Here is a 57,671-nt window from a genome sequence, read left to right as displayed (position 1 = left end):
CAAGAGCCTCTTTAACAACTTATTTGATTAATAAACTAACGGAGGGTGTCGAATGGATAACGAGAATTCAATGGAAAATCAATTTGCTGGAGCTAAGATTAAGGTTATTGGTGTCGGTGGCGGTGGTGGTAACGCTGTCAACCGAATGATTACTGAAAAGGTTCAGGGTGTTGACTTTATCGTTGCTAATACTGATCTGCAAGCACTAAACGCTTCACAAGCACAGACCAAGATCCAATTAGGACCAAAGTTGACTAAGGGACTTGGTGCTGGTTCTAATCCTGAAGTAGGGGATAAAGCTGCTGAGGAAAGTGAAGAACAAATTCAAAAGGCACTTGAAGGTTCAGATATGGTGTTTATCACTGCCGGAATGGGTGGTGGTACCGGAACTGGTGCTGCTCCAGTAGTTGCTAAAATTGCCAAAGATAGCGGTGCATTAACCGTTGGTGTTGTTACCCGACCATTCTCTTTTGAAGGACCGCGACGGGATAAGTTTGCCACCGAGGGATTAGCAAAATTAAAGGCTAATGTAGATACCTTGATTATTGTTGCTAATAACCGCTTGCTTGAAATGATTGATAAGAAGACGCCAATGATGGAAGCATTCAAGGAAGCAGATAATGTCCTTCGTCAGGGTGTTCAAGGGATTTCTGACTTAATTGTTACTCCTGGATACATCAACTTAGACTTTGCTGATATTAAGACATTAATGTCTAATCAAGGTTCTGCCTTAATGGGTGTTGGTAGCGCAACGGGAGAAAACCGTGCTACTGAAGCTACTAAGAAGGCGATTTCCTCACCACTTCTTGAAGTGTCAATTTCTGGTGCGCAACATGTCCTAATGGATATCACTGGGGGTAAGGATCTTTCAATGTTTGAAGCTCAAGAAGCATCTGATGTAATTAAGCAGGCTGCTGGCACAAATGTTGATATTTCATTCGGGATGTCACTGAATGAATCCCTTGGCGATGAAGTACGGGTAACCGTAATCGCTACAGGAATTGATGCAAAGAAGAGTAAGAAGGCTCACTCAGCTCAACACGTCGCTCCAGTAAGTGAAGAACCTAAGAGTGATGATAACAAGCCTAGTCAGGAAAGTGCGTCAGATGATCCTTTTGATGGCTGGAATGATCCAACTGCGGGAATCAATGATTCAAATGAACAAACAGATAATGAATTTTCACACGTAAAGAAGCCAGAATTTAATGTCTTTAATGATGATTCTGCCGCAACTGACGATGACGATGATAACTTGTCAACACCACCATTCTTTAAGAATCGTCGTCAATAATGAACAGGTAAAAGATGGGGAGAGGCACTATTTTAGGGCATCTCCCATTTCGTGATTTTAGAAAGGTTAGGAGGAATTGAGATGGCTAATAATCTTTTCAAGAGTCTTTTTAGTGATGGTGACTCTGATAACCAAGAAGAATACTATGATGAACAGACTCCTGTTCCTCAAGGGGATAATAAGGTTGTTTCAATGAATAGTGTTCGCCAGCGTTCAAGTAAAATTGCTTTGTATGAGCCACGACTGTACGCGGATGTTAAACAAATTGCTGATCAGTTATTAAACGATCGAGCAGTAATTGTTAACTTTTCTCAAATGGACGCCAAAGTTGCTAGTCGGATTGTTGACTTCTTGAACGGAACTGTTTTTGCAATTAATGGTGATATTAAGCGGATCGGGAAAGAGATATTCCTTTGTACACCGAAGAACTTTGAAGTTTCTGGTAATTTATCGGATACGCTCAAAAATGATCCGGATAAAATTTAGCGAAAAAGGAGCTTGTAATGGCAATTATTAATTTTTTAGCCTGGGTAATTTACCAACTAATTGATATTTATATCCTGGTGATTGTCATTTGGTGCTTGTTATCATGGTTTCCAAATGCAAGAGGAAGTCGTTTGGGAGAGATTGTCAATCGGTTGGTAGAACCGTATATGCGGTGGTTTGACTTCATTCCGCCATTAGGAGGAATTAGTTTTTCACCGATTGTAGCGATCTTTGTTCTTTACCTTGTTCAGTATGGGCTAAAAGCAATTACCATGATGATTTAATAAATAATGGATGAATTAAACATAAAACAACATTTCCGTGCCGATGAGGGGCCAATTATTGATCAAATTAGTGACTGGATAGTCCAGGCTAATGATCAATATCGTCCGGTGTTAACGCCGTTTCTTAATCCTCGTCAGCAATATATCGCACAAACGCTTGTTAATAGTGATGATAACGTTAAACTGAGATCGTTTGGTGGTTGGCAAAATGCTGAAATGCAGCGGTTACTCTTTTTTCCGTCATATTATCAGCCACAGGTAGCTGACTTTGCTGTTACGGGCTTAGAAGTTGACTATCCACAAAAATTTGCTGAGCTCCATCATCGTCAAATAATGGGAACATTATTAGGTGAAGGGTTAGAACGAGCATCATTTGGCGATATTGTTACTGATGGAAAACGGTGGCAAGTGATGGTTACTAATCAGATGGCTCGGTTTATTCATGATCGAATTGATCACGTTGGTAAGATTAAGGTGAAATGGAAGCCGATTCCACTTGAGGAGTTAATTCTTCCTGAAGATGATTGGGAACAGCTATCAACGACTGTTTCGTCACTAAGAATTGATGCGATAATTGCAGCTGGCTTTAACTATTCTCGTAATCGGGCAAAGCAGTTATTAGAACATGGCCTTGTTCAAATTAACTGGGAAGAAATGCAACGTCCGGATTATTTAGTTCGGGAACATGATATGTTGTCTGTTAGACATGCTGGCCGTTTAAGAATGGATCAGGTTGGGAGCATTACTAGAAAGAATAAGCAGCGGATTACTTTATCAATCATTCGCGCTTAATTTTAAGATCACATGGAGGAAAAACCGATGAGTTTAACTGTAGATGAAATTAATCAAATCCAATTTAATACTAAGATGCGTGGCTATAATCCGACTGAAGTGAATGACTTTATTAAAGAAGTCGGACAAACAGTTCAGGAATTAACCGATCAGAATCGGGCGCTACAAGAAAAGGTAAAGGCCGATGAAAGTAAGCTGAAATACTTTAGTGAGTTAAAGGATTCACTGAATAAGTCAATTCTGGTTGCTCAAGAAGCCGCTGATAAAGTTAAGAACAATGCCAAGCGGGAAGCTGATATTATGGTGCGTGAAGCCCAAAAACAAGCAACTGACATTGTTTCAACAGCTAACGAAAAGGCTAATCAAATTGTTGAAAATACTGCAGAAGGGACTCGGAAGTTAACTTCAGAAACTAGTGACTTAAAGAAACAAACGCGGATCTTCCGTCAACGGTTGCAAGTAATGCTTGAATCCCAATTGGAAGTAGTTAAGAGCGATGAGTGGGATAAGTTATTAGCAAACGATGATATTGATAAATATGGAGAAATTCAAAATATTTTAGGAACTCGTCTTGACAATAATTCGGGTGAAAGTGTAGAATCAACCTCAATTACAACTAGTGATTTTGAATCTGAAAGTACAACTGCTACTGTTGCGGATGAGACGACTTCTGGCAGTGTTGCAATTGAAAGTAACGTTGTATCGGATTCGGCCGTTACGCCAGATTCAGAGGTTGTTGTTAAATCAGAAGAAAGTGAAAGCGCTCCTGCTAGTTCTGCAGAAACAATTTCCTTTAACTCACCTACTGACTTTGCTTCAGCATTTGCCGATACTTCAGCAGTAGCGCAAAGTGATGAGAGTGAGGCACAATCAACGACAACCAATGATTCTGTAGCGTCCCCATCTACCGAATCAAGCAATAGTGAAGATGAGGGTGACACTGTTGTTGTTTTCCCGGATAATAACTAGTTGTTTAAATTAAATTGTAATAATTAGTAACGAAAACGTTGAAGGACATTAGTAGAACAAGAATGATTCAGCGAGTTAGCGAATGGTGTGAGGCTAATATGTAGTATTGTTTTACTTGATCGGTCCCGAGTACCTGGTTGAATATTTAAGTCAGGTCGGTTCATTACCGTTAAACAATGGTTGAGGGAATATTTGACTAACTAAATATTCTGAAAACGGGTGGTACCACGGAAAGCTTCGTCCCAGTGATGGGATGAAGCTTTTTTAGTTATTAATTGTTAATTGAGAAAGGAGAATTGCATATGCGAGTTAAAGACACATTAAACTTGGGAAAGACTAAGTTCCCAATGCGGGGGAAATTACCAGTCACTGAAGCGCAACGTGAAAGTGTTTGGGAAGAAAATAAAGTATATGAATTACGCCAAAAATTAAATGAGGGGAAGCCAACGTTTGTTCTTCACGATGGCCCTCCATACGCCAATGGTAACATTCACATTGGTCACGCCATGAATAAGATTTCCAAGGACTTTATCGTTCGTTACAAGTCAATGAGCGGTTTCCGGTCGCCATACGTTCCTGGTTGGGATACTCACGGATTGCCGATTGAACACCAATTGACGAAGGCTGGTTATGACCGGAAGAAGATGAGCCTAACAGAATTCCGTGACCTTTGTCGGAAGTATGCTTTGGAACAAGTTGATAAGCAACGAAAGGATTTCAAACGGTTAGGGGTAAGCGGTGATTGGGATCATCCATACCTAACCTTGAATAAGGAATTTGAAGCTGCACAGATTCATGTTTTTGGTGAATTTGCTAAGAAGGGGCTCTTATACCAAGCCAAGAAGCCAGTTTACTGGTCATGGTCATCCGAATCAGCATTAGCAGAAGCTGAAGTTGAATACCACGATGTTACTGCTAAAACAGCCTTCTTTGTTGAACAAGTCAAAGATGGTAAGGATGTCCTTGATAGTAATACCTACCTAGTTGTCTGGACTACTACTCCATGGACTGTTCCAGCATCTGAAGCGGTAGCAGTAAATGCTAAGTTTGACTACTCAGTCGTTAAGCCCGCCAATGATGAACGGCAATTTGTTGTCGCAACAGAACTTTTGGAAGGCTTAGCAGAGAAACTTGGTTGGGAAGATTATCAAGTAGTTAAGCATGTCGCTGGTAAGGATCTGGAAGGATTAACCACTCAGCACCCATACCTTGATCGTGAACTCTTGGTTGGTGTTGCTGATTACATTACTGCTGATGCTGGTACTGGACTTGTTCACACCGCTCCAGGATATGGTGATGATGACTACAACTTTGGTAAAAAATATGACTTGCCAATTTTCGCCCCAATTAATGATCAGGGAGTCTTGACAAAGGAAAACGGTGACGACTTTGATGGGGTCTTCTACCAAAAGGCTGATGATATTTCACTGCAAAAACTTGAAGATAATAATGCTCTTCTTCTTGAAGAACCATTAAAGCACAGTTATCCATTCGACTGGCGGACAAAGAAGCCAATCATTTTCCGGGCAACGGATCAGTGGTTCGTATCCATTGAAAAGATGCGTCAAAATATCTTAGATGCCTTAGAAGATGTTAAGTACCACCCAGAATGGGGGAAAGTTCGTCTTCGCAATATGATTAAGGATCGTGGCGACTGGGTAATTTCACGGCAACGTGTTTGGGGTGTGCCACTGCCAATCTTCTACGCTGAAGATGGTACACCAATTATGGAAGAAGAAACGATCAATCATGTTGCAGATCTCTTTAGAAAATATGGTTCTAATGTTTGGTTTGAACGTGACGCAAAGGATCTTCTCCCAGAAGGATACACTAACGAACATTCACCTCATGGTAAGTTTACTAAGGAAACCGATATTATGGACGTTTGGTTTGACTCCGGTTCTTCCCATCAGGGGGTTCTAGCTGAGCGGGATTACTTGACTTATCCAGCTGACCTTTACCTTGAAGGATCTGATCAGTACCGTGGATGGTTCAATTCCAGCTTGATTACTAGTGTTGTTTGTTCTGGTCATGCTCCATATAAGGAGATTGTTTCCCAAGGATTTACCCTTGATAAGCGTGGTAACAAGATGAGCAAGTCCCAAGGAAACGTTATTGATCCGAATAAGGTTGTCCAACAAATGGGGGCCGAAATTATTCGTCTTTGGGTAATGAGTGCTGATACCTCTGCTGATGTGCGGGTTTCAATGGGAACCTTCCAACAGATCTCAGAAGCATATCGTAAGTTACGGAATACTTTCCGGTTCTTACTTGCTAATACTAGTGATTTCGATGCAAACGAAAATACTGTTTCCTACGAGTATTTGAATTCCGTAGATCAGTACATGCTCGTTAAGCTTAATCATTTTCTTGAAAAGATGCGTGCTGATTTTGATAACTACGACTTCCTTGATGCTTATCGGTTATTAATTAACTTTGTTAACAATGATTTGTCTGCCTTCTACATGAATGTGGCCAAGGATGTTCTCTACATTGAACCTGAAAATTCACAAACTCGGCGTTCAATGCAAACCGTCTTCTATGACATCTTGTTAACAATGGTTAAGTTGCTTACGCCAATCTTGCCTCACACAACTGAAGAAGTTTGGAGTTACATGAACGAACCGGAAGAATTCGTACAATTGACTGAAATTCCAGAAGTACGCCACTTTGATGGTGAAGAAGGACTTTTAGATAAGTGGTCTGAATTTATGGGAGTTCGTTCACACGTCTTGAAGAGTCTTGAAGAGGCGCGGAACGCTAAGATGATTGGTAAGTCATTAGAAGCGCAAGTTGACCTTTACGTAAATGAACACAATAAGGAACTATTAGAGAGCCTTGATGCGGATGTCCAATTATTATTGGGAGTTTCAAAGCTTAACCTTCATTCTCTTGATGAAGCAGCTGCTGATGCTGATCAATACAATGATGGCGTTGCGGTCAAGGTCAGTGTTGCCCCAGGAGAAACCTGTCAACGGTGCCGGATGGTTAAGGAAGATGTTGGATCAGATCCAGCTTACCCAACTCTCTGTGCTCGTTGTGCTAAGGTAGTTCGGGAAAGTTTCCCAGAAACAGTTGATGAAGGCTTAGAAAAATAGTTGCCCATCAATGACAAACACCTAGTTAGCGTTGTAAAATACCAAGTGACGTTTATGTTGCTTGGTATTTTTTATTGTAGGTGAAATTAATGTTACAAGGCACAGTCAAAAGCTTTGATCGTGAAAAGGGCTGGGGATTCATCACTGTTCCCCATGAAGGCGAAGTTTTCGTTCATTATACGGGAATTGAAGGTCACGGCTTAAGAATTTTAACTCCTGGAGAACGGGTTGCGTTAGTTATCGTTCAAGGAAAGCGCGTACCACAAGCGGCACATGTTCAACGACTCAGTAAGCGAGGCTATTAAAATGAACTTTGAAGAAAAAACATTAAGTGAGAAGGATGTTTTCGACGGTAAATTAATTAAGGTTGCTGTTGAAGAGGTTGAAACTCCAAAAGGTTTAAAAGCACAACGTGAAATTGTTCATCATGCTCCAGCAGTGGCAATCCTGGCCTTAACTGCAGATCATAAAATGATTTTGGAAAAGCAATGGCGCTCGCCAATTCATAATACGACCCTGGAAATCCCTGCAGGAAAGGTTGATTCACGTGATAGTCGTGATGCCCTCCATGCTGCTAAGCGCGAATTGAATGAGGAAACCCGTCTAAAGGCAGGAACAATCAAGAAAATTTCATCATTCTATACATCGATCGGGGTGATGGATGAATTTATGACACTGTACTTAGCGACAGATTTAACCCCGGTTGAAAATGAACTGCCTCAAGATCGTGATGAGCAGTTGGTATTAGAGAAGGTTACCCTTGATGAGGCATTAAAGATGATTGATGAAGGACAAATCGAAGACGCCAAGACGATTATGGCAATTTATTATTGGCGAGGGATGAATAATCATGGATAAGGATCCGCAAAACAATAATGAACGACTGACGCGCCAACAGTATCGTCAGCAACAGACGACCATTTCTAATGATAGTAAAGAGGAGCAACAGCTTTCTCGTACTGATCAGAAAATTGAGCAGGAACAGCTAACCAGTGAGCAGAAGATGCAACGGCTACGAAAACGGTTAAATATTGCCATTATTAGCTTAGTAGTCGCTATTATAATCGTTTATTTAATTTTATTTTTTGTAAAGTAAGGATGAAGAGAATGAAGTTTGGAATTATTTGCGCAATGCCAGAAGAAATTAAGGAATTGACAGCGGCACTAGAGAATGAACAGGTAAAGGAAATCGGCGGTAAAAAATACTATTCTGGACAAATTGATAACCAGAATGTTATTTTAGTTGAATCCGGCATTGGTAAGGTTGAAGCTGGAATCACAACAGAACACTTAATTACAGATTTTGAGGTTGATGTAGTGATTAATTCTGGATCTGCAGGTGGAATTGGCCATGGACTCCATGTTGGCGATGTTGTCATTTCAAGTGAGACAGCCTATCATGACGTTGATGCCCGGGCGTTTGACTATGCTTATGGTCAATTACCAGGGAAAGAACCCCGCTTTAAGGCATCTGCAAAGTGGGGACAAGCTATTGAAAAGGCTGGTGAACAGACCGGCTTAAACGTTAAACGCGGGCTAATCGTTTCTGGGGATCAATTTATTGCTAGTAAGGATGCGATCCAAGAGATCCTTCATTACTTCCCTGATGCACTATCAAGTGAAATGGAAGGGGCAGCTGTGGGTCAGGTTGCGACCGATCATAATGTCCCGTACGTTGTCGTTCGGGCAATGTCTGATACTGGGGACGAAGATGCCGGAGTTAGTTTTGACCAATTTATTATCGATGCTGGTAAGCGTTCCGCTAAGATGCTATTACAACTCTTTGCGGATTTGAATAAATAGGGAGGCACATGAAGAGTGAGTGAAGTATATTTCGATAATGCAGCAACAACACCAATGACAAAGCCGGTGATTGATGAGCTGATAAAGCAAACGGAAAATACCTGGGGAAATGCTTCAACGGGATATTCTTACGGTCGTCACTCCAAATTAGTCCTTGAAAATAGTCGTCATGTAATTGCTCAAAGTATTAACGCTAAGGATGAAGAAATTGTCTTTACTAGTGGGGGAACCGAAAGCGATAATACCGCAATAATTCAGACGGCATTAACGCGACAGAATCTTAGTAAGCATATCATTACCACCGCAATTGAACATGAAGCAATTTTGAAGCCATTACATTATTTAGAATCATTGGGGTTTGATGTTACCTACCTGCCAGTTGATGAGAATGGCAACATTTCATTAGCGGATTTTAAGGCAGCCTTACGGGACGATACGATTCTTGTGTCAATCATGATGGGAAATAATGAAGTCGGTAGTCGAATGCCAATTCATGAAATTGGTGAAATTTTAAAAGATCACCAAGCATGGTTCCATACGGATGCAGTTCAAGCTTATGGCCTTTTACCAATTGATGTTGAGGCTGATCACATTGACCTCATGTCAACCTCGGCCCATAAACTGAATGGTCCAAAGATGGTTGGCTTTCTATACCGTCGCGACGGGATTAGTTTTCCTAGTTTTGTTCGCGGTGGTGATCAGGAGACAAAGCGCCGTGCCGGGACCGAGAATGTTCCAGCTATTGCGGCATTTGCTAAGGCAGTTTCCATTGATACGCCTGAAGAAAAGCAAAACCGTCAAGAACGTTACTATCACTTTAAGCAGTTAATCGTTAAACGTTTAACGGATGCTGGAGTTGATTTTGAGGTCAATGGACAGCTCGACCCCAATCCCCTTAACCATGTTCTTAATTTATGGTTTAAGGGGATTTCAACCTATGTAATGCAAACCGACCTCGATCTTGCTGGTTATGCCGTTTCGGGTGGTTCTGCATGTACTGCCGGAAGTATTGAGCCTTCCCATGTACTAACTGCGATGTTTGGTGAGGATAGTCCACGAATTAGTGAATCAATTCGGATTAGTTTTGGGGCGTTAAATACGGAAGAAGAGGTTAATGGCCTGGTTGATGCAATTATTGAAATTGTTAATAAGCTAAAAAAGATTAAAGGAGTTGAAGGCTAATGCAGTTTGCAAAAACAGTTCAACTTCAAGGAGATTCAGATAAATATTCACTTAGTCCAGAAGTTAAACGTTACACTCTGATTGATTTAGGGTTTGAAGAAACTAAACGAGGAAATTTTGAGTATGTTGGAAGTGTTGATACTGACAATCCATTTAAGCCAGTTGCTAAGCTCCGGATCCTGATTTCTGCTGATCTGACTGGGTTTAAAATGGAAACAGTTACCGGAAATGGAATGCGGAAGATTAATATCTTTACTCACCCTCGTGCTAAGGAGTTTGTTGAGCAGTATCATTTTATTTTAAAAGAAATGCTTAAGCGGAATGTTTTTTTAGTAACAAAAGGGTAAATTAATGCAGTAGTTGGCAACTTTTGATACAATAGTTCACACTGGTAACATGCGACCTTCTATCGTAGATTGTTCCAGAATCTATTTGAAATGATGGTGATTAAATAATGTCTGACAAGAGCCATACACGGGTGGTTGTTGGAATGAGCGGCGGGGTTGATTCATCAGTTACCGCCCTCCTATTAAAGCGTCAGGGATATGACGTTGTTGGTGTCTTTATGAAGAATTGGGATGATACCGACGAAAATGGGGTTTGTACCGCAACAGAAGACTACAAAGATGTTGCTAAGGTAGCAACTAAAATTGGTATTCCTTATTACTCAGTTAACTTTGAAAAGGAGTATTGGGATCGCGTCTTCAAGTACTTTATTGCTGAATATAAGAAGGGACGGACACCTAACCCGGATGTTATCTGTAATAAAGAAATTAAGTTTAAGGCATTTATTGATTATGCTAACCAGCTTGGTGCAGATTACGTTGCTACGGGGCACTATGCTGATTTAAAGCGTGATGCTGATGGACGGATGCATTTGATGCGGGCAAAAGACCAGAATAAGGACCAAACTTACTTTTTAAGCCAGTTGGATTACCAGCAATTAGATAAGGTCCTGTTCCCGTTAGCAAACTATACCAAGCCAGAGATTCGCCAAATTGCTGAAGAAGCTGGGCTTGCTACAGCCAAGAAGAAGGATTCTGTTGGGATCTGCTTTATTGGTGAAGACGGCCACTTCCGTGAATTTTTGAGTCAATACATCCCAGCGCAACCAGGAAATATGGAAACAGTTGATGGCAAGGTAGTCGGCCAACATATGGGACTAATGTACTATACGATTGGTCAGCGTCGGGGCCTTGGCCTTGGCGGTAATAAGAAGAGTAATGCTCCTTGGTTTGTCATTGGTAAAGACATTAAGAAAAATGTCCTTTATGTTGGTCAAGGATATGAAAATGAGCATCTTTACGCAACTCACCTAGAAGCTAGTGATATTCACTGGGTTGATGATGTGGTAAGTCGGTATGGTCATGATTTTCACTGTACTGCTAAATTCCGTTACCGGCAAAAGGATGTCGGTGTAACGGTTCATATCTCTGAAGACGAGCAAATGGTTACCGTAACCTTTGATGATCCGGCACGAGCAATTACACCGGGGCAGGCAGTCGTCTTCTATGATGGTGAAGAATGCCTAGGAAGTGCGATTATTGACCGGGCATATAACCATGATCACCTTTGCCAATACGTTTAAAACATAAAAATAATGCAAAGTAGGGAAGATGCCGTTATTAGTATATAGGTGGTATGCTTCCCTATACATATTTAGAAAAGTTTGGAACACGGCGATTAATTTTTGTTAAAATAGAGGAAAAAGGTCGAATAATATGACTAAAGTTTACTTAATCCGTCACGGAAAAACACAATGGAATCTTGAATCACGATACCAAGGTGCTAACGGTGATTCACCGCTACTTGATCAAAGCTATAAGGAAATTGAATTGCTTGCGGAATCATTAAAAGATGTTCCGATTAATCATGTCTATGCCAGCCCGTTAAAACGCGCTCGGGTAACGGCAATGACACTATTACAGTACCTCAATCGTCCGGTTCCTCTAACAATTGATAGTCGGTTAAAAGAATTTAATTTGGGAAAAATGGAGGGAATGCATTTCGATGCGGTTGCTAAAAAGTGGCCTGATGTGTTAAAAAATTTCCGCCATCATCCGGACAAGTATGATAGTTCTATCGTAGAAAGTGAAAGCTTTGCGCAGGTGATTAACCGCATGGGGGCAGCCATTAAAGAGTTTTGCCGAAATGATCCGCATGGGTCAATCTTAATTGTTTCTCATGGGGCAGCCCTTAATGCTAGTATCAATGCTCTTGTGGGAACGCCTCTGGCACACCTGAAGGATCGTGGTGGCCTTAGTAATACTTCCACTACTATCCTGACTACAGATGATGCTGAACATTTTGAATTGGAAAAGTGGAATGATACTTCGTACTTGCATAAGGCTAATGTTGATCCGACTGATACAATCTGAGGAGAGTGGATTTAAATGACTGAACAACAGACTAACCGTGAAGAACAAAAGAAACAAACAGAACGTTTAGTACATAAGCTGATTACCGCGATTGATGAATATCCTGATAAAGCTAATAACTATTATGACTTGGGATCGTTGTTAACTCGCCTTCAGGATTATGCCCAAGCTGAAGAACTATTTATGAAGGCTTTAGGGATTCTTGAGGCTAAGGGTGATCAGGAAGCTCAAAACCTATTAAATTATGGTCTTGGAAACTTATACTATGAAGTTGGTAAGGTTGATCAAGCGATTAAGCTTTACAACAAGATTGACGATAAGAAATTAAAGGCTGATTCCTACCTGATGCTCGCCCAAAGCTACAGTAAGAAAAAGCAGTATAAGCAGGCCGTTGCTTATGGCTTAACAGCCCATGAATTACGGCCGGAAGATCCAGAAATTGATCAGGCGCTGGGGGATGCTCTTCTTGCCTTGGGTGAATTTAAGCAGGCTGCATCGTACTATGATGCAATTTTAAAGCACCACCCTGGTCGAGCAGATACACAATTTAACCGTGGATTAGTAGCAATGGTCCTTGGAGAACCATACAAGGATTACTTGAATCAAGCACGACAGCTTGACTTAGATTACTACACAAAGAGTGAAAAGCGGATTGCTGAAATTGAAAAGACATTACAAGCAACGCAAAAGCCGCAAAATGATAAATAATAAGTTTAAGGAAGGATGACTTTCATGGCAGAAGAAATTAACCTATTTGAGACGCCAGAAGAGCCATCCTTTTTTATTGGTCAAGTACAATCAGACATTTTTGACAGTCCTGATTCTTTTTATAAGGTTTTGTTAGTTTCGGTGGAAGATGCTAATTTTGATTGGAATGAAAGTGAAATAACGGTTACGGGGAGTTTCGGTGATCTCCGTGATGATCAAACATATCGCTTTGAGGGTAAATTAATTGATCACCCTAAATATGGTCGCCAATTCCAGGCAAGTTCATATCATGCTAACCAGCCAACCAGTAAAGAGGGAATTATTAATTTCCTCGCTGGCAAGCAGTTCCCTGGAGTAGGGAAAAAGACCGCTGAAAAGATTGTTGATCAATTAGGCATCCATGCAATTGATAAGATTACTGCTGATCCGCATATTCTTGATGGTTTGAAATTACGTGAAGCAGTTCGAACTAGTCTTGTTGAGAACCTGAACGCTAATCAGGGGATGGACCAAATTATCATTGGGTTAAATGACCTTGGGTTTGGCAGTAATCTTAGCAGTGCCATTTTTGATCGTTATGGGGATGAAACTCTTCATATTATTAGTGAAAATCCATACCAGCTTGTTCAAGATATTGACGGAATTAGTTTCAAGCGGGCGGATCATGTGGCCATTAAAATGGGAATTCCTGCAGATGATCAACGACGAATTTCAGCGTCCATTATCCAGTCAATTGATGATTTAACAATGATGAGTGGCGATACTTATACCAGCGCTAAGCCGTTGCTTCAGGAAAGTATGCGCTTGCTTTCTGATACTAATGGCCAACCGATTCCAACTGCTAAGGTTACTCAACAGATTGTTGAAATGGAAAAAAATGGGACCATTCAGTATGAAGATAAACGGATTTATCCGGCAAGTCTGTATAAGGCTGAATGGCAAATTGCCGAAAATTTACATCGACTTTGTCAAAATCAGGACGAGGCAAAAAACGGGAAGCAAATTACGACAATTCTGGAAAACCTTCCAGTAAAAACTGGAATCAAATATGATGAAATTCAAACAGAAGCGATCAAAACGGCATTAACTTCCAAGGTAATGCTCCTTACCGGGGGACCAGGAACTGGGAAAACAACAATTATTAAGGGTGTCGTTGAGGCATTTGCTGAACTTCATGAAATTGCACTTGATCCAAATCAGTATAAGGAAAAGGCATTTCCAATTTTGCTTGCTGCACCAACTGGTCGGGCCGCTAAGCGAATGAGTGAGGCAACTGATTTGCCAGCAAGCACGATTCACCGCTTACTAGGATTGAATGGTCGTGAAATGCCAACAGAATTAAACGCTAAGGACCTTGAAGGATCACTATTGATTGTGGACGAAATGTCAATGGTTGATACATTGTTGTTTAAGGTTCTGGTTCAGTCGATACCGACATCAATGCACGTTATCTTTGTTGGTGATAAGGATCAGTTGCCTTCAGTTGGTCCTGGACAGGTTTTCCATGATTTACTAGAGTTCGCTGACTTACCACGGATTGAATTAAAAAAGATTCATCGTCAGGCAGCAGACTCAACAATTATTCCCCTTGCTCACGATATTCGTGAAGGGAAAATTCCAAGTAATTTAACGGTCAAAATGGCGGACCGTTCATTTATTGCGTGTCACTCACGGCAATTACCAGGGGTTGTGAAACAAATTATTGAGATGAGTCAAAAGCGCGGTTACGATGCTAATGATCTCCAAATCCTGGCACCAATGTATCGGGGCGCAGCGGGAGTTGATCGACTAAACGATCTTTCTCAATCAGTTTATAATCCGGCAGCCGCTAGTAAGCAGGAGATTGAATTTCGGGGACAGATTTTCCGGGTTGGTGATAAGGTGCTCCAACTGGTTAATAGTCCAGAGAATAACGTTTTTAACGGTGATATTGGTCGAATTACTGCAATTGAAAATGGCGGTAGCAAGGGAAAAAAGAATGCCACAATGACGATTGACTTTGACGGGAATGAAGTTAATTATGGACGATTAGAGTGGTCACAAATTCGTTTGGCATATAGTATTTCGATCCATAAATCTCAAGGCAGTCAATTTAAGATGGTAATTTTACCCTTAGTCCATGAATTTGGTAGGATGTTACAGCGAAATCTCCTCTACACTGCTATTACTCGGGCCGCTGATAAGCTAATAATGATTGGGGAGACATATGCTTTTGTTACGGCCATTAATAGTCAATCTGTTAATCGACAAACTAGTTTGGTGAAGAGGTTGACTGATGTTTGGAAATATCACGGTAAACTGGAATTGCCACTTGAACAGGGAACAGAAGGGCAGTTTGAACCGGATAATATTGAAGAACATACTAGTGATCGGGACGCCTCGGAGGATAAGTTAGTTAAAGATAAACAAACGATTCTAACTCCTGCATTGGTTAAATCTGGAGAAATCGATCCGATGATCGGGATGGAAGGAGTTCGGCCAACTGATTTTAAAAAATAGTTCAACTTGCACCAAATAAGAAAACTTGCGATAATAACTGTGTATTGTTGATTTTATCTTGAGGAGAATAACAATGACTGAAATAAAAGATGCGAAAAATGTTCGCCTATTTGCCTTGAACTCTAATGAGCCTCTTGCGGAGAGTGTTGCTGATAAGATCGGTCTCCCACTCAGTAAGGCTTCAGTTAGTCATTTTGCAGATGGGGAAATTAAGGTAACGATTGACGAAAGTGTTCGTGGTTGTGAAACCTATATAATCCAGTCAGTATCTGATCCCGTTAATACTAATTTGATGGAATTATTGATTATGGTTGATGCTTTACGTCGGGCAAGTGCAGCCAAGATTAATGTTGTAATGCCATACTATGGGTATGCACGGCAGGATCGAAAAGCACGGAGTCGGGAACCAATCACTGCCAAGTTGATCGCTAATTTACTTGAAATGGATAAGATCGATCGACTAATTACAATCGATCTTCACGCTGCTCAGGTTCAAGGTTTCTTTGATATTCCAGTTGATCACCTTCAAGCTACACCATTATTTGCTAAGTATGTAGAGGAACGTGATCTTGGTAACGATATTGTTGTCGTTTCGCCTGATCATGCAGGGGTTAGCTTAGCCCGCCGCTTTGCAGAACAAATTAAAGCACCAATTGCAATCGTTGATAACCGGAACGATGAAGTTCGTGAACGGAGTAGTCAAGAAGTTCCAGAATACGTTATTGGGGACGTTAAGGATAAAGTTGCCATTATCGTTGATGACATTGTTGATACTGGTGTACGAATGAGCTTATCCGCTAAGGCACTACAAAAATTTGGTGCCAAAAGAATTTACGGGGTTGCAACCCATGCAGTTCTGTCTGGCAATGCTCCTCAAGTACTGGAGGACTCGCCGCTTGAAGAAATGTGGGTAACCGATACAATTAAACTACCTACTGAAAAGGAATTTAATAAGCTTCATCGACTTTCCGTAGCGGAATTGTTAAAAGAGGCAATTATTCGGGTTCACAATCACCAATCAATTCATGAATTATTTAAGCATTAAATGAAAAGCAGGAGACTATTAAGAATTACTACTCTTCCTAATAGTTTCCTGCTTTTTTGAATGTAATAAAGATAACGCCAGGACTAACGATTACTTTAACTTAGTCTGGCGTTTTTCATTAAGATAATAATTATAATTGCATAGTAGAACGATCTGCTTTAGATGGGAAATGCAAAATGACTTGTTTGAATATCCTGCTTCAGTAATAGATCTGCCAATTCGTCTTTTCGCTCTTGTTGTGAAATAAAAATTCCCATTTTTTCTTGATCAAAGCCAGTTACTAACTTGCTCTCATCACAGATAATTGGATTTTTCAAAACGTGAGGACTCTTCTGAATTGCTTTTACTAACTGGTTAATTGTTATGGTTTCAGAAGTTAACTGAAGTGCTTTAGTATCTCGAGAACGGGTAGAAATCAAGTCGGCAGTCCCGTTAATCGATTTGCTTAGCAGCTCAAGAATTTCTGTTTTAGTTAATGGCTGTTTTTCGATGTTCCGTTCATGAACCGTTAGTTGGTGAGCGGTAAGCCACTTAACTGCCTTCCGTTTTGAAGGATCGTTAGTGTGGTAGTATATACAAATCATGCGATCACTTCCTCCTATAACTAATTTTATTTTATCAATGAAATGAAATTAACAGTCTCAATCCTGATCTGTCTTTAATAAAATTTAAGCAAAATAATCTTTTTGTAACTTTCTTTAGGCCGTTTTTCCTTGATAAAAAAATAAAATCTTTAAAAATGTTAAAATTAGTACAAGAATTTCTAAAAAAATGATATGGTAAAGAAGATTTGAGTTTATCAATTAAGTAATTAGCAATTATTTTTTCGTTTATTTGGAGAGGATGTTTCTGTATGGTAAAGAAAGTACGTAAGTATAGTTCATCAACAAGATTAGTTGCTGGAACGCTGGGAGCATTAAGTGTTTTTGCACTGACTACCCAAGCTAATAATACTGTTGAAGCAAAGGCAAAGAGTTCTAATCATGCTGAACAGCCAGCATCAATGAGTTCTTCTGCTAATGCGGTTCGGAATAGCGGTCAGTTATCATTAGCACCAATTCAATCATCATCAGCTTCTTCTAAGTCGGCTTCAGCTGCTAAGAATGGTATCTATGTGGTTAAGAGTGGCGATACTTTAAGTGAACTAGCTGTTCAATTTAACGTTAGTCTTAATGATCTTGTTGCTTGGAATCATATTCAGAATCCAGACTTGATTTATGTTGGTCAACAATTATCAATTAACGGGGAAAACGTTAATTCAGCAGTAGCCCAATCGAGTACTGCCCCAGTTGCTCAACCACAATCATTTACCGTTACAGGAAATGTTCAACAGTCTCAACCGCAAGTTGTTCAAGGAGCTGTTAGTGGAGCCGCTCAACCACAAGCAATGGGAAACACAGTTCAACAAGCAGTTAATCAACAAGGGCAATCATCACAAATGGTTGGTTCAGCATATACAAGTACAGTAAATGCAGCTGCTTATAATTCTGCTGCTCCGAGTCAACAAAGTTCCGCAGTTGCTGTAGCAGATAATCAACAGGTAAATAGTCAACAACCTGTTTCTGCTAATAGTACTCAAGCAGTAGCTTATAGTACAGCTTCACGGGCAGCCGCAACTAACCAAACTGCAGTACAGAGTCAACAAGTAGCTACTAGTTCTGCTGCATCTCAACCAACGCAACAATCACAAGTTCAACAAAGCCAAGTTGCTCAGCAAGCAACTAGCCAACAAGCTCCAAGTCAAACCAATGCTAACTTGCAATCTGGTTCAGTCGTTAGTTTAGCAAGTAAGATTGCTAGTTCTAACAGTGTTCCATATCAATGGGGCGGGAATTCATTAAGTGGAATGGATTGCTCAGGGTTTGTTCAATACGTATATGCAAATTCTGAAGGAAAGCAATTACCACATAACACCGTTGCTATGGAAAGCTACGTTAATACTAAACCAGTTAACCAGGCTCAATCGGGAGACCTTCTTTTCTGGGGAAACCAAGGAAGCTCATACCATGTAGGAATTTATATGGGGAACAACCAATACGCTGCTGCTGCTAAGCCTGGAACAAATGTTGCTGTATATAACTTAAGCTCATACTTTAAACCAAGTTTCGCTGGTACAGTTAAGTAAACATTAAGGACGGTAAAATAAAACAACCTAAGATTATTCTCACTCTGAACTAGTCTTGGGTTGTTTTTGTAGTTTATATTAAATAGAGAGGCAGAATCGATGACTTTTTATACAGAGAGTTACTTTATGCACCAACAGCAGTTTAATAGCCTAGTGAACTATGCTGTAATTCTGGTATTGATATTATTAGTTTTAATTAACTCCTTTCGTTATTTTCGCCATCAATTACAAACTCGTTATCGTGACTTAGGAATTATCTTCTTTCTTCTTTTGTTAATTTTTGCGGGATTGCAAGTTACTAATTTAGAAAAGACATACTCACAACAGTCACAATCATTACAGATGCGCCCCTTTATACGCGCAGTTGCTAAAGATCATGGTATTAGTCCAAATAAAGTTGTTGTTAATTCGACAACCCTAACTGATGGAATTATTGTCCGCTTCGATAAAAAAGATTATCGGGTAAATTTGAGTCCAAGTGGCGATAACTATACGCTTACTCGTGCACATGTTGTTGATCATCGGGTAATTATTCAAAAATAGAGGGGGACGGTTATGGATTACGGTTTAATTACGATTAAATTTGTTTTAGGGATGATCTGCCTTATTTTCCAGATTAATATTCTAGAAAAAGGAAATTTAGCACCGACATCCGCAATCGACCAAGTACAAAACTATGTTCTTGGGGGAATTATTGGCGGGATCATTTACAACCAAGACATTACAGTGCTCCAATTCGTCATGGTTCTGTTAATCTGGACATTGATTGTGTTTATCGTTAAATACGCTAAGGAGCATAACGTGACAATTCAAAATATTATTGACGGTCGTCCGCGACTATTAATTAAGGATGGTCAGTTACTGGTGGATAATTGTATGCGAGCAGGGATGACTGCCAATGAGTTAATGTTCCGCTTGCGAAGTCATGGTATTTATGAAATTGCTAAAGTTAAAAGCGGTATTCTGGAGCAGAATGGTCAATTGGTGGTAATTGAAAATAGTGATGAGAATATCCGGTTCCCCTTAATTAATGATGGTCAAATTAACACGGATGTTCTGGAATTGATTCATCATGATGAAAACTGGATTACTGAACAGGTGAGAAAAGCCGGGTTTGAGAGTATTAATGACATTTATCTCGGTGAATATATTCACGGAAAACTACACTTGGTAGGCTATCCTAAAGATAATTAACGTACCAATAAATAGTAAAATGGACTGAGACATTAAGTTCCCGGTCCATTTTTGATTATTGTATTTAATTATGCGGCTCCTGCCAAAATTGGTAATGACTAGTATCAACATTTAAATCATAAAACCGATTTCCCATGTTTTCTCCATCAATTTGACCAAATTCCAGTGAGGTTGTGGAATAATGGAGAGCTTTAGCATGAAAACGGTGGGCAAATCGTGATTCCGCTAATTTACCGCGACCAAACTGAATAACCTCCCAAAGGGTAAGAAGCCAATTTTTTCGTTCAGCAATGACCATATTGATTGCATCATCATTAACACTGGCTGAACGATCAATTTGAAAGCCACCACCAATATATGGGTGATTTGTTGCTACTACAATAAAGGCATTAGCAAAAATATAATGGTGACCTTGTTCCTGAAGGGTGAGTTGGAACGGCTGCTGATCATAAATAACACCGAATGCCTTACTGAGGTAGGAAAAGTTTCCTAACCGTAATTTATTGAGCCCCTTTTTAGTCTTTGACGAGTTGGTTCGGCTAACAATTGCGGCGTCAAAGCCAATTCCAATGTTGTTGAGAAAATAACCTTCTTCATTCTTAATCGACTCAGTGTAATGACCAATTGTAATGGTGCGTGCCTTGGCTGTGGAAATTATTTGCTGGAGAGCTTTTTCTGGATTTAACGAGATCCCATAGCCACGAGCAAAGTCATTGCCGGTTCCTGCAGGAATATATGATAGTGGAAGGGCGGAACCGGCTTTTATTAATCCATTTAGGACGTTGTGAAGGGTTCCATCACCACTGATCACAATTACAACGGTATCCGAATTGTGAGGGTAGGCTTTAGCAATTCGCTTGGCAAAGAAAGCTTCATGATTAGCATAATCAGTTTTGTGGAGGGAATAATCTAACTGTCCTTCAATAACTGGACGGAGAATGTTCCAAGTTTTTTGAGCCTTTCCATTTCCTGCAGTTGGATTTAGGATTATCTCGTAATGCATAATTAGACCTCCCTAGGATCAAGTAAAAGACAGTCGAGAGATTTCCTTCCCGACTGTCTTAATTGGCAATTAGAACTTAGTAATCTTAAAGTTTGGATTTTGCTTTTCATATTCCAAAGCTTTGTCGTCTAATTGTTCAACAAATTCAATGTTGTAGTCAGTATTTTCTTCAACCAATAATAATGCTTGAGCCTCTGAATCAGCTTCAATATACAATGATTGAGTATTTTCACGAACCGGCCGTTTAGTTGCATCGGGTTGGTAGTATACCTTAAAAGTCATACTGTAAAATGCTCCTTATTATGTTATTTAAACTTTAGTTACTTAAATTATTTTAGCACATCTAATCAACTGTGTTACTTAAAATTGTAAAATGGTATGATTAAGTTAAATATAATTAAGAAATGGGATGAGCCTATGTCGTTCTTTTGGCTAGTTCTCTTAGCGGTTATTGTTGTTATTCTTATTTATGTTGCCGTTCATCGCCTATTGATTAATCGTGCAACACTAATGTTAAAGAATCAGGCCCAATCAATAACCGATCGGGCAGTAAATTATTGTCTTACTCAGCTAACCGGTCACTCTTTTTCACTATCTTCCGAAATTGTTGCAGACGTTTGGGGGAAAGGTGTTTTAGCATTTGAGTTTCACTTTACTCCGGCGCAATATCATCTTACAGACAGGCAGTTTAGCAGGGCGGATCTTGAAAAAGAACTAACTGACTATGCTAAGCAAAACCAGATCCAATCCTTTGAGAAAAGTTCAACGGTCTTTAAAGTAACCGATTGGTGGACGTATGAGGATGTTCTGCATATTGATGTTGCGTATGTCTTAAATGAGGCTACACGAGAATATATTGCAGATCTTCGCCGGTTGGATCAGCATGATCAAAAAAACAAAAATAACCTTTTATGAAAATCGAGCCCCTTATAACCAAAAGATGCTCCAGTGTTCAGTAGTTACCGAATACTGGAGCATTTTTTATAAGTAAGTTTAGCTAATCATGATTGTATCATCAGGGGCCTTAAACGGATCATCATTATTAATATGATCGTAGAACAGAACACCGTGAAGATGATCGATTTCATGTTGACAAACGATTGCTGGGTAATTTTTCAACCGAACTTGATGAGTCTCACCCTTAACATCCTGATAGCGTAAGGTGATGCGGTCATGACGAGGAACATATCCGGGAACATCTTTATCAACTGAAAGACAACCCTCGCCTTCAGTGAGTGCTCCATATTGCACAGATTCACTAACAATTACCGGATTAATAATAACATCTTTGAATGAAGGTTGATCGTCATCTTCGTCTAGGGATGGAACCAAGACAGCAGCCATTTGCTTTGAAATGCCAACTTGTGGAGCGGCCAGCCCGACACCTGCACGGAGCTTATATTTTTTACATAGTTCTGGATCCTGGCTCACTTCAAGATATTCCATAGCACGCTTGGCAAATTCTTGATCTTCTTCTGAAAGTGGAAATGTTACTTTTGCAGCACGCTTCCGTAAGACAGGGTCACCATCGCAAACAATATCTTTCATTAAATACACAATGATCATCCTCCAAATAAAAAACTAATCTACATTATTGATCGTTTAAAGTTGATTGTTCAAACAAATAGTAGTTTATCACAAACTGAAATTGAATAAAAATAACGGTAAAAACAAAGAAAAGTAAAAAAATAAAGAACAAACAACCATTTTTGTTGAAAACGTATACAATTTAAGAAAATATTAGTCGAATTAATCAAAATAAGTCTATGAAAGCGTTTGTATTATGTTTAAAGAGAGGTATAATAAATAATGTAAGTAAGGTAAGTAATCGCTTACGATGATGTTAATTGGATTTGGAAAGGGATGTTTTATAATGGCCAATACCAAAGCTGTTGACTTTGCAAAGATTAAAGCTGAAGAAGGCGCTCCATATGCAAAGCCTGTTCAAATTCTCGATAATGATGGGAATGTCGTTAACAAGGATTTAATGGCTAACTTCAGTGATGATCTGTTAGTTGACTTAATGAAGAAGATGGTTTGGGAACGTGCACTTCACGAACAAACCATGAGTTTCTCCAAGCAAGGTCGTTTAGGATTTTATGCCCCAACTTGGGGTGAAGAGGCCTCAGAAATGGGGACCGCGGCTGCATTTAAGAAGAATGACTTCTTATTCCCTGCATATCGTGACTTACCTCAATTGATTCAACACGGTGCAACTGTTGCTCAAATGTACCTTTGGTCAAAGGGTCACCTCAAAGGTAACATGTTTGACGCTCGTGCATTACGTCCACAAATTATCATTGGTGCCCAAATGGTTGAAATGGCCGGTGGTGCTCTTGGTATTAAGAAGAACGGTGAAAAAGATGCCGTTGCTTATGCTTATACCGGTGAAGGTGGTTCATCACAAGGTGACACCTATGAAGGAATGAACTTTGCTGGTGCCTTCCAAGCTCCTGCCGTATTCATTATTCAAAACAACGGCTGGGCAATTTCATACCCATGGAAGCTTCAAACTTATGCTCAAACCATTGCGCAAAAGGGTGTTGCAGCTGGTATTCCAGGTGTTCAAGTTGATGGAATGGATATCTTGGCATGTTATGAAGTTGCTAAGGAAGCTCGTGAATTCGCTGCTGCCGGCAATGGCCCAGTATTAATCGAAACCTTAACGTACCGGTTTGGTGCTCACAGTTCTGCCGGTGACGATCCTAGTCGTTACCGTACTAAGGAAGAAGAAAAGCCATGGTTCGACAAGGATCCATTAATTCGGCTTCGTAAGTACTTGACTAAGAAGGGCCTCTGGTCTGAAGACGAAGAAAACAAGTATGCTGATGAATGCAAGGAAGACTTCAAGAAGGCTATGAAGGAAGCTGACTCTGTAGAACCAGAAAAGGTTACAGATATGCTTAAGCGGACCTTTGAAGTTCCAACCCCAGATATCAAAGAACAAATTAAGAAGTACGAAGCAAAGGAGTCGAAGTAATCATGGCTAAAAAGACTTATATCAAAGCTATTACTGAAGGTATTGACATTGCTTTGACTGAAGATCCAAAGACCTTGGTCTTCGGTGAAGATGTTGGTAAAAACGGTGGTGTCTTCCGTGCTACTAACGGCTTACAAGAAAAGTACGGTAAGGACCGTGTATTTAGTACACCATTAGCTGAATCTGGTATTTTAGGTCTATCAATTGGTTTAGCCGCTACTGGTTGGCGTCCAGTTCCAGAAATTCAATTCATGGGCTTCACTTTTGAAGCAATGGACTCAATTGCTGGACAAATGTCACGTGTACGTTTCCAATATGATGGTACTAAGAACATGCCAATCACTATCCGTACTCCATACGGTGGTGGTACTCATACTGCTGAATTACACGGGGACGATCTTGAAAACTTCTTTGTAGGTATTCCAGGTCTTCGTGTTGTTACACCAAGTTCAGCTTATGATGCTAAGGGACTTGTTATTTCTGCTATTGAAAATAATGACCCAGTTCTCTTCCTTGAAAACCTTCGTCTCTACCGTTCAGTTAAGGGCGAAGTTCCTGATGACAAGTACACTGTTCCTTTGGACAAGGCAAATGTCGTTGAAGAAGGTAACGATGTAACAATCATTGCTTATGGTGGTGAAGTTTCAGAAGCTCAAAAGGCTGCTAAGAAGCTTGCTAAGAAGAATATCTCAGCAGAAATTATCGATCTCCGTTCACTTTACCCACTTGACACAGATACTATCTTTGAATCTATCAAGAAGACTCACCGTGTAGTAATTGTTCAAGAAGCACAAAAGATGGCCGGTGTTGGTGCACAAGTAGCTTCTGCTATTTCAGAAGGTGCCATCATGTACTTGGATGCTCCAGTTATTCGTGTAGCTGCTCCAAACTCTGTTTACCCATTCCCACAAGCAGAAAATGTATGGCTTCCTGGTGCTGATGACATTGAAGATGCCGCAACACAAGCTGTTAATTATTAATCACGGTGCATACACCACTGATTAAGAAAGGAAGTTAAATCGATATGGCTTATAAATTTAGACTACCTGAAATGGGTGAAGGTTTGACTGAAGGGGACATCGCTTCTTTCTTAGTTAAGGAAGGCGATCAAGTCAAAGATGGTGACCCATTAGTAGAAATTCAAACAGATAAATCAACCACCCAACTTGTTTCTCCTGTTGCCGGGACAATTAAGAAGATCGAGGCAAAGGAAGATGATCACGTTGAAAAGGGTAATGACCTTGTATTGATCGATGATGGCAAGGACGGTGTAAGCACAAACGTTGATAGTGAAGACGCCGAAGATGCTGATGACAGTGCAAACGACACAGCCGCTGAAGAATCAAGTGCTCCAGCTGAAAGCGAAACTCCAGCTGCTTCTAGTGAACCTGCACCTGCTCCAAAGCAAGGTGGAGTAGCACCATTAGCTGAACCAAATAAGCTTGTTATGGCAATGCCATCTGTACGTCAATATGCTCGTGACAAGGGTGTTGACATTTCATTGGTTCAACCAAGTGGTAATCACGGTCAAGTATTAAAAGAAGATATTGATAACTTTAACGGTGCTGCCGCTTCAGCTCCTGCTGCTAATACTGCAACCGCTGCTGCTAGTGCACCTTCTGCAGGTAACACTATCAAGCCTTATGAAGGCGCTGGCAAAGATGCTGAAACTCGTGAACCATTGTCCAAGATGCGTCAAATTATCGCTAAGAACATGCGTGAATCTGCAGATATCAGTCCAATGGTTACTGTCTTTGCAAATGCTGAAGTCTCAAAGATGATGGCTAACCGGAAGAAGTACAAGGCTGTTGCTGCTGACCAAGGAATTCACCTAACATTCTTGCCTTATGTTGTTAAGGCTTTGATTGCAATGATGAAGAAGTACCCAGAATTCAACAGTTCAATTGATGATAGTACTCAAGAGCTTGTTCAAAAGCACTTTTACAACATTGGTATTGCTACAAGTACTGATCACGGCCTTTACAACCCTAACATTAAGGATGCAGACTCAAAGAGCATGTTTGAAATTGCTAAGGAAATTTCTGATAACGCTCAAGCTGCTGAAGACAACAAGCTTAGCCCAGAAAGTATGGCTCATGGTTGCATTACCATTTCTAACATTGGCTCAATGCGTGGTGGCTGGTTCACACCAATTATCAACCAACCTGAAGTAGCCATTCTTGGTATGGGAACAATTGCAACTGAACCAGTTGTTAATGCAGATGGTGAAATTGTTGTTGGTCACAACATGAAGTTGTCATTAACCGTTGATCACCGTTTGATTGATGGTGCCCTTGCTACAGAAGCTTTGAACTACTTGAAGAAGCTCCTTGAAGATCCAGAATTATTGATGATGGAGGGCTAATTAGTATGGCTGATGTTGAACAAAAAGATACTGTTATTGTAGGTGGAGGTCCTGGTGGTTATGTTGCCGCCATTCGTGCCTCAGAATTGGGTCAAAAGGTTACCTTGATTGAAAAGGGTGAACCAGGACTCGGTGGTGTATGTCTTAACGTTGGTTGTGTTCCATCAAAGGCATTAATTGCTGCTGGTCACCGTTTGCAACAAGCAAAGGATTCCTCAACATACGGAATTTCAAAGACCGATGCTTCAATCGACTTTGCAAAGACTCAAGATTGGAAGCAACACAAGGTTGTCGACCGGATGACCCGTGGTGTTGAGATGCTCTTAAAGAAGCACAAGGTTGAAATCATTGATGGTGAAGCTGTTATGGACAATGACTCACAACTTCGGGTTATGAAGACTGGACCTAAGCAATTCATGGACAATGATAATGGCCGGGTAATTAAGTGGAATAACTTAATTCTTGCTACTGGTTCACGTCCAGTTGAAATCAGGGGCTTCAAGTTTGATGGCCGGGTTATTGATTCTACCGGTGGCTTGAACCTTCCTGAAATTCCAAAAGAATTCGTTGTTATCGGTGGTGGTTACATCGGTACTGAATTGGCTGGTGCATATGCTGACCTTGGTTCACACGTAACAATTCTTGAAGGAACCGGTTCAATTTTGAATGGCTTTGACAAGGATATGGTCAAGGTTGTTGAAAAGAACCTGAAGAAGAAAGGAATTGACATTGTTACAAATGCAATGGCAAAGAGTTCTTCACAGGATGACAAGAGTGTTACCGTTAACTATGAAGTAGATGGCAAAGAACAATCATTGACCGCTGACTACTGCATGGTTTCAGTAGGCCGGAAGCCAAACACCGACAACTTTGGTCTTGAAATGACCAGTGTTAAGTTGGATGACCATGGTAAGGTTGTTGTTGACAAGCAGGGTAAGACCTCAGTTGATCATATCTATGCTATTGGTGACATTGTTCCAGGTCCCGCTTTAGCACACAAGGCATTCTTCGAAGGAAAGACTGCTGCTGGTGCAATTGCTGGTAAGAATACCGCTAATGATTGGGTTGGTGTTCCTGCAGTTTGCTTTGCAGACCCAGAATTAGCTGAAGTTGGTATGAATGCTGACCAAGCTAAGGAAAAGGGAATCGAAGTTGCTACAGCACAATTCCCATTTGCTGGTAATGCACGTGCCGTTTCACTTGATGAACCAGAAGGATTTGTTCGTTTTATCTACACTAAGGATAAGAAGAACGTTGTTGGTGCACAAGTAGTTGGCCCAGAAGCAAGTACGTTAGCTGGGGAACTTTCATTAATTGTTAACTGTGGAATGAATGTTGAAGATGTTTCTTTGACAATTCACCCACACCCAACTTTGAATGAACCAATTCAAGAAGCAGCTGATGTTGCTCTTGGTTTCCCAACTCACATTTAGAATGTCGGAAAACATCCATAATCCTCAGAACACGCTATCATTTTGGTAGCGTGTTTTGTGGGTTTAAAGCTAAAATAAATGGTAGTAGTTAATAATGTAATGAAAGGGTGTGATGGTTAATGGCAATCAAGGAGAATAATTATTCCTATCCGATTGATCCTGATTGGACAATTGGTGAAATGAAGGCAGTGATTGGGATGTTTCGGGTAGTAGAAGATGCGTATGAGATTGGTATTGACCGGCAGGCAATTATCGATCAATACAAGAAATTCAAGCAGGTGGCAAACTCAAAGGCTTATGAAAAGCAGTTAGGGAAGCGTTTTGAGGGTGTTTCAGGCTATTCCTTATATCAAGTAATGCAAATGACAAAAGAAAAAGCAGCAGGGAAGATCCGGGTGAATCGGGATGATAAATAGTGAAATATTAGAAAGGCTTGATCAGAAAGTTCAGGAACTTTTGTGGAGTGTTCGGGAGCAGACAATCGGACTAATGAACACACCGCTTAAGGTTGATACTAAGTCGTCAGCCAATGATTTAGTGACAAATGTTGATCGACAGAATGAACGATTGATTAGGAACCGTCTTTTAGAAATTGACCCATCAGCACGAATTGTTGGTGAAGAAGAGAGTTTTAACCAAAAGATCAATCCGGATTTAAATGGTAACGTCTGGATTATTGACCCGATTGATGGAACATTAAACTTTGTTAAGCAACGGGATCATTTTGCTATTATGGTAGCCTTGTATTGTGATGGGGCGCCAACTTTAGGCTACATTATGGATGTGATGAATAAACGCTTATACCATGCTTGGCGAGGACATGGAGCATATGTCAACGAACAGCGGTTAAGTACGCCAGCTAATTCTTCTTTAGCAGATAGTTTAATTGCAATTAATGGCTGGCAATTAATTAAGAATAATTGTCATCAACAAGAAATTGCCCAGCAAGCTGCTGGACTACGAATGTATGGAAGCGCGGGGATTGAAATAATCCACGTGCTAAATGGCCAGCTTGGCGGATATACATCGAGATTAAAGCCGTGGGATATTGCTACTGGAAGAGTGATTGCAGAAGAACTAGGTTTGCTAGTGAAAACAATTGACGACCAGCCGCTTAATGTGCTATCATCAAACACTGTATTAGTAGCAACGAAAAAAGTTTGTCAGGACATCTGGCAGATTACTAAATAGTTGTCGAAGCTGTGACTAATTTGTCGCAGTTTTTTTATGAAATCACTCGCGGGACAGTGTATACTGAACTTGTTAGAGTAGAGTTAAGATGAAAGGAAGATTGAATCTTGAAATCTCGTGACGACATTCGGAACATTGCGATTATTGCCCACGTTGACCACGGTAAGACTACCTTAGTTAACGAAATGCTTAAACAATCAGATACCTTGCCAGAACACTTTTCCATTGAAGATCGGGCAATGGATACTAACGCTATTGAACGTGAACGTGGTATTACCATCCTATCGAAGAATACTGCTGTTAAATATGGTAAGTACCAAATTAACATCCTTGATACTCCAGGACACGCTGACTTCGGTGGTGAAGTTGAACGGGTTATGAAGATGGTTGACGGTGTTCTTTTGGTTGTTGATGCCTTTGAAGGAACTATGCCTCAAACACGGTTCGTTTTGAAGAAGGCTCTTGAACAACACCTTACACCAATCGTTGTTATCAACAAGGTTGACCGTAAGGGGGCCCGTCCTGAAGAAGTTGTTGATGAAGTCCTTGACCTCTTTATTGAATTAGGGGCTGATGAAGATCAACTTGACTTCCCTGTTGTTTACACTTCAGCAATGAATGGTACTTCAAGCTATGATTCTGATATTTCTACTCAAGAACATACTATGAAGCCATTGTTTGATACCATTATCAAGACTATTCCTGCACCAATTGATAACTCTGATGAACCTCTCCAATTCCAAGTTGCGATCTTGGATTACAATGACTTCGTTGGTCGAATTGGTATTGGTCGGGTCTTCCGTGGCAAGATCAAGGTCGGTGATAATGTTACCTTAATGAAGCTTGACGGCTCAAAGAAGAATTTCCGGGTTACTAAGCTATTCGGTTTCTTCGGATTGAAGCGGTTGGAAATTAAGGAAGCTGAAGCAGGTGACTTGATCGCTGTTTCAGGGATGGAAGACATTAATGTTGGTGAAACCGTAACGGATCCAGAACATCCAGAAGCAATTACACCATTACGGATTGATCCACCGACATTGCGGATGACTTTCCGGACTAATGACTCACCATTCGCTGGTCGTGAAGGTAAGTTTGTTACTGCCCGTCAACTTGAAGACCGGTTGAAGCGTGAAATGCAGACTGATGTTTCATTAAAGGTTGAAGATACAGATGATCCAGGTGCCTGGACTGTTTCAGGTCGTGGGGAATTGCACCTTTCAATTTTAATTGAAACCTTACGTCGTGAAGGGTATGAATTATCAGTATCACGTCCAGAAGTTATTTATCGTGAAATTGATGGTGTAATGTGTGAACCATTCGAAGAAGTTCAAATTGATACTCCAGACGAATACACCGGTTCAGTTATTGATAGCCTTTCTAAGCGGAAGGGTGAAATGAAGAATATGGAACCAGGTGAGAATGGTCAAACCCGGTTGATCTTCTTAGCACCATCACGTGGATTGATTGGTTACTCCACCGAATTTATGACAATGACCCGTGGTTACGGAATTATGAGTCATACCTTTGAAAAGTATGCTCCAGTTATTAAAAACTGGAACCCTGGTCGGCAAAAGGGTACTCTTGTTTCCATGAATGCTGGTAAGGCAACTACCTATGCTATGATGGGAATTGAAAGTCGTGGTCAATTATTGATTGATCCAGGTACTGAAGTTTATGAAGGAATGATCGTTGGTGAAAACAGCCGTGAAAATGATATTACGGTTAACATCATTAAGGGTAAGAACTTGACTAACGTTCGTGCCGCTGGTTCCGATGAAATGGCCCATATCAAGACACCTACTCACTTCTCCCTTGAAGAATCACTTGAATTCTTGAATGAAGATGAATACTGTGAAGTTACTCCAGAAAACATTCGTCTGCGGAAGAAGATCTTGAATACTAATGCTCGTGAAAAGGAAGCTAAGCGTCGTCGTGCTGCTTCGCGGAAGTAATTAATAATATTATTTTAAGAATAGTGCTGCAGTTGGTAGTCTTTACATCATCTGCAGGACTATTTTTCTTTTTGGTGTATAATAAAAGAGAATTTTTTCAATTAGGTAGGTGCAATAGTGAAAGTTAAACATATTCATAAAATTCATATTTCTCAGATCAGAAAGAACTTTCATTACTGGGATTACTATTTAATGGTCCCCTACTTAGTTTTATGTATGATTGGAATTGTCATGGTGTATTCTGCTAGTTCAGCAATTGAAATGCAGAATGGAGGAAACCCAACTTCCTACCTGATTAAGCAAACGATCTATGTAATTATGGGGATCGGCTGCTTAATTTTTGGGGCTAACTATCCCCTAAGGCATTACCGAACGCCACGTTTTTTACGTGATTCAACACTTGTGATGGTTGGGATGCTCTTGTTTGTTCTTGTGCTGAGTCATGCGGTCAATGGGGCCAAGGGGTGGATTAACCTTGGTGTGATTAACATTCAACCAGTGGAAATTTGTAAGATTTATTTTATCTTATATCTTTCTGATCGGATGGCACGGGTTCGGGCTCGAAATGATCACTTTATTAGTTCTGGGGGTGGCCCCTGGCTGGTAGTTGCTCTTTGCTTGCTCTTAATTGTTCTCCAACCGGATATCGGGGGGATGGCAATTAATGTGATGATTGTTGTCGTTCTTTTTCTTGCCTGTGATTTTCGCTGGAGTTTTGGAATTAGTGTCTTGCTTATTATTCCGACAATGTGCTACCTATTAGTTGAAAAAGCCGTTGAAAGCGGCTTGATTCATGGTTATCGGATGGCACGATTTGTGGCTTTCTTGAACCCGTTCGGTAATGCTTCTGGATCTGGAAGTCAGTTAGTTAATTCGTACTATGCGATCAGTAATGGTGGTGTTTTTGGTTCTGGTCTGGGAAATAGTGTTCAGAAGATGGGTTACCTTCCTGAACCAAACACTGACTTTATCATGTCAATCACAAGTGAAGAACTAGGACTAGTTGGTGTTAGTGTTATTCTAATACTATTGATGATCATCATTTGTCGGATGATTCAAATTGGCGTCCGTAGTAATTCAATGTATGAGATGTTGTTGTGCTATGGTTCAGCTACGTTTATTCTAATTGAAGCATTTTTTAATATTGGGGGAGTTTTAGGTTTGTTACCAATTACTGGGGTAACTTTTCCCTTTATTAGTTATGGTGGGTCGAGTATGCTGATCTTATCATTTACTGTTGGGATCATTATGAATATTAGTATTCAGCAAAATAAACAACGGGCGTTACGAAGAAACGTTCGTCAACAAAGAAGAGCTAGGGGGTAGAGACCGTGTTTAACCTAACTAAACGACGAGCAATCATCGTTTACTATAATGGACGTCGGGTATTACGAAGTTTACATCATTATGGTCAGTTGCGGTATGCATCGAAGCACTTCCACTATGCAATTCTATATGTCAATCAGGATCGTTATGATGAAATTAAAGAGCGGGTTCAACATTTGCGTGCGGTTAAGCGAGTTATTAGTTCAGCTCGCCCAGATCTTGATCCGACCTTAACCGATCTGGAACAAACGGGTTTATACAAACAACATGATGAGGATGATTAAGAATGAGAATTGTTGCTGGTGAATTTGGTGGCCGTCGATTAAGTGCTGTTCCGGGAATGGCAACGCGACCAACGACTGATAAAGTAAAAGAAGCATTATTTAACATCATTGGTCCTTATTTTAGTGGCGGAATGAGCCTTGACTTATATGGCGGTAGTGGTGGCCTTAGTATTGAAGGGGTCTCAAGAGGAATTGAGCATGCGATTCTAGTTGATCGCGCTTATCCGGCAATTAAGACGATTAAGGATAATATTGGGGTAACAAAGCATCCCGAAAAATTCACTGTTTTGAAGATGGACTCGCGCAAAGCCCTGGCTGTTCTTGCAAAACAGGAAAAGAAGTTTGACTTGGTTTATCTTGATCCTCCATATGCTAAACAGCAAATTGTTAAGGATATGACAAAAATGGTTGAACTTAGTCTTCTGAATGATGATGCGTTAATAGTTGCCGAAACTAATCAGGAAGCTAATTTGCCTGAGAATATAGGTTCGTTTAATTTCATTAAACAGCAAAGTTACGGAATTACGGTTTTGAGTTTTTATCGATTTGAAAGAGGGTAAACAGAATGAAAGTTGCAGTATTTCCTGGAACATTTGATCCATTGACTTTAGGACATCTTGACTTAATTAAACGGGGAAGTGCGTTATTTGATCAGTTGGCGGTTGCCGTAATGACTAATCGAAGTAAAAAACCACTATTCACGGTTGAAGAACGAGTAGCACAGATTCGTGAAGCTGTTTCAGGATTGGATAATGTTTCAGTAATTACAACTGATGGTCTAACCGTTGATTTAATGAATAAGATCGGTGCCGATTACTTAATGCGTGGTTTGCGGAATACAACCGATTTTCAATATGAACGTGATATTGCCGCAATGAATAATTTCTTAGATGATCAGTGTGAGACGGTATTCTTCCTTGCAAAGCCAGAATATCAGCACTTATCTAGCAGTATCTTAAAGGAAGTTACATCTTCTGGTGGTGATATTTCTGCTTACTTGCCAAAGAACATTAATGAAGCACTGAAACAGCGGATTGAAGAGGAGAAGCTAAAGCAGGTTAAGGAGCATAATGAAAAAACAAGATAAGTTAATTATGCGGCGAATATTACTGACGTTATTTGCCGTATTATTTATCGGCTGGTTCTTGTTTTGGCCGCTTAATAAGTATATTGAGAGTCCGGGAACTGCCGATAGTTTACGTTCTTACGTTAAAATTAAGGGCCATCCTGATAAGCAAAAGGGAAGCTTCATGATTACTTCTGTTTATCTTCAACAAGCGCGTCCGGCAACCTATCTGTGGGCCAAATTAACCCCTTATAATACGATTGAAAGTAAGCAAGCTGTTACTGGTGGTCAAAATAATGCGACCTTTGATAAGGTTCAAGACTTTTACATGCAAAGTGCAATTAACGAAGCGATTGCGAACGCATATAAAGCTGCCCATCAAGAAGTTAGCAAACGGTACCTTGGGATCTATGTTCTTGAAATTGAAAAAAATTCCAAATTCAAAAAAGATATTAAAGTCGGCGATACGATAACTAAAGTTAATGGTCAACACTTTGATACCGCACAAGGATTTCAGAAGTATATTGCTAAGCGAAAGGTCGGTTCACCATTAACGGTAACTTATCTTCACGATGGTCATCAGCAAACAGTCACTAAGCCGCTAGTAAAGATTGCTAATTTTCGGGCGGGAATTGGGATTGTTTTGACTGATAATGTTAAGGTTCATACCAAAATTCCGGTTAAGGTTAATCCGGGTCAACTAGGAGGGCCTTCTGGCGGGTTAATGTTTAGTTTGCAGATCTATCAGCAGTTAACTGGTCAAGACTTACGTCACGGACGGAAGATTGCTGGAACGGGAACGATTAATCCTGATGGTTCGGTTGGTGAAATTGGTGGAATTGACAAAAAGGTAATTGCGGCCCATAAAGCTGGTGCAACAATTTTCTTTGCCCCTTATGTTAAACCATCTAAGCTCCTTCTTAAGTATGAGGAGCAGCACATGACGAATTACCAATTAGCCAAGAAAACCGCACAAAAGTCCGCACCGGGGATGAAAGTAGTGCCGGTATCGTCATTTAATGATGCAATTAAATATTTAAGAACACACCCATAGCAGGTGTTAAGTTAGAGATCAGAGAACAGCAATTTTCTGGTCTCTTATTTTTTGGATTGAAGGTCGAGTGGGTTTCCTAGGAATGAGGATATAGGTTGTTCCTCCCTTTTTAAAATTTAAACGTGCAAAAACTAAATTTTGGCGTTCTATATTGGTAGGGGGATAGTTTATGGAACATTTAGAGGAAATTTGGCTGAATTATCGTAATAAGATAATCATGGTTGTCGTTTTGTTAGTTGGGGTTATTATGGTTGGTGGCAAAGTATATCATTCACAGACTAATGCTAACAATGATCCTTTTATGACAGCCGATAAGAAGATACCGACCACCCAGAAACAATCACAGGTGAGAGGAGGGAAAGCAGTATGTGTTGACATTAAGGGAGCGGTCCTTCATCCAGGGGGTCTATCGATTGCCGGGCGGTTCGCGGATAAATGAAGCTTTAGCTGCAGCCGGACATGAAACTCCCGATGCCGATATGAACCAAGTGAATCTGGCTAAGCAGCTAGTTGACGCTCAGGTTATCTATATTCCGAAAAAGGGTGAACAAGTTCCGGCATCATTATCGGGAGGGGGATTATCAACCTCGGCAACGAATGAGAACGCTCCTAATGGTGGTCAGGAAATTGTTAATCTTAATACCGCTACTAAAGAGCAATTATGTAAGATTACGGGAATCGGGGATAAAAAAGCGGATTTAATCCTCAAATATCGTCAGGAGCATGGAAGTTTTAATTCGGTCGATGATCTAAAAAATATTAATGGTTTTGGTGAAAAAACCGTTGCTAAGTTGAAACCGATGTTAGCGGTCTAATTTTTAGTTTGATTTTAATTTTGTTATACTAGTCATCAAAAGTATTCGGAAAGTGTGGAAAAGATGAAAAAGAGGATTGATTGGGATCAATATTTCATGATCCAAGCAGCACTATTAGCATCAAGAAGTACTTGCAATCGGTTATCCGTTGGTGCCGTCTTAGTACGAGATAAGCGGATTATTGCCGGTGGTTACAATGGTTCTGTTTCGGGGGATGCCCACTGCATTGACGAGGGTTGTTATCTTCGTGATGGTCATTGTGTGCGAACTATTCATGCCGAGATGAACGCAATTTTGCAATGTGCCAAGTTCGGAATTTCTACTGATGGTGCCAGCTTGTACGTAACCGATTTTCCTTGCTTACAGTGTACAAAGAGCCTTTTGCAGGCTGGGATCAAGGAAATTAACTATATTCGGAATTATCATAATGATGAATATGCTATGAAACTAATTAACTTAAAGAATATCCGCCTTAATCAAATTAAATTAGACGACAATATCCTTGAACAGGTAGCTTTGGATCAATATATTCATCCAGAGCAAAAGTAACGATTTATAATCGGATTATTTTTCCGGCGATTGTTGCCGGATTAGTAACGGCAATTATCCTCAATCATTATTATTGGCTACTGATTCTGCTTGTACTGATTTTTTATCGAATCATTAGCTTAAAAGAACGACTAATTTTAATTATAACGTGCTGTATTGCAATTCTTGTATCAGTTGGGTGCTTTAATGAACTGCAGAGAATTCGGTTAACTACGGTTAAGCAACAGTGCGAAATTACTAATCGGACGTTCTTGGTTTTACCAGATCAAGTAACGAGTACTGATTATTTTATTAGTGCTCGAGCAACAGATATTCAAACCGGTGAAAGGATAATTCTGGTTTACTTTGCAAAGAATTATCAGGAAGTCCAAAAGATTAGCAAGACAAGGGAACTAATGCGATGGACAATTTCTGGGAATGAGCACCCTCTTGAGCCGGCCACTAATTTTAATCAATTTGATTCACAACGGTATTATTGGCAGTTCCATATTTATAATCAGGTCAATTGCAAACAACTGCGAATTGAGAACGATTATCAGCCAGGGTTAACCCAACGGTGCCATATTTTACGTGCGAAGTTGTCTACCTACTTTAGTCATTTTCCTCATCCGCTTGCCAGCTATTGTCAACAACTAATTTTGGGGATGAAGAATGAACAGAGTGCAGAGATGATGGAGAATGTTAAGCGACTAGGGTTATTGCATTTGTTTTGTATTTCTGGGATGCACGTTGTTTTAATAACTGATTGTTTAAGAAAAGGATTAGTTAGAATACATTTTAATCGTGAAGATATTGAATGGCTTTTAATTATTAGCCTGCCAATTTATTTAATTATTGGTGGTGGCTCGATTAGCCTGATTCGGGCTGTAATCATGGCGGAGATGAACTTGATTCAACGCGTGACCGGATTAAGTCCGCTTGATGGGTGGGCAATGAGCCTGCTTGGCGGTTTATTGTTTGATCCTTGGCTTCTCCTAACTCTTGGTGGTCAGTTAAGTTACTTATTATCGTTTACATTACAGGTAATTCCTAATACTATTCGCTCTTATCGACAGTCATTGTTTTTAAACCTGATTAGTTTGCCGTCGATATTGGCATTTACTTATGAAATTCACCTTTTAACATTTATTTGTAGTTTCCTTATTATTCCGTTCTTTTCAGAAATTATTTTTCCAGCTGTAATTATTAGTACATTATTATTTAAGTGGTTGCCACTTTTCCCAGTGATTGTTAATTACTTGCTAAGGGAGTTTGAATGGCTTCTAGGAGAGCTAAGTAGTTGGCCAGGATTGATTAGGTTTGGCAAACCATCAGTTATCATTATTTGGATACTGTTTATTGTAACTTTACTAATGATGGATCATTATCGGCTGAGACCATTGCTTTTTCTTGCTGGTTTGTATGCTATTGCTTTTATTACTATTCATGTACCGCTTTATGGTGAGGTTACCTTTGTTGATATTGGTCAGGGTGATAGCATAATAATTCGCTATCCACTTAGCAATCGAATAGAACTTATTGATACAGGGGGAAAATTATTATTTGGAAAACGTCTTGTGCAAGCAAAAAGGGATTATGCTACGAGAACCAGCATTAATTATTTAAAGAGCTGCGGAGTTAGTAAGATTGATACAATTTATCTTAGTCACCATGATTTAGATCATATTGGTTACTTAACATCGATCTTACAAAACTTCAGAGTGAAGCAAATCGTGGTGCCAAAGGGAATGGAAAAGCAGCATTCCTTGATAAGATTAATTCCTGTCAATTGTCAACAAGTTCCTCAAATCCTTCCGGTAGTAGCTGGCAATAAATTACCATACTCAAAGCTTCGTGTTTTGCACCCTTTTGATGAAGGCGAGGGGAAAAATGAAGATTCAATGGTTTTGATCGGAATCTTTGGTCAACTTAAATTTATGTTTATGGGAGATCTGGATCGTCAGGGAGAAAGAAATGTTATTCACCGTAATCCTGATTTGCGGGTAGATGTCCTAAAATTAGGTCATCATGGTAGTAAGACATCAAGTGATCCGCAATTCATAAGGCAACTTCTGCCGCAAATAGGTATTATTTCTGCTGGACGACAAAATCGGTATGGTCATCCTAATCAAGAGACACTAATTACGTTAAGAAAAAATAATGTTAAATCAGTATCAACTCAGAAATATGGAATGATTCGATACCGTTACTATGGAAACAACTATCATTGGCAAACAAAACTAAAAGGAGATGAATACGGGTGGATGTTACCACGCTTAAACAACAAATAACGAGTAAAACTCCTGCAATGATGATCTATCTTGCTCTTGGAACACAGCAGGTATTGATACAACGAGTACGGGAGATGTTTATTAATTTAATTCCTGAAGAAGAACGGGTAATGAACGTTGGAAGTTATGATATGGAAACAACGCCATTAGCAGTTGCCCTTGATGATGCAATGGCAGCCCCGTTTTTCGGTGAACGACGGCTAGTTTTGATCAATAAACCATATTTCTTTACTGGAGAAAAAGGACCAACAAAAATTGAACATGATCTTGACTCGCTGAGTAATTATTTACAACATCCGGAGCCGTCAACTATTTTAGTTTTCTTAGCACCGTATGAAAAACTAGATGGTCGCAAAAAGATTGTTAAAGAACTAAAAAAGGTTGCGGTAACGATTGATACCGCTCCCTTAGATGAGACACATGCTCGACAACAGATTCGTGCTGAGCTTACCAACGATCAGTATGCGATTGACGAAGCGGCCATTGACGAGCTAGTTCAACGGACAAATGCTGATTATGAGCTGATGAATGCTAACTTAAGCAAGCTAAAACTATTGACATACCAGGATCGACATATTACCCAACAAGCAGTCAAAGAATTAGTCCCCCAATCGCTCGATGAAAATGTCTTCGATTTGGTTAATGCTGTTCTTAAACATGATCAAACGAGATCTATTGACCTGTATGATCAATTAATTGCGGGACAACAACCGCCATTAAGGATTAATGCAGTATTAATTAGTCAGTTTCGCTTATTATTGCAAATAAAAATTTTGAGTTCACGAGGACTTAGTCAAGGGAGCTTGGCGCAAAAATTAAAAGTTCACCCATATCGGGTTAAGTTAGGGCTTCGAACCGTTCGGCAATTTAGTTTACTTGCATTAGAGAATGCATACTTAGGATTAGTTAACATTGAAAAAGCATTGAAAACAACACAACGCGATCCGAGACTACTCTTTCAATTGTTTATGCTTCAGTATGGACAGCAGCAAGGTGTAGGGATGGGGTGACATGCAGCAGCTAGCCTTGAGAAAGCACAAATGGGCTTTAGAGTCGGTTTTTACCGAGCACTGAAGCCCATTTATGCGTTGTACCATTCGTCTTTTCATCGAAATAGTAGTGCTTATGACATAGTTTTTTATTTAAAAAAATAAAAAAGTGAAACCGAAAAGTTTCACTTTTTTAATTACTTAGCGTAACGTGCTGAAAGACGTGACTTGTCACGAGCAGCCTTGTTAGCCTTGATAAGACCCTTTGAGTGGGCACGGTCAATTGCTGAGATTGCAGCCTTGTAAAGATCATCAAGGTTATCTGCGCCAGCAAGCTTTGCCTTGTCAAACTTCTTGATAGCAGTACGCATTTTGCTTAATTGGGATGCGTTACGTGCTTCAGCTTTTTCGCTAGTACGAACACGTTCAATTGCTGATTTAATAATTGGCATGAGTTTCACCTCCGTTACCCAATATTCAGTTGACCAGAATTTTCAACATCTGTCATTATACAAAAGACTAGTTCTCAATGCAATAGTAAAGAGGAATTTTGAAACGATTGGCTTGCATCTTGAAAGAAAATTGGTTATATTATTAAAGGTTTGTTTGAACCATGCCTCTTCTCAGTTTTGCGATCCTCACCGACGCAATACTTAGAACTTGGCGCATTTAATAATTGAAAGGTGGGAAAATAGCATGGCTATTTCTAAAGAACGTAAGGATCAAATTATCAAGGAATTCGCAACTCACGAAGGTGACACTGGTTCTACCCAAGTACAAGTTGCTGTTTTAACTGCAGATATTAACGAATTGAATGACCACTTGCGTACACACAAGCATGATTACCACTCACAACGTGGTTTGATGAAGAAGATCGGTCACCGTCGTAACCTTTTGGCTTACTTGCGTCGGACTGATTTAAATGCTTACCGTGAACTTATCCAAAAGTTGGGTCTTCGTCGGTAATTCATCACTTTGGAAAGCTGGGACTAAAAAGTTCTGGCTTTTTTATTTTTAAATTTTAGCCCTAGGGTACTCCTATTCCAATTCTTAACTATTCTGTGGTAAGATATTACATAGTGATTTTGTACGATAAAATGCCTAAAAAGGTAAAACTAAACAAAGGAGCTCGCTAAATGAGTAGTATAAAAATAATTCCATTTGGTGGAGTACGCGAAAATGGAAAGAATATGTACGCTGTCGAGATTGAAAACCAAATTTTCATTCTTGATGCAGGTTTGAAGTACCCTGAAAATGAATTAATGGGAATTGACGTTGTTATTCCTGATTGGGAATACCTTAAGAAACGAAAAGACGATATAGTTGGTGTCTTTCTTACCCATGGACACGCTGATGCAATTGGTGCATTGCCATATTTCTTAATGGATTTTGATGTTCCTGTTTTTGGTAGTGAAATGACAATTGCTTTAGCAAAATTAGCGGTTAAGGGTCATAAAGAAGTTAAAAAGTTTAATGACTTTCACGTTGTTGATGAGTCAACGGCCATTGATTTTAACGATGTTACTGTTTCTTTCTTTGCAACAACCCATACAATTCCAGAAACATTGGGAATTGTCTTAGAAACGCCTGAGGGAAACATTGTTTATACTGGCGATTTTAAGTTTGATCAAACTGCAAACACTGGGTACCAGACAGATCTTGCCCGGTTAGCTGAAATTGGCTCTCAAGGAGTTTTAGCATTGTTGAGTGATTCTGCAGGAGCAGGAATTACTGGTGCCTCAGCACGGGAAAAGGATATTGGTGAATATATCCTTGAAACGTTTAAGTACCAAAAAGGGCGAATCGTTGTTGCAAGTGTTGCTTCTAACATTATGCGGGTCCAGCAAATTATTGACGCGGCTGTTAAGGTTGATCGCAAATTAGTCCTTTCAGGTGAAGATATTGAGCAGATTATTGATACTGCAATGCAATTAGGTAAATTAAAGCTTCCTAAGGATCTGCTTATTAGTATGGAAGAGGCTAATAACCTTGAACCAGATCAGGTTGTGATCTTGGAAACCGGAAAGATGGGAGAACCAATTAAGTCGCTCCAACAAATTGCTAATGGCGATAATCCTAAACTTCATTTATCTGATAGCGATTTGGTCTTTGTTACAACGACGCCTTCATATGCCCAAGAAACCGAAGTGCAAAAGACTAAGGATATGATTTACCGGACTGGGGCCGAGGTTAAGTTTATTTCAGATGATCTTAACCCCTCTGGACACGCAAACCAGAATGACGAACAGTTGATGCTTAACTTTATGAAGCCAAAGTTCTTTATCCCGATTCAGGGTGAATATCGGTTACTAGATCGTCATGCAGAATTAGCTGAAGAAGTCGGTATTCCTGCTGAAAACATCTTCATTGTAAATAAGGGGGATGTCCTAACTTATAAGAATGGCAAATTCCATGTTGGTGAACACATTGATGTTGCCAATACCATGATTGACGGGACAGGAATTGGTGATATTGGTAATATTGTTTTACGTGACCGTCGAGTATTGTCTGAGGATGGAATCTTTGTTGTTGTTGCGACAATTGACCGGAAGAATAAGAAAATTGTTGCTCGTCCGCAAATCACATCTCGTGGTTTTGTCTTTGTAAAAACTAACCGGCAATTAATGAAGCAAAGCGCAGACTTAGTTGAGAAGGTTGTTCAAGAGAACTTAGACCAAAAGGAATTTGATTGGGGACACTTAAAACAAGATGTTCGGGAAAAATTAAACCGGTTCTTGTTTGACCAAACTAAACGACACCCGGTAATCCTTCCGGTAATTATGGAAGTTAACCAAAATTCACGGAAAAAGGTTAGTTCTCAGAAAAATGAAGAGAACGAGCCTAATAAACAGGATAATAAGAAAAAGGCAAAGCGACATTCAGGTCGTGGCCGTGGTCGGAAACACCATGCTAAGAAGAATAACGCATAAATAATACTGGAGGAAATCAGGGAGTTGGGTATTTAGAACTAAACTTCCTGGTTTCTTAATTTTAAAAAGTTGAAGGTGAAGTAAAAAATGAATCCTGAACAAACAGAACAATTTGAAAGGGCCAAGAAACTTTTTACGGAAAATAAATGGCGTGATGCAGCGACAATTTTGTTTGATTTACAAAATGAAGTGGATGACGAACAACTCACCAAGTGGACAACGAAGGCACTATATAATTCGAAGCAGTATAAGCTTGCTTATCAAGTCGCTACTCAGAATCCTCAAGTATTTTCAAATGATGTGAAGTTCCTTGTTCAGGTTGGGTTAAAGGCTCAGCATTTTATTTCTACACGAGCAATGATTTTACGTCAGCCGGAAGAAATAATTACTAACCTGCTTCCTCTTGTTCAACAGGCAGAATCAAACTATCGTCAGGAGTTTAAGACGACAATTCAAAACCAGCTCCGGACTTTCTACCACCTTGGTGATTACCCGCTACAAGAACAGCGTAAGCGTCTATTAGCTGCTGATCAGCTCCCGTTAGCTGATTTTATGGTTGGCGCAAAGTTTCTACTTCGCGATCCATTTACCCAACAATTTGTTAAAGCTGATATTTTAAATATATTGCAACAACTTAAGTGCCAAGAGAAAATTATAATGCTGTGTATCGATCAGGAAGAGCATTTAATTATTCCAAATAATTTACCGACCGCTTATCAAAATCCGGCAGTAGTTAAGTGTCAACAAATATTAAGCAAGCGACTGGGACAAACTGATCCGCAAATCCTGAGAGCGTTACAAATTCAGCTAGATCTTCAAGCAATCTTGTTGAACCCGTTAATTGATGAGGCGATCACAGATCCAGAACAGTGGGTTGATGTAATGTATAAACGAGCGACTACAGGTGAATATAGTGGTGAAAACGAACAGATTATCTATTGGCAGAAAAGGCTAAATCAATTCATTGATAAATTACAATAAAAACATGAATTAAATTATTTACAAATTGGCAGATAGTTGATATTATGTTATAGAATTCTTCTTGAGAGCCATTTGATTAATCTTTTCATTGGCGAAAAGAAGTAGTACAATATCCATAAGGGTGTGTCAGTTGTTTTTCTGAAATGACTGGCATTATACTTGTAAATTCACAGGAGGTTTTCATTAATGGCTGAAAAAGAACATTATGAACGTACAAAGCCCCATGTAAACATTGGTACTATTGGCCACGTTGACCATGGGAAGACTACTTTAACTGCTGCTATCACTAAGGTATTATCAGAAAAGGGCTTGGCTAAGGCTGAAGACTACGCTGATATCGATGCAGCTCCAGAAGAAAAGGAACGTGGTATCACTATTAACACTGCCCACGTTGAATACGAAACTGAAAAGCGTCACTATGCTCACATCGACGCTCCAGGTCACGCGGACTACGTTAAGAACATGATCACTGGTGCCGCACAAATGGATGGTGCTATCCTTGTTGTTGCCGCAACTGATGGTCCTATGCCACAAACTCGTGAACACATTCTTCTTGCCCGTCAGGTTGGTGTTCAATACATCGTTGTATTCTTGAACAAGACTGACTTGGTTGACGATGATGAATTGGTTGACTTGGTTGAAATGGAAGTTCGTGACTTACTTAGCGAATACGATTTCCCTGGTGACGATGTTCCAGTTATTCGTGGTTCTGCTCTTAAGGCACTTGAAGGTGACCCAGAACAAGAAAAGGTTATCCTTCACTTGATGGATGTTATCGATGACTACATCCCAACTCCAAAGCGTCCTACTGACAAGCCATTCATGATGCCTGTCGAAGACGTCTTCACTATTACTGGTCGTGGTACTGTTGCTTCTGGTCGTATCGACCGTGGTACTGTTAAGATCGGTGACGAAGTTGAAATCGTTGGTTTGACTGACGACGTTCTTAAGTCAACTGTTACTGGTTTGGAAATGTTCCACAAGACTCTTGATCTTGGTGAAGCTGGGGACAACGTTGGTGTATTGCTTCGTGGTATTTCACACGATCAAATCGAACGTGGTCAAGTTCTTGCTGAACCAGGTTCCATCCAAACTCACAAGAAGTTCAAGGGTGAAGTTTATGTTATGACTAAGGAAGAAGGGGGTCGTCACACTCCATTCTTCTCAAACTACCGTCCACAATTCTACTTCCACACAACTGATGTTACTGGTACTATTGAATTGCCAGATGGTGTAGAAATGGTTATGCCTGGTGATAACGTAACATTCACTGTTGAATTACAAAAGCCAGTTGCCCTTGAAAAGGGTCTTAAGTTCACTATTCGTGAAGGTGGACACACTGTTGGTGCCGGTGTTGTATCTGACATCTTAGACTAATTTAATTATTAGTTTTAGTGAGAAAAGGTTCGGTTTCCGGGCCTTTTTTTGTTTTTAAATTTTTATCTGATCGAATTTCTTGATTAGTTGCAATTACTACTTACGTACGGTAAACTAGTGGAGTATGTAAAGACCAGCCTGATTAGTGTTTGGTCAATCTGATGTATATTGGAGGAAATAAAATGTCAGCAAAATGGGAATGCGATAGCGACGCCAGCAAAGGTACTTTGACATTTGAAATCGATGTCGACACTATTAAGAAGGGACTTGACGAAGCCTTCGTAGAAACCAAGAAGAAGATTACTGTTCCAGGTTTCCGTAAGGGTCGGGTACCACGTCAAATTTTTGACCAAATGTACGGTGAAGAATCACTTTACCAAGATGCCTTAAACAAGGTATTACCACAAGCTTACAGTGATGCTGTTAAGGAAGCTGGTATTGAACCTGTTGCTCAACCACAAATTAATATTAAGAGCATGGACAAGGATCAACCTTGGGTATTAACTGCTACTGTTGACGTTAAGCCAGAAGTAAAGCTTGGCGACTACAAGGGAATGGAAGTTCCAAAGCAAGACACTACAGTTAGTGATGCTGACGTTGATGCTGAACTTGAAAAGAAGCGTCAACAACAAGCAGAACTTGTATTGAAGGAAGACAAGCCAGCCGAAAAGGGCGACACTGTTGTTATCGACTATGAAGGTAGCATTGATGGCAAGAAGTTTGATGGTGGCTCCGCTGACAACTACTCCCTTGAATTAGGTTCAGGATCATTTATCCCTGGCTTTGAAGATCAATTGATTGGTCACAACACCGACGATGATGTTGATGTTAAGGTTACATTCCCTGAAGATTACCATGCTAAAGACTTAGCTGGTAAGGAAGCTATCTTCAAGGTAAAGGTTCACGAAATCAAGGAAAAGCAACTTCCAGAACTTGATGATGACTTTGCTAAGGATGTTGACGAAGACGCTGATACTCTTGCCGAATTAAAGGACAAGACTAAGAAGGAATTACAAGAAAACAAGGACAACCAAGCTAAGGCTGCTATTGAAGATGCAGCAATTAACGCTGCGGTTGAAAACGCCGAAATTCAAGATATTCCACAATCAATGTTGGATGAAGATACTAACCGTCAAATGCAACAATACTTAGCTGGAATGCAACAACAAGGTATTAGCCCACAAATGTACTTCCAAATCACTGGTACTAAGGAAGATGATTTGAAGAAGCAATTTGCTGCTGATGCTGAACAACGGGTTAAGACTAACTTAGTTCTTGAAGCAATCGTTGATGATGCAGACTTAGCTGCAACTGAAGATGAAATCAAGGCTGAAATTAGTGACCTTGCTAAGCAATATGGTATGAAGGAAGACCAAGTTAAGAATGCTTTGTCTGAAGACATGCTTACACATGACATTAAGATTCGGAAGGCTGTTGACTTAGTTGCTGACTCAGCTAAGCAAGTTGAAAAAGCCGATGATAAGAAGGAAGATAAGTAATCGATCCTACTATCAGTTAAATAATATTTAAGCGCGAAAAGCATGGGAAAGTTATTTGTCCCATGCTTTCGTAGTTGTAAATAGGCTTCAAGAGTTCGTTTTTTCTAGGCAATCTCTTGAAGCCATTTGTATTACTGTGATATTCGTGTTAATTTAATTTTGATTATTTTTGTAAACTAATCATTCGAATTAATCAGTTAAGTTTGTTATTATTAAAACAGTATATTTAATAGGAGGCTACAATCCATGTTTGAAGATACTAGTGGTATGGATTCAGTCCACTGTTCATTTTGTGGTAAGTCGCAAGATGAGGTAAAAAAGATTGTTGCGGGCCCGGGGGTTTACATCTGTAATGAATGTGTTGCCCTGTGCCAAGAAATTATTGACCAGGAGCTTGAAGAGGACCGTAAGAACAGTACATTTAAGGTTCCAACACCTGAAGAAATCATGAGCAAGCTTGATGATTACGTAATTGGGCAATCTGATGCTAAAAAGACCCTTTCTGTTGCGGTTTATAACCACTATAAGCGGGTTAATGCAATGACAACTGGTGATAATAATGATACCGAATTGCAAAAGAGCAACATTGCAGTAATTGGGCCAACTGGTTCGGGGAAAACTTACTTAGCTCAATCATTAGCACGGATCCTAAACGTTCCGTTTGCAATTGCTGACGCAACTACATTAACCGAAGCAGGATATGTTGGTGAAGACGTTGAAAATATTATTTTAAAGCTTCTCCAAGCTGCAAACTTTGATGTTGAAGCGGCTGAAAAGGGAATTATCTATATTGATGAAATTGATAAGATTGCGAAGAAGAGTGAGAATGTTTCCATTACCCGTGATGTTTCTGGTGAAGGTGTTCAACAGGCCCTCTTGAAGATCCTTGAAGGAACCATTGCTAATGTTCCTCCTCAAGGTGGTCGAAAGCACCCTCAACAAGAATTTATTCAGGTTGACACTAAGAACATTCTCTTTATTGTCGGTGGTGCCTTTGATGGAATCGAGACAATTGTTAAGGAACGTCTTGGTGATAAGACAATCGGCTTTGGGACTAACTCCGACGAAGCTGCTAATGTTACCGAAAAGAATATTCTGCAACACGTTATTCCTGAAGATCTCCTGAAATTCGGGCTAATTCCAGAATTTATTGGTCGGCTCCCAGTAATGACGGCATTACAAAAGCTCGACGAAGATGATCTTGTTCGGATTTTAACTGAACCGAAGAATGCGCTTGTTAAGCAGTATCAAGAATTGATTCGTCTTGATGGTAGTCAATTGACCTTTACGGATGGAGCATTACGTGCAATGGCTCAATTAGCAATTAAGCGAAACACCGGAGCTCGGGGTCTTCGTTCGATTATCGAAGGAGTTATGCGTGATGTGATGTTTGACTTGCCAAGTCGGAAGGACGTTGAGAAGGTAATTATTGATAAACGTTGTGTAACTCAACATACAGAGCCACGATACGTTATGAAGGGCGAAAAGGAAGCTTCATAATTTAAGAAAGGTGAGTGCAAGGCAGTGCAAGTCAATAATGTTGATTTAACGATCAGTGCAGTAGAACCTAAACAGTACCCTGCAACTAACTATCCGGAGATTGCGCTTGTTGGTCGGTCTAATGTTGGTAAATCATCATTAACCAATGTTCTTATTAATCGACGAAACTTTGCTCATACATCTAGTCAGCCGGGGAAAACACAAACGTTAAACTTCTATAATGTTGAAGACGAACTTTACTTTGTTGACGTCCCTGGTTATGGTTACGCAAAAGTTTCCAAAAAGGAACGTGAACGCTTTGGTAAGATGATTGAGGAATATCTAACTACACGTCAACAATTGCGTGGAGTTATTCAATTAGTTGATGGTCGGCATAAACCAACAGCTGATGACGTTTCAATGTATCAGTGGCTTGCTTATTATGATATTCCGACTTTAATTGTTGGTACAAAGATTGATAAGGTTAAGCCAAATGCTCGAAATCGGGTAAAAAATGATATTATCAAAACGCTGGAATTAACATCTAAGACATCATTGGTACTATTCTCTGCTGTAAAAAAGCAGGGGCAGGATCAAGTGTGGAATTGGATTGAACAGCGAATTGGGGAGGAATAATTAATGGATTTCGATCAATACCAAAATGCAGCAAAGCGAACGCTCTATGGCAATGAACAAGTATTAACTAATTGTGCGTTAGGATTAGCCGGCGAATCTGGTCAGGTAGTTGACCTAGTAAAGAACTATACCTTCCGTGGTTGTAAATTAGATCGCCAACAACTTATTCATGAAATGGGTGATGTCCTTTGGTACCTTTCACAAATTGCCGAATGGGCTGATATTCCATTTGATGAAGTTGCTAAGACTAATATTAATGAATTAAATAAACGCTATCCGCAAGGGTTTAAAAAACAAGATTAACTAATAGTAAAGCGGCAAGAATGGTCTCAACTAGCACCGTTCTTGCCGCTTTACTATTACTTGTTATTATCTTTCTTCTTGGCTGTTTCTTTATCCTTTTCGGTATCTTTGGGTTGCTTCTTCGTCTTCTTGGGATCAACCGCAAATTGATCAAACAGTTTATCTAATTGCATACTGCGTCGGGTAACAAGTCCCATTTTCAACACTCTCCTCTAGTTTTTTCATACTCTAGCATAAAAAGGGCTGAAAGTACAATTATCTGGACAGATCCTTTGCGTTGTTCCTTTGATTTAACGTATAATTAATACTTAGCAATTTAAGTGGAGGAATCTTTATGGCAAGTGAACACCTTGAACATAAACTGGCATTATTACCGGATAAACCTGGTTGTTATTTAATGAAAAACATCAACGATCAGATTATCTATGTCGGCAAAGCCAAAAACTTAAAGAACCGGGTTCGCTCTTACTTTAAGAGCTCTCATACGGGAAAAGTAGCGAAAATGGTTTCTGAAGTTGCTGATTTTGAAACGATCGTGACCTCTACCAATAAGGAATCATTTTTACTGGAAATTACATTAATTCAAAAGCACCAACCCTACTTCAATATTAGGTTAAAGCGGGGAACCGGATATCCATACATTAAAATTACAAATGAACGGGATCCGCGGACAATGATTACTGGTCAAGTAAAGAAGGATGGCGCCTACTATTTTGGCCCTTATCCGAACGTTTATGCTGCTGAAGAAACCCTTCATTTCATTCAAAAAGTGTATCCCCTGCGTCGCTGTAACGGCTATCAAAATCGGCCGTGTTTGTATTACCACATGGGACAATGCCTTGGTGCCTGCTTTAAAACTGTTCCCCGTGAAGAATACGATGAGCAGATTAAGCGGATTAAGTCTTTCTTAAACGGGAATACAGCGACTGTGAAGCGTCGGTTAACCAAGCAAATGGATGAAGCAGCAGCAAATTTAGAGTTTGAACGTGCAGCTGAGATTCGCGACCAGTTACACTATATTAAAGTAACGGTTGAAAAGCAGAAGATTATTTCTAATGATAAAACACCGCGAGATCTCTTTAATTTTTATATGAATAAGGGATGGTTGTCTATCCAAGTGTTCTTTATTCGTCAGGCGCGCTTGATGAAGCGGGAAAAACGGTTATTTCCGGTTGTTGATACTGACGTCGAAGAAATGACCAGTTTTATTCTGCAGTTTTACAATCGCCGAAATAATGTCCTACCAAAAGAAATTCTTCTGCCACATGGCCTTCCAAATAAAGAAATTAGTGAAATCTTAGGAGTACCGGTAAGGACGCCTGTGCGGGGAGAAAAACGTGATTTAATGGCGATGGCACGTGAAAATGCGCAACTATCGCTTGACGAAAAATTCCGTCTCCTCGAACTAGATACCAAGAAGACCACTGGTGCGATGAAAGAAATCACGGATGCATTAGGCTTGCCAGAGGGACATAAGATTGAAGCCTTTGATCACTCACATATCCAAGGGGCTGACCCGGTTAGTGCAATGGTTGTTTTTGTTGACGGAGAACCAGCGAAGAAACTTTATCGAAAATACAAGCTGAAGAGTGTGATTAATCATGCTGATGAAGCTGCTAGTACGCGAGAGGTAATTCGACGCCGTTATTCACGGCTATTGAAGGAAAATAAGCCAATGCCTGACATGATCTTCATGGATGGTGGTGAAATTCAGATGAATGCGGTTAAGGATGTCCTTGAAAATGAACTCGGCCTGGATATTCCGGTAGTTGGAATGGTCAAAAATGATAAGCACAAGACAGCTGATCTTCTTTTTGGCGATCATGATGAGCATATTAATCTGAACCCACGGAGTCAGGGATTTTACCTTGTTCAACGGATTCAGGATGAGGTTCACCGTTTTGCAATTACATTTCATCGCCGTGTTCATGCACGGCATTCAATGGCTTCCCGTCTCGATGCAATCAAGGGAGTCGGACCACGAACCCGGACAAAGTTGCTGCAAAAATATGGTTCAATTACTAAAATTGCCGCAGCTCCAGTCGAGGATATTCATTCGCTAGGAATTAACATGAAGACTGCCCAGCTAATTAAAGTTTCCCTTCAAGGAAACGCCGAAATAGCTAAGGGTAGTAGTCATGATTGATTTTGACGCTGGTAATTTTTTCCAATATACTTGTAATTAGAACAGAAGAACGGAGAAATCAACTTATGAATACTTTTGTTGATCAAATTAAAATTGAAGCTCATGCCGGAAAAGGCGGGAACGGAATGGTTTCCTTCCGGCGTGAAAAATATGTCCCTAATGGTGGACCATCCGGTGGTGATGGTGGCCATGGCGGTAATATCGTGCTAAAAGTTGACGAGGGACTAAGAACATTAATGGACTTTCGTTATCACCGGATTTTTAAGGCTAAAAATGGTGGTAACGGAATGAGTAAACAGATGACCGGTCCGAGTGCAGAAGACACTGTTATTAGCGTGCCTCAAGGGACAACGGTTCGGGACTTGGATACTGGTAAAATCATTGGTGACCTTGTTGAGAATGGTCAAACCTTGGTAGTTGCCAAGGGTGGCCGTGGGGGTCGTGGTAATATTCACTTTGCCAGTGCGAAAAACCCAGCTCCTGAGATTGCCGAAAATGGTGAACCAGGGGAAGATCGCTACCTCGAACTTGAATTAAAGATGCTTGCTGATGTTGGTTTGGTTGGCTTCCCTTCGGTTGGAAAGTCAACATTGCTATCGGTTGTTACAGGCGCTAAGCCGAAAATTGCGGCCTATGAATTTACGACATTAGTCCCTAATTTAGGGATGGTGCTATTACCTGATGGTCGGGATTTTGCAATGGCTGACATGCCAGGATTGATTGAAGGGGCTTCTAAGGGTGTTGGCCTTGGGTTGAAGTTCCTTCGGCATATTGAACGGACACGGGTGTTGCTTCACCTAGTTGATATGAGCAGTGATGATCCAAAGCAAGCAATTGAACGGTTTAAGAAGATTAATCACGAATTAGCTAACTATGATCCAGAACTCTTGAAACGACCACAAATTGTCGTGGCAACGAAGATGGACTTACCAAACGCGGAAAAGAATCTAGCTGCCTTTAAGCAAGACTTAGCAGCTGACAAGACACTGGCAAAGCAACCTGAGATTTTTCAAATTTCAGCGGTTACTCATCAGGGTGTTCAACAACTGATGCAATTGACTGCTGACCTCCTCGATAAGACACCAGCATTTGATAGTGAAAGTCATGATGAGCAGCTTGAAGCAGTTTACAAAGCCGAAGCACCAGAAAAAGATCAGTCCGCCTTTACGATTAGTCGTGACGAAGATGGCACTTGGGTTCTTGGTGGTGAAAAACTTCTTCGCCTATTTAAGATGACCGATCTGACCCATGAAGAAAGTCAATTACGGTTTGCTCGTCAGCTTCGTCATATGGGAGTTGATGAAGCATTACGGGCTAAGGGGATTCAAGACGGTGATACTGTCAGAATTGATAAGTTTGTCTTTGAATTTGTACAATAATAAATAAAATCAGAAGGAATTGAGGAAAGAGCATGCAGCTTGAATTTTTAGGAACTGGAGCCGGTTCACCAAGTAAGCAGCGAAATGTTACTAGTGTTGCCTTGAAACTCTTGGAAGAGTTAAATGAAATTTGGTTATTTGATGCGGGAGAAGCAACCCAGCACCAAATTCTCCACACGACGATTCGACCGCGAAAGGTAACAAAGATCTTTATTACCCACCTTCACGGCGACCATATATTTGGCTTACCAGGATTCTTAAGTTCACGGTCATTTCAGGGTGGTAATGAGCCGTTAACAATTTACGGACCAGTAGGAATTAAAAAGTTCGTGATGACAGCTCTTCAGGTGAGTGAATCACGGTTAAGCTATCCGTTGAAATTCGTTGAAATTGATCACAATCAAGAATTGTTTAACGAACGCGGGTTTAAAGTAACAACGATGTCGCTTGACCATAAGATTGCTTGTTATGGCTATCGGATTGAAGAAGCTGATCATCCTGGTGAACTGCAAGTAGATAAGTTACGTCAAGATAATATTCCTTCTGGACCAGTCTATGGTCAATTAAAAGCCGGGAAGACAGTTAAACTTGACGATGGTAGAGTAGTCGATGGGAAAAACTATATCGGAAAGCCGCAACCAGGGCGAATTATCGCAATTCTTGGCGACACGCGACAAACACCCAATGCGGTGGTTCTCGCTCATCAAGCGGATGTTCTTGTGCACGAAAGTACGTTTGCAAAGAATGAAGCAAAGATGGCGCACAATTACTATCACTCAACGAGCCTTCAAGCGGCAGAGGTTGCTAAACAGGCAGGAGCAAAGAAGTTATTATTGACCCATATTTCAGCACGGTATACGGGGAAAGCAGCGTATCAGTTAGCATACCAGGTCCGTGATGTCATACCAGACACTAAGGTAGTAAATGATTTTGATGTGATCGATGTCCCATTTAAAAAATAAGTAGACTAGCAAGGAGGTCCTTAAAATGAAGAAAAGGTTTAAGCAGCTACGATTCTTAAAAAATAAAGTAGTTTTGATAACTGGCGGCGATAGTGGAATCGGCAAGGCATTGGCTCTTGAAGCAGCACGTCGGGGCGCAATTGTGATTGTGGTAGCACGGGATCAGAATCGCTTGGAAAAAGTTGCTAATCAGTGCTTGATTTTATCTGGTCGTCCTGCCTTTTCTTACCAGTTAGATGTTACTGATCCTGACCAGATCGATGCTGTTTTATCCCAAATTCAGCATGAGGTTGGCGGGATTGATGCCCTTGTTAATTCGGCCGGTCTGGGTGATTTTTCACCGGCAACTAGTGAATCATTTGCAACACTTAAACGAATGACTGATGTTAACCTCCTTGCTCTAATGTATATTAGTCGTTGTGTCGCTCGCCAAATGATGGATCAGGGTTATGGGGCAATTATCAATCTTGGTTCAATGGCCGGAAAGATTCCAACACCGAATAGTGCGGCTTACTCCGCCACTAAAGCGGGGGTTAATCAATTTGATAACGTCTTGCGGATGGAAGTTGCTGACTATGGTGTCCAGGTTTTAACAGTTAATCCTGGTCCAATTGATACCCCATTTTTTGAAAAGGCGGATACTCAAGGGAAATATCGGGCGCATCTACCAAAATGGATGTTTATTTCTCCAGATAAGCTTGCTGAACAAATATGGGATAACGTTGGCTACAAGACACGGGAAATCAATCTTCCAGGGTATGTAACCTGTCTAAGCTGGTTATATGGAATTATTCCTGGTCTCGGTGATTGGGCAATCAAGAAGTTCTTTGATTTTCAACAAAACAAGAAAGAACTATAATTAACTCTCCAGGCAATGGGGTGGGACGATAAAATTGTCAGTCTCACTCCTCTCTTGATTTTAAAAACGAATGGTGATTTGAATGGTAGAAGCACAGTATGATTGGCAACGGATAGCAGCACCAGATAAGCAAATAGTGGAGCAGCTGAGTCAAGAACTAGGGATTAATCCCGTGATTGCACGCTTGTTAGCAGAGCGGGGAATTACTACTCCGGAAGAAGCTCATCGTTTTATTCAACCGTCGATGCAAACAGTTCATGATCCACATCAGCTTCATGACATGGACAAAGCTGTTGAACGGATTCAAGAAGCGGTAGCGGCAGGGGAACAAATAACTGTTTACGGTGATTATGATGCTGACGGGATTACCAGTACCGCCTTAATGTATGAAGTCTTGCAGGATGTTGGTGCTAACGTTAATTATTATGTTCCTAACCGTTTTCGTGACGGTTATGGGCCAAACGCAGAGGCATATCAGAAAATAATCGATCAAGGAACAACATTGATCATTACCGTTGATAACGGGGTAAGTGGTAAGGCAGTCATCGATCCGGTTATTAAGCAGGGGATCGACGTGATTGTAACGGATCACCACGAGATGCCTGAAGACTTGCCTAATGCTTATGCAATTGTGCATCCGCGTTATCCGGGAAGTAATTACCCGTTTGCTGATCTATCAGGAGTTGGCGTAGCGTTTAAAGTAGCATGGGCGTTGCTTGATGAATTTCCAGAAGAGCTGCTTGATCTGGTTGCAATTGGTGAAATTGCTGATGTCGTTAGCGTTAGCGATGAGAATCGGCCACTAATTATGATGGGGATTCAAGAACTCCGCCAGGGGATGCGTCCGGGACTACATGCGTTAGTTAAAGAAGCAGGGATTAGTGAACAGTCCCTGACTGATCAGGATATCGGTTTTGTAATTGCCCCACGATTAAACGCGCTGGGCCGGATTGCTGATGCTAATGAGGGCGTTGAACTGTTAACGACCCTTGATGAGGATCGCGCAACTAAATTGGCAAAGGCTGTTGATCAAGCTAATAGTAAGCGGCAGGAACTGGTGAATGAAATCATGGGAGAAGCTCAGCAACAGGTTGAGCGGCTACCTCAGGATCAACCGGTATTGTTGGTGGTTGGTCATGACTGGCATCAGGGAGTTTTAGGAATTGTTGCTAGTCGCTTAATGGACCAAACAGGGAAACCAACCATTGTAGCCAGTACAAATGACGACCAGAAAATTGCTAAAGGGTCTGGCCGAAGCGTAGATGGCTTTAACTTATTTGCCGCCTTGGATGGTCATCGGGATCTAATGACTTCATTCGGTGGTCATCCGGCTGCTTGTGGATTAAGCTTTGCGACTGAAAATGTCAAAAAATTACGAAGTGTCTTAATCAGTGAGGCGGAAAACCAGCATTTTGATGGTCAGCAAAAGCAGCCATTGGAAATTGCAGCTTCGATTAGTCCTGCTGAAGTAAATATGCAATTATATGATCAATTAGTAAGCCTTTCGCCGTTCGGCCCGGGAAATGAACAGCCAGTTTTTGAATTACAACCGGAGCAAATTAATAGCATTGTCACTATGGGCAAGGATAACTCACACCTGAAATTTATGGTGGGCGATCCACAGTCTCAGGTTACGGTAATCGCGTTTGGTAAGGGAAAACTTGCTGCAGTGTTAAAAGCAGCAATGGCAAGTCAAATTAAGCTAGCGGTAAAACTCTCAATTAATGAGTGGCGAGGAAAACGGACGGTTCAATTGATGTTGGAAGATATTAGCATCGATAGTCCAGTAATTATTGATCAACGAACCAATAAATTAAATCCGCAACTCTTTAATGAAGCGGGATATTACATTGCATTTGACAAAAAGCTTCGTGATAATATTCAGCCACATTTACCAGAGGGGAGTGCATTATCACCTGATGAAGCAGCCAAGACTGACTTTTCTGCTCAACGAGTAACGATTGTTGATTGCCCAGCGAACCTCGAAGAATTTGAAAAATTATTTAGTGATGATCAGCAGGCGCCCTCGATGATTCGGCTACTGCTTTTTCAGCCTCACAGCGTGTATTTAAGCGGGATGCCCGTTCGGGATGAATTTGCTCGTTTATACCGGTTAGTGATCGGGACGACACAAATTGACCTGAATCGGCAATTAAACCAGTTAAGTTCCCGTTTAAAAATTAATGCCGAACGATTAATTTTTATGATAAGAGTGTTTTCTGCGGCTGGATTTGTTACAATAAAAGATGGTATTTTAAAACCTGTCAGTGATGTAAACAAAACTGACATAAAAGAAACAAGCCCATACCAGCAGCGCGTTGCTCAATATCAGGCGGAACAAGTGCTGTTATTTAGTGATAGCAAAGCTCTGGCAAAGTGGGTATTGAACTGTCTAAACATACATTAAAGGAGACAATTTTTTCTTATGACTTTAGACCTCTACAAGTACGTTGCGAGTGTCCCAGATTTTCCTGAAAAGGGTGTAATTTTTCGGGATATTTTACCATTAATGGCTAATGGTGCAGCATTTAAGCAAGCAACTGACGAGCTTTGTGAATACGCTAAGGACAAAAAGGTTGATATGGTTGTGGGACCAGAAGCACGGGGCTTTATCGTTGGTTGTCCAATTGCTCGTGAACTACAAGTTGGGTTTGCACCAGCACGGAAAAAGGGCAAACTTCCCCGGAAAGCTGTTAGTGCCACCTATGATCTGGAATATGGCGAAGCAACCCTACAAATGGAAGCTGATTCTATTAAGCCAGGTCAACGGGTATTAGTTGTTGATGATCTCTTGGCTACTGGTGGTACTATTTCCGCAACTATTAAAATGGTTGAAGAACTTGGTGGAATTGTCGTTGGTTGTGCCTTCTTAATCGAATTGAAAGATTTACATGGTCGGGAAAAGATTAAAGACTATGATATGAAAGCATTAATGGAGTTTTAGTATCAAAAATAGGGGTATTTATTAATGATTTTCTTGATTGTTTTTGGTGGCTTAATGTTAATCTTAGGTGGTTTTTACCTTGCTAATTCATGGCAACAATACCGTGAATGGAAGGGTGGAACGATCATCGTTGTTCTTAGCTTAGCTGCTGTAATATATGGTGTAATGAACCTTCCAGCATTTAACCGAAGTAAGCAACATTCTTCATCTGAAGCTCAATCTTCTCAGGTTACAAATAATAGTGGGAGCATGTCATCATTTTCTAATAAGGCTAATATCTGTTCAGAAACTGGTTCAGCTTCTCAAGAAAATAAGGAAATGGCAATCTTGCGGCAGCTCCAAAAGGGATATTCCAAGTTTGGTGACGTTTCTTTTGATAGCAAGACCAAGACCTACAAAGTAACGCCAACGGATGATGATACCGTTAATGCACTTAAGCAGTTAGCGCAGGATCCTAGTCAAGCTGAACAAATGGGTTGGAGCAAGTTAACAAGTTCTTTCAAGAAAAACTCTAGGGATATTGATAAGGCAATCGGGGATGATTACTCACTTAGTATCATGAATCCTGCTGATGATAGTCAAGCCATGTACACAGCAAAGAATGGCAAGACAACTTATGATATTGCAAATCAATAATTACCTTTACTGTGGAACACAATTTTGATACAATTTGGTTGTTCGGAATTATTTCGAATAACTAATTATGGAGAGTTGGCAGAGTGGTAATGCACCGGACTCGAAATCCGGCGAACCCGTGTAGAGCGGGCGCGCAGGTTCAAATCCTGTACTCTCCTTAAGCATAAATAACCGTGAATCGTTGTTATAATAGCGATTCACGGTTATTTTCTTTATAAGAAGGAAAATTGATTACACTTTACAAACCCATTAATTAAGAGTACAGTGTTTAGTATTAAAAATTAATGAGGGTATCTGTCAACTGGTATTGATGGATATCGATACCACTCACAGAAATGTGGGTGGTATTTTTTATACAAAAAGACAATCAATTCTTAAAAAGAAAAATTTTTGATTGGCAAAACCATAA

At 40.3% G+C, this 57,671-nt stretch carries 57 protein-coding genes, 1 tRNA gene, 2 pseudogenes and 1 other annotated feature (1 of these 61 running past the window's edge); of the genes and pseudogenes, 54 read left to right on the top strand and 6 right to left on the bottom strand.

Annotated features, from left to right (window positions below; all coding sequences use genetic code 11):
• From ftsA to HUK45_RS06105, 18 genes and pseudogenes are all read left to right on the top strand, one after another.
• Positions 1-31, top strand: partial view of a cell division protein FtsA gene (gene ftsA, locus HUK45_RS06190; protein ID WP_191911586.1) — the 3' end only. It extends 1,319 nt beyond the left edge of the window; the window shows 31 of its 1,350 coding nt (coding positions 1,320-1,350); the start codon falls outside the window, past its left edge; it ends in the stop codon at positions 29-31.
• A gap of 21 nt (positions 32-52) precedes the next feature.
• On the top strand, positions 53-1,291 hold the full coding sequence (gene ftsZ / locus HUK45_RS06185) for a cell division protein FtsZ (protein ID WP_191911585.1): 1,239 nt from the start codon (positions 53-55) through the stop codon (positions 1,289-1,291).
• An 81-nt stretch (positions 1,292-1,372) separates the two neighbouring features.
• Complete coding sequence (locus HUK45_RS06180) at positions 1,373-1,777, top strand: cell division protein SepF (RefSeq protein ID WP_191911584.1); 405 nt, start codon at positions 1,373-1,375, stop codon at positions 1,775-1,777.
• A gap of 23 nt (positions 1,778-1,800) precedes the next feature.
• Positions 1,801-2,061 carry a YggT family protein gene (locus tag HUK45_RS06175; RefSeq protein ID WP_178695423.1) on the top strand — a complete coding sequence of 87 codons (261 nt, stop codon included), beginning with the start codon at positions 1,801-1,803 and terminating at the stop codon, positions 2,059-2,061.
• A gap of 6 nt (positions 2,062-2,067) precedes the next feature.
• Complete coding sequence (locus HUK45_RS06170; protein ID WP_191911583.1) at positions 2,068-2,853, top strand: YlmH family RNA-binding protein; 786 nt, start codon at positions 2,068-2,070, stop codon at positions 2,851-2,853.
• A 27-nt stretch (positions 2,854-2,880) separates the two neighbouring features.
• Positions 2,881-3,469, top strand: a pseudogene (locus HUK45_RS09575) (DivIVA domain-containing protein); the annotation flags it as partial.
• A 382-nt stretch (positions 3,470-3,851) separates the two neighbouring features.
• Positions 3,852-4,070 (top strand) — a binding site (T-box leader).
• A gap of 54 nt (positions 4,071-4,124) precedes the next feature.
• Positions 4,125-6,920: an isoleucine--tRNA ligase gene (gene ileS / locus HUK45_RS06160; protein WP_191911581.1), complete on the top strand. Its 2,796-nt coding sequence runs from the start codon at positions 4,125-4,127 to the stop codon at positions 6,918-6,920.
• Positions 6,921-7,009: 89 nt separating this feature from the next.
• Positions 7,010-7,225, top strand: a complete 216-nt coding sequence (locus HUK45_RS06155; protein ID WP_191911580.1) for a cold-shock protein — start codon at positions 7,010-7,012, stop codon at positions 7,223-7,225.
• Between the two features lies 1 nt (position 7,226).
• Complete coding sequence (locus tag HUK45_RS06150; protein ID WP_191911579.1) at positions 7,227-7,778, top strand: NUDIX hydrolase; 552 nt, start codon at positions 7,227-7,229, stop codon at positions 7,776-7,778.
• Positions 7,771-8,016 (top strand): hypothetical protein, encoded by a 246-nt coding sequence (locus tag HUK45_RS06145; protein ID WP_191911578.1) that lies wholly within the window; start codon positions 7,771-7,773, stop codon positions 8,014-8,016. Before HUK45_RS06150 ends, HUK45_RS06145 begins: the two co-directional genes overlap by 8 nt.
• A gap of 11 nt (positions 8,017-8,027) precedes the next feature.
• A complete protein-coding gene (locus tag HUK45_RS06140; RefSeq protein ID WP_191911577.1) occupies positions 8,028-8,723 on the top strand; it encodes a 5'-methylthioadenosine/adenosylhomocysteine nucleosidase in 696 nt (231 codons plus the stop codon).
• A gap of 15 nt (positions 8,724-8,738) precedes the next feature.
• Positions 8,739-9,905 (top strand): cysteine desulfurase family protein, encoded by a 1,167-nt coding sequence (locus HUK45_RS06135; RefSeq protein ID WP_191911576.1) that lies wholly within the window; start codon positions 8,739-8,741, stop codon positions 9,903-9,905.
• A complete protein-coding gene (locus HUK45_RS06130) occupies positions 9,905-10,252 on the top strand; it encodes a DUF1831 domain-containing protein (RefSeq protein ID WP_191911575.1) in 348 nt (115 codons plus the stop codon). Before HUK45_RS06135 ends, HUK45_RS06130 begins: the two co-directional genes overlap by 1 nt.
• Before the next feature lie 107 nt (positions 10,253-10,359).
• A complete protein-coding gene (mnmA, locus tag HUK45_RS06125) occupies positions 10,360-11,493 on the top strand; it encodes a tRNA 2-thiouridine(34) synthase MnmA (protein ID WP_102169041.1) in 1,134 nt (377 codons plus the stop codon).
• A 133-nt stretch (positions 11,494-11,626) separates the two neighbouring features.
• Positions 11,627-12,283, top strand: coding sequence for a histidine phosphatase family protein (locus tag HUK45_RS06120; RefSeq protein ID WP_191911574.1), 657 nt, complete (start codon positions 11,627-11,629; stop codon positions 12,281-12,283).
• Between the two features lie 15 nt (positions 12,284-12,298).
• Positions 12,299-12,991, top strand: a complete 693-nt coding sequence (locus HUK45_RS06115) for a tetratricopeptide repeat protein (RefSeq protein ID WP_191911573.1) — start codon at positions 12,299-12,301, stop codon at positions 12,989-12,991.
• A 24-nt stretch (positions 12,992-13,015) separates the two neighbouring features.
• Positions 13,016-15,490 (top strand): SF1B family DNA helicase RecD2, encoded by a 2,475-nt coding sequence (recD2, locus tag HUK45_RS06110; RefSeq protein ID WP_191911572.1) that lies wholly within the window; start codon positions 13,016-13,018, stop codon positions 15,488-15,490.
• A 73-nt stretch (positions 15,491-15,563) separates the two neighbouring features.
• Entirely contained in the window at positions 15,564-16,535 is a 972-nt protein-coding gene (locus HUK45_RS06105; protein ID WP_191911571.1) for a ribose-phosphate diphosphokinase, read from the top strand.
• A gap of 158 nt (positions 16,536-16,693) precedes the next feature.
• Here the strand turns inward: HUK45_RS06105 and HUK45_RS06100 are convergent, their stop codons facing one another.
• Positions 16,694-17,119 (bottom strand): Spx/MgsR family RNA polymerase-binding regulatory protein, encoded by a 426-nt coding sequence (locus HUK45_RS06100; protein ID WP_191911570.1) that lies wholly within the window; start codon positions 17,117-17,119, stop codon positions 16,694-16,696.
• A 269-nt stretch (positions 17,120-17,388) separates the two neighbouring features.
• Here HUK45_RS06100 and HUK45_RS06095 point away from each other — a divergent pair, with 269 nt between their 5' ends.
• The 3 genes from HUK45_RS06095 to HUK45_RS06085 all read left to right on the top strand — a co-directional run bounded on the left by HUK45_RS06095 (position 17,389) and on the right by HUK45_RS06085 (position 19,854).
• A complete protein-coding gene (locus HUK45_RS06095; RefSeq protein WP_191911569.1) occupies positions 17,389-18,660 on the top strand; it encodes a C40 family peptidase in 1,272 nt (423 codons plus the stop codon).
• A 99-nt stretch (positions 18,661-18,759) separates the two neighbouring features.
• Entirely contained in the window at positions 18,760-19,203 is a 444-nt protein-coding gene (locus tag HUK45_RS06090) for a DUF3290 family protein (RefSeq protein WP_191911568.1), read from the top strand.
• Between the two features lie 12 nt (positions 19,204-19,215).
• Positions 19,216-19,854 carry a DUF421 domain-containing protein gene (locus tag HUK45_RS06085; RefSeq protein ID WP_191911567.1) on the top strand — a complete coding sequence of 213 codons (639 nt, stop codon included), beginning with the start codon at positions 19,216-19,218 and terminating at the stop codon, positions 19,852-19,854.
• 64 nt (positions 19,855-19,918) lie between these two features.
• On the opposite strand, the gene HUK45_RS06080 is transcribed toward HUK45_RS06085, so the two are convergent.
• Both HUK45_RS06080 and HUK45_RS06075 read right to left on the bottom strand, forming a co-directional pair.
• Positions 19,919-20,857, bottom strand: coding sequence for a diacylglycerol/lipid kinase family protein (locus tag HUK45_RS06080; protein WP_191911566.1), 939 nt, complete (start codon positions 20,855-20,857; stop codon positions 19,919-19,921).
• Between the two features lie 69 nt (positions 20,858-20,926).
• Positions 20,927-21,139, bottom strand: a complete 213-nt coding sequence (locus tag HUK45_RS06075) for a DNA-directed RNA polymerase subunit epsilon (protein ID WP_003716860.1) — start codon at positions 21,137-21,139, stop codon at positions 20,927-20,929.
• A 135-nt stretch (positions 21,140-21,274) separates the two neighbouring features.
• Between HUK45_RS06075 and HUK45_RS06070 the strand changes: the two genes are divergently transcribed.
• Positions 21,275-21,772: a hypothetical protein gene (locus HUK45_RS06070; protein WP_235972050.1), complete on the top strand. Its 498-nt coding sequence runs from the start codon at positions 21,275-21,277 to the stop codon at positions 21,770-21,772.
• 78 nt (positions 21,773-21,850) lie between these two features.
• Here the strand turns inward: HUK45_RS06070 and def are convergent, their stop codons facing one another.
• Entirely contained in the window at positions 21,851-22,414 is a 564-nt protein-coding gene (gene def / locus HUK45_RS06065; protein ID WP_191911564.1) for a peptide deformylase, read from the bottom strand.
• 316 nt (positions 22,415-22,730) lie between these two features.
• Here def and pdhA point away from each other — a divergent pair, with 316 nt between their 5' ends.
• The 16 genes and pseudogenes from pdhA to holA all read left to right on the top strand — a co-directional run bounded on the left by pdhA (position 22,731) and on the right by holA (position 39,152).
• Entirely contained in the window at positions 22,731-23,837 is a 1,107-nt protein-coding gene (gene pdhA / locus HUK45_RS06060) for a pyruvate dehydrogenase (acetyl-transferring) E1 component subunit alpha (RefSeq protein ID WP_191911563.1), read from the top strand.
• 2 nt (positions 23,838-23,839) lie between these two features.
• Positions 23,840-24,817, top strand: coding sequence for an alpha-ketoacid dehydrogenase subunit beta (locus tag HUK45_RS06055; protein ID WP_191911562.1), 978 nt, complete (start codon positions 23,840-23,842; stop codon positions 24,815-24,817).
• Between the two features lie 44 nt (positions 24,818-24,861).
• Complete coding sequence (locus HUK45_RS06050; protein ID WP_191911561.1) at positions 24,862-26,202, top strand: 2-oxo acid dehydrogenase subunit E2; 1,341 nt, start codon at positions 24,862-24,864, stop codon at positions 26,200-26,202.
• A 5-nt stretch (positions 26,203-26,207) separates the two neighbouring features.
• The gene (lpdA, locus tag HUK45_RS06045; RefSeq protein ID WP_191911560.1) at positions 26,208-27,635 is read left to right on the top strand and encodes a dihydrolipoyl dehydrogenase; all 1,428 of its coding nucleotides are present in this window, start codon (positions 26,208-26,210) and stop codon (positions 27,633-27,635) included.
• A 119-nt stretch (positions 27,636-27,754) separates the two neighbouring features.
• Positions 27,755-28,051, top strand: a complete 297-nt coding sequence (locus tag HUK45_RS06040; RefSeq protein ID WP_191911559.1) for a UPF0223 family protein — start codon at positions 27,755-27,757, stop codon at positions 28,049-28,051.
• The gene (locus HUK45_RS06035; protein ID WP_191911558.1) at positions 28,041-28,826 is read left to right on the top strand and encodes an inositol monophosphatase family protein; all 786 of its coding nucleotides are present in this window, start codon (positions 28,041-28,043) and stop codon (positions 28,824-28,826) included. Before HUK45_RS06040 ends, HUK45_RS06035 begins: the two co-directional genes overlap by 11 nt.
• A gap of 107 nt (positions 28,827-28,933) precedes the next feature.
• Positions 28,934-30,778 carry a translational GTPase TypA gene (typA, locus tag HUK45_RS06030; protein ID WP_191911557.1) on the top strand — a complete coding sequence of 615 codons (1,845 nt, stop codon included), beginning with the start codon at positions 28,934-28,936 and terminating at the stop codon, positions 30,776-30,778.
• A 117-nt stretch (positions 30,779-30,895) separates the two neighbouring features.
• On the top strand, positions 30,896-32,104 hold the full coding sequence (locus HUK45_RS06025; RefSeq protein ID WP_413230823.1) for an FtsW/RodA/SpoVE family cell cycle protein: 1,209 nt from the start codon (positions 30,896-30,898) through the stop codon (positions 32,102-32,104).
• Positions 32,105-32,109: 5 nt separating this feature from the next.
• Entirely contained in the window at positions 32,110-32,388 is a 279-nt protein-coding gene (locus tag HUK45_RS06020) for a DUF2129 domain-containing protein (protein ID WP_191911556.1), read from the top strand.
• 2 nt (positions 32,389-32,390) lie between these two features.
• Positions 32,391-32,948 carry a 16S rRNA (guanine(966)-N(2))-methyltransferase RsmD gene (gene rsmD, locus HUK45_RS06015; RefSeq protein WP_191911555.1) on the top strand — a complete coding sequence of 186 codons (558 nt, stop codon included), beginning with the start codon at positions 32,391-32,393 and terminating at the stop codon, positions 32,946-32,948.
• Between the two features lie 5 nt (positions 32,949-32,953).
• Positions 32,954-33,475, top strand: coding sequence for a pantetheine-phosphate adenylyltransferase (gene coaD / locus HUK45_RS06010; protein WP_191911554.1), 522 nt, complete (start codon positions 32,954-32,956; stop codon positions 33,473-33,475).
• Positions 33,459-34,508 (top strand): SepM family pheromone-processing serine protease, encoded by a 1,050-nt coding sequence (locus tag HUK45_RS06005; RefSeq protein ID WP_191911553.1) that lies wholly within the window; start codon positions 33,459-33,461, stop codon positions 34,506-34,508. The genes coaD and HUK45_RS06005 overlap by 17 nt, the downstream gene beginning before the upstream one ends.
• A 169-nt stretch (positions 34,509-34,677) precedes the next feature.
• Positions 34,678-35,323, top strand: a pseudogene (locus HUK45_RS09795) (helix-hairpin-helix domain-containing protein).
• A 63-nt stretch (positions 35,324-35,386) separates the two neighbouring features.
• Positions 35,387-35,872 carry a ComE operon protein 2 gene (locus HUK45_RS05995; protein ID WP_191911552.1) on the top strand — a complete coding sequence of 162 codons (486 nt, stop codon included), beginning with the start codon at positions 35,387-35,389 and terminating at the stop codon, positions 35,870-35,872.
• A 251-nt stretch (positions 35,873-36,123) separates the two neighbouring features.
• The gene (locus tag HUK45_RS05990) at positions 36,124-38,142 is read left to right on the top strand and encodes a DNA internalization-related competence protein ComEC/Rec2 (RefSeq protein ID WP_235972048.1); all 2,019 of its coding nucleotides are present in this window, start codon (positions 36,124-36,126) and stop codon (positions 38,140-38,142) included.
• The gene (gene holA / locus HUK45_RS05985) at positions 38,112-39,152 is read left to right on the top strand and encodes a DNA polymerase III subunit delta (RefSeq protein WP_191911551.1); all 1,041 of its coding nucleotides are present in this window, start codon (positions 38,112-38,114) and stop codon (positions 39,150-39,152) included. The genes HUK45_RS05990 and holA overlap by 31 nt, the downstream gene beginning before the upstream one ends.
• A 176-nt stretch (positions 39,153-39,328) precedes the next feature.
• On the opposite strand, the gene rpsT is transcribed toward holA, so the two are convergent.
• Positions 39,329-39,583, bottom strand: a complete 255-nt coding sequence (gene rpsT, locus HUK45_RS05980) for a 30S ribosomal protein S20 (RefSeq protein ID WP_003716879.1) — start codon at positions 39,581-39,583, stop codon at positions 39,329-39,331.
• Positions 39,584-39,827: 244 nt separating this feature from the next.
• On the opposite strand from rpsT, the gene rpsO reads away from it, so the two are divergent.
• From rpsO to HUK45_RS05940, 8 genes are all read left to right on the top strand, one after another.
• Complete coding sequence (gene rpsO / locus HUK45_RS05975; RefSeq protein WP_102169068.1) at positions 39,828-40,097, top strand: 30S ribosomal protein S15; 270 nt, start codon at positions 39,828-39,830, stop codon at positions 40,095-40,097.
• Positions 40,098-40,267: 170 nt separating this feature from the next.
• Positions 40,268-42,061 (top strand): ribonuclease J, encoded by a 1,794-nt coding sequence (locus HUK45_RS05970; RefSeq protein WP_191911550.1) that lies wholly within the window; start codon positions 40,268-40,270, stop codon positions 42,059-42,061.
• An 87-nt stretch (positions 42,062-42,148) separates the two neighbouring features.
• A complete protein-coding gene (locus HUK45_RS05965) occupies positions 42,149-43,042 on the top strand; it encodes a hypothetical protein (protein WP_191911549.1) in 894 nt (297 codons plus the stop codon).
• Between the two features lie 186 nt (positions 43,043-43,228).
• Entirely contained in the window at positions 43,229-44,419 is a 1,191-nt protein-coding gene (tuf, locus tag HUK45_RS05960; RefSeq protein WP_102169071.1) for an elongation factor Tu, read from the top strand.
• Positions 44,420-44,601: 182 nt separating this feature from the next.
• On the top strand, positions 44,602-45,918 hold the full coding sequence (gene tig / locus HUK45_RS05955; protein ID WP_191911548.1) for a trigger factor: 1,317 nt from the start codon (positions 44,602-44,604) through the stop codon (positions 45,916-45,918).
• A gap of 246 nt (positions 45,919-46,164) precedes the next feature.
• A complete protein-coding gene (gene clpX, locus HUK45_RS05950; RefSeq protein WP_098044646.1) occupies positions 46,165-47,418 on the top strand; it encodes an ATP-dependent Clp protease ATP-binding subunit ClpX in 1,254 nt (417 codons plus the stop codon).
• A 24-nt stretch (positions 47,419-47,442) separates the two neighbouring features.
• On the top strand, positions 47,443-48,033 hold the full coding sequence (yihA, locus tag HUK45_RS05945; protein ID WP_191911547.1) for a ribosome biogenesis GTP-binding protein YihA/YsxC: 591 nt from the start codon (positions 47,443-47,445) through the stop codon (positions 48,031-48,033).
• 3 nt (positions 48,034-48,036) lie between these two features.
• Positions 48,037-48,336, top strand: a complete 300-nt coding sequence (locus tag HUK45_RS05940) for a nucleoside triphosphate pyrophosphohydrolase family protein (protein WP_191911546.1) — start codon at positions 48,037-48,039, stop codon at positions 48,334-48,336.
• A 56-nt stretch (positions 48,337-48,392) separates the two neighbouring features.
• Here the strand turns inward: HUK45_RS05940 and HUK45_RS05935 are convergent, their stop codons facing one another.
• A complete protein-coding gene (locus tag HUK45_RS05935; protein ID WP_191911545.1) occupies positions 48,393-48,533 on the bottom strand; it encodes an SPJ_0845 family protein in 141 nt (46 codons plus the stop codon).
• Between the two features lie 137 nt (positions 48,534-48,670).
• Here HUK45_RS05935 and uvrC point away from each other — a divergent pair, with 137 nt between their 5' ends.
• From uvrC to HUK45_RS05895, 8 genes are all read left to right on the top strand, one after another.
• On the top strand, positions 48,671-50,482 hold the full coding sequence (gene uvrC, locus HUK45_RS05930; RefSeq protein ID WP_191911544.1) for an excinuclease ABC subunit UvrC: 1,812 nt from the start codon (positions 48,671-48,673) through the stop codon (positions 50,480-50,482).
• A gap of 65 nt (positions 50,483-50,547) precedes the next feature.
• On the top strand, positions 50,548-51,861 hold the full coding sequence (obgE, locus tag HUK45_RS05925; protein ID WP_191911543.1) for a GTPase ObgE: 1,314 nt from the start codon (positions 50,548-50,550) through the stop codon (positions 51,859-51,861).
• 32 nt (positions 51,862-51,893) lie between these two features.
• Complete coding sequence (gene rnz, locus HUK45_RS05920) at positions 51,894-52,823, top strand: ribonuclease Z (protein ID WP_191911542.1); 930 nt, start codon at positions 51,894-51,896, stop codon at positions 52,821-52,823.
• Between the two features lie 25 nt (positions 52,824-52,848).
• Entirely contained in the window at positions 52,849-53,682 is an 834-nt protein-coding gene (locus HUK45_RS05915; protein WP_191911541.1) for an SDR family NAD(P)-dependent oxidoreductase, read from the top strand.
• Positions 53,683-53,764: 82 nt separating this feature from the next.
• On the top strand, positions 53,765-56,089 hold the full coding sequence (recJ, locus tag HUK45_RS05910) for a single-stranded-DNA-specific exonuclease RecJ (RefSeq protein WP_191911540.1): 2,325 nt from the start codon (positions 53,765-53,767) through the stop codon (positions 56,087-56,089).
• Positions 56,090-56,107: 18 nt separating this feature from the next.
• Positions 56,108-56,626: an adenine phosphoribosyltransferase gene (locus HUK45_RS05905; protein ID WP_102169079.1), complete on the top strand. Its 519-nt coding sequence runs from the start codon at positions 56,108-56,110 to the stop codon at positions 56,624-56,626.
• Between the two features lie 24 nt (positions 56,627-56,650).
• The gene (locus tag HUK45_RS05900) at positions 56,651-57,262 is read left to right on the top strand and encodes a DUF308 domain-containing protein (RefSeq protein ID WP_191911539.1); all 612 of its coding nucleotides are present in this window, start codon (positions 56,651-56,653) and stop codon (positions 57,260-57,262) included.
• Between the two features lie 69 nt (positions 57,263-57,331).
• A tRNA-Ser gene (locus HUK45_RS05895) sits at positions 57,332-57,420 on the top strand.
• Positions 57,421-57,671 lie beyond the last annotated feature (251 nt).

Origin of the sequence: Limosilactobacillus urinaemulieris (genome assembly GCF_014838745.1) — a bacterium.
Classification (GTDB): Bacteria; Bacillota; Bacilli; order Lactobacillales; family Lactobacillaceae; genus Limosilactobacillus; species Limosilactobacillus urinaemulieris.
This window is presented reverse-complemented; position numbering and strand designations above follow the sequence as displayed.

Excerpts from the sequence above, each read along its gene's own strand:
- ftsZ (WP_191911585.1), top strand. The coding sequence starts at position 53 with ATGGATAACGAGAATTCAATGGAAAATCAATTTGCTGGAGCTAAGATT.
- HUK45_RS06180 (WP_191911584.1), top strand. The coding sequence starts at position 1,373 with ATGGCTAATAATCTTTTCAAGAGTCTTTTTAGTGATGGTGACTCTGAT.
- HUK45_RS06170 (WP_191911583.1), top strand. The coding sequence starts at position 2,068 with ATGGATGAATTAAACATAAAACAACATTTCCGTGCCGATGAGGGGCCA.
- ileS (WP_191911581.1), top strand. The coding sequence starts at position 4,125 with ATGCGAGTTAAAGACACATTAAACTTGGGAAAGACTAAGTTCCCAATG.
- HUK45_RS06155 (WP_191911580.1), top strand. The coding sequence starts at position 7,010 with ATGTTACAAGGCACAGTCAAAAGCTTTGATCGTGAAAAGGGCTGGGGA.
- HUK45_RS06150 (WP_191911579.1), top strand. The coding sequence starts at position 7,227 with ATGAACTTTGAAGAAAAAACATTAAGTGAGAAGGATGTTTTCGACGGT.
- HUK45_RS06145 (WP_191911578.1), top strand. The coding sequence starts at position 7,771 with ATGGATAAGGATCCGCAAAACAATAATGAACGACTGACGCGCCAACAG.
- HUK45_RS06140 (WP_191911577.1), top strand. The coding sequence starts at position 8,028 with ATGAAGTTTGGAATTATTTGCGCAATGCCAGAAGAAATTAAGGAATTG.
- HUK45_RS06130 (WP_191911575.1), top strand. The coding sequence starts at position 9,905 with ATGCAGTTTGCAAAAACAGTTCAACTTCAAGGAGATTCAGATAAATAT.
- mnmA (WP_102169041.1), top strand. The coding sequence starts at position 10,360 with ATGTCTGACAAGAGCCATACACGGGTGGTTGTTGGAATGAGCGGCGGG.
- HUK45_RS06120 (WP_191911574.1), top strand. The coding sequence starts at position 11,627 with ATGACTAAAGTTTACTTAATCCGTCACGGAAAAACACAATGGAATCTT.
- HUK45_RS06115 (WP_191911573.1), top strand. The coding sequence starts at position 12,299 with ATGACTGAACAACAGACTAACCGTGAAGAACAAAAGAAACAAACAGAA.
- recD2 (WP_191911572.1), top strand. The coding sequence starts at position 13,016 with ATGGCAGAAGAAATTAACCTATTTGAGACGCCAGAAGAGCCATCCTTT.
- HUK45_RS06105 (WP_191911571.1), top strand. The coding sequence starts at position 15,564 with ATGACTGAAATAAAAGATGCGAAAAATGTTCGCCTATTTGCCTTGAAC.
- HUK45_RS06100 (WP_191911570.1), bottom strand. The coding sequence starts at position 17,119 with ATGATTTGTATATACTACCACACTAACGATCCTTCAAAACGGAAGGCA.
- HUK45_RS06095 (WP_191911569.1), top strand. The coding sequence starts at position 17,389 with ATGGTAAAGAAAGTACGTAAGTATAGTTCATCAACAAGATTAGTTGCT.
- HUK45_RS06090 (WP_191911568.1), top strand. The coding sequence starts at position 18,760 with ATGACTTTTTATACAGAGAGTTACTTTATGCACCAACAGCAGTTTAAT.
- HUK45_RS06085 (WP_191911567.1), top strand. The coding sequence starts at position 19,216 with ATGGATTACGGTTTAATTACGATTAAATTTGTTTTAGGGATGATCTGC.
- HUK45_RS06080 (WP_191911566.1), bottom strand. The coding sequence starts at position 20,857 with ATGCATTACGAGATAATCCTAAATCCAACTGCAGGAAATGGAAAGGCT.
- HUK45_RS06075 (WP_003716860.1), bottom strand. The coding sequence starts at position 21,139 with ATGACTTTTAAGGTATACTACCAACCCGATGCAACTAAACGGCCGGTT.
- HUK45_RS06070 (WP_235972050.1), top strand. The coding sequence starts at position 21,275 with ATGTCGTTCTTTTGGCTAGTTCTCTTAGCGGTTATTGTTGTTATTCTT.
- pdhA (WP_191911563.1), top strand. The coding sequence starts at position 22,731 with ATGGCCAATACCAAAGCTGTTGACTTTGCAAAGATTAAAGCTGAAGAA.
- HUK45_RS06055 (WP_191911562.1), top strand. The coding sequence starts at position 23,840 with ATGGCTAAAAAGACTTATATCAAAGCTATTACTGAAGGTATTGACATT.
- HUK45_RS06050 (WP_191911561.1), top strand. The coding sequence starts at position 24,862 with ATGGCTTATAAATTTAGACTACCTGAAATGGGTGAAGGTTTGACTGAA.
- lpdA (WP_191911560.1), top strand. The coding sequence starts at position 26,208 with ATGGCTGATGTTGAACAAAAAGATACTGTTATTGTAGGTGGAGGTCCT.
- HUK45_RS06040 (WP_191911559.1), top strand. The coding sequence starts at position 27,755 with ATGGCAATCAAGGAGAATAATTATTCCTATCCGATTGATCCTGATTGG.
- HUK45_RS06035 (WP_191911558.1), top strand. The coding sequence starts at position 28,041 with ATGATAAATAGTGAAATATTAGAAAGGCTTGATCAGAAAGTTCAGGAA.
- rsmD (WP_191911555.1), top strand. The coding sequence starts at position 32,391 with ATGAGAATTGTTGCTGGTGAATTTGGTGGCCGTCGATTAAGTGCTGTT.
- coaD (WP_191911554.1), top strand. The coding sequence starts at position 32,954 with ATGAAAGTTGCAGTATTTCCTGGAACATTTGATCCATTGACTTTAGGA.
- HUK45_RS06005 (WP_191911553.1), top strand. The coding sequence starts at position 33,459 with ATGAAAAAACAAGATAAGTTAATTATGCGGCGAATATTACTGACGTTA.
- HUK45_RS05995 (WP_191911552.1), top strand. The coding sequence starts at position 35,387 with ATGAAAAAGAGGATTGATTGGGATCAATATTTCATGATCCAAGCAGCA.
- rpsT (WP_003716879.1), bottom strand. The coding sequence starts at position 39,583 with ATGCCAATTATTAAATCAGCAATTGAACGTGTTCGTACTAGCGAAAAA.
- rpsO (WP_102169068.1), top strand. The coding sequence starts at position 39,828 with ATGGCTATTTCTAAAGAACGTAAGGATCAAATTATCAAGGAATTCGCA.
- HUK45_RS05970 (WP_191911550.1), top strand. The coding sequence starts at position 40,268 with ATGAGTAGTATAAAAATAATTCCATTTGGTGGAGTACGCGAAAATGGA.
- HUK45_RS05965 (WP_191911549.1), top strand. The coding sequence starts at position 42,149 with ATGAATCCTGAACAAACAGAACAATTTGAAAGGGCCAAGAAACTTTTT.
- tuf (WP_102169071.1), top strand. The coding sequence starts at position 43,229 with ATGGCTGAAAAAGAACATTATGAACGTACAAAGCCCCATGTAAACATT.
- tig (WP_191911548.1), top strand. The coding sequence starts at position 44,602 with ATGTCAGCAAAATGGGAATGCGATAGCGACGCCAGCAAAGGTACTTTG.
- clpX (WP_098044646.1), top strand. The coding sequence starts at position 46,165 with ATGTTTGAAGATACTAGTGGTATGGATTCAGTCCACTGTTCATTTTGT.
- HUK45_RS05940 (WP_191911546.1), top strand. The coding sequence starts at position 48,037 with ATGGATTTCGATCAATACCAAAATGCAGCAAAGCGAACGCTCTATGGC.
- HUK45_RS05935 (WP_191911545.1), bottom strand. The coding sequence starts at position 48,533 with ATGGGACTTGTTACCCGACGCAGTATGCAATTAGATAAACTGTTTGAT.
- uvrC (WP_191911544.1), top strand. The coding sequence starts at position 48,671 with ATGGCAAGTGAACACCTTGAACATAAACTGGCATTATTACCGGATAAA.
- obgE (WP_191911543.1), top strand. The coding sequence starts at position 50,548 with ATGAATACTTTTGTTGATCAAATTAAAATTGAAGCTCATGCCGGAAAA.
- rnz (WP_191911542.1), top strand. The coding sequence starts at position 51,894 with ATGCAGCTTGAATTTTTAGGAACTGGAGCCGGTTCACCAAGTAAGCAG.
- HUK45_RS05915 (WP_191911541.1), top strand. The coding sequence starts at position 52,849 with ATGAAGAAAAGGTTTAAGCAGCTACGATTCTTAAAAAATAAAGTAGTT.
- recJ (WP_191911540.1), top strand. The coding sequence starts at position 53,765 with ATGGTAGAAGCACAGTATGATTGGCAACGGATAGCAGCACCAGATAAG.
- HUK45_RS05905 (WP_102169079.1), top strand. The coding sequence starts at position 56,108 with ATGACTTTAGACCTCTACAAGTACGTTGCGAGTGTCCCAGATTTTCCT.
- HUK45_RS05900 (WP_191911539.1), top strand. The coding sequence starts at position 56,651 with ATGATTTTCTTGATTGTTTTTGGTGGCTTAATGTTAATCTTAGGTGGT.